Genomic DNA, 49598 nt, shown 5'->3' with positions numbered 1-49598 from the left:
ACCGTGCCAGGCCATTGCTCGGGTGTGGTATCGCCCGCCTGTTGCTCGCGGCGCTCATCCCCATCTTGCTCCTTATCGACATGGTGAGTTTCCCCGCGTTATGTATTGTCGGCTTCGCCGTCTCCGCGGTGAAATTGCTGTTCGACAGCGTGACGATCGCCGTCATTCCGACCATCGTGCAGCGGGACCAACTGACGAAAGCGAACAGTTGGTACGAGGCGTGGAACTCGAGTGCGGCGTCGTTGGGGCCTGCGCTCGCCGGATGGCTGACGCAGATCTTTTCGATTTCGACGGTCTATGTAACCAACTTTGTCCTATATGCAGCCAGCACTTTCTGTCTAAGAGGCGTCGTTATTCCGGTCAGATCGACCGATACACCAGTTGAGTCGTCACATCTGCGCGATATTGCCGAGGGAGTCGCCCTGCTATGGCGAAACGAGTTGCAAAGGACAATCGCGATCGCCGCCGGCCTCTTCAATCTGTTTCACGCCGCGTTCTTTACCGTCTTTACTATCTTCGCATTAAAGCATCTGGACTTCAGTGCCGCTACGTTTGGTTCTGTCATATCTTTCGTCGGAGTAACAGGTCTCGCCGGCGCACTCGGCGCCCCCGCGCTCGTCACGCGGGTGGGGCTGCGCACCGCGCTTGTGGGCTCGTTGCTGGCGATTGGTCCGATCGGCGTTCCGATCCTGTTCGCCGGGAGCATGACGTCATTGGAGCGAATCGCGACGATCGCTGCATGCCTTGCATGTTGGGATTTTTTGATCGTCGTTCACGTGATCATCGAGCAGACGATCCGGCAAATGACCATCGAGAGCGGACAACTGTCGAGGATCACAGCAACCACGCGATTTGTAAGCTGGGGAGCAGATCCACTCGGTGCGCTCCTCGGCGGGCTTGCGGCAAGTTCCTCTATCGGCATTCGTGGGACGATGATCGTTTGCCTCATTGGTTTTACCGCAGCCGGACTCCTCATGCTGACTTCGAAGTCCATCCGGAATCTGAGTACCCTCGACGCCCTTCCCGTAGGACGTGATAAATCTGTCATCCATTGAAACGCGATGGTTAAGAAACGGCTTCAAACCGCGCGAATCAAGGACGAGTCCACGACCACGCAAGAGAGGTCGATCTTGTCCGCCGCTCGCAAACTCGCCAGAAAGTGGCAGTGGCAAAGTCCGTTGGGTTGTCGAGCGTACACACGCCTGGTCGCATCATTTCCATCGCCTACGTATTCGCTTCGAACGTCGCGCTGACATTCACGAAGCCTTCCTCAAACTCGGCTGATGCTTGATCTGCTGGAACACTCTTCAGCGCGTGCAGCGGTCTTTATGAAGCCGTCTCTTAGCGCCGAATCCGCTATCACCAGCATTCGCCCTGCCCGCGCGCTGGATACTGGTTATTATTTGGATTCCTTATTTATTACCAGAATTTCGTGGGGCGTCCAAAGGCGTATCGTCGCACCGGTAGCGCTCAAGCTGCTTGGGCTCCACAAGCGGCAGAGTGCAGTGAACTCGAGGCTGGCACAGCACAGCTCGTCGATGAGATCACCCACCGACGAGCCAAGGCCTGTGCGCGCAATCGGCCTGAATGCGCCGGCCATGAAGCGCGGCTACGCTATCCACTCGTACTGCTCAGCGCACACATCCGGATTCGGGAAGACCGCGCCCGCTCGCACCATCATGGCTTGATGGCCACCTTCAATACACCGTCTCGCTGATTGGCGAACAGTTCATACGCCGCCACGATGGCGTCGAGGCCGTAGTGGTGCGTGACCATCACGCCAAGGTCAAGCCGGTTGGCCTCGATTACGTTCATCAGGCGGCGCATACGCTCCTTGCCGCCCGGGCACAACGCCGTGCGGATGGTGTGATCGCCGAGGCCGGCCGCGAAGTTCGTCAACGGGATTCTCAGGTCTTCCGAGTAGACCCCCAGGCTCGAAAGCGTGCCGCCCGGCTTGATGACCTTCATGGCATTCTCGAAGGTGAGCTGCGTACCCAGCGCCTCGATGGCCGAATCCGCCCCTTTGCCCCCGGTGAGCTTCATCACCTCTTGCACGACGTCGCACTGATTGAAATTTAGCGTGACGTCCGCGCCAAGCTTCTTGCTGATGCCGAGACGATGGTCATTGCCGTCCACGGCGATGATCGTGGTCGCCCCTAGCAAGCGCGCACCCGCCGTGGCGCACAGTCCGATCGGGCCTTGTGCAAAGACCACCACCGTATCGCCGATCTTGATGTTGGCATTCTCCGCGCCCTTGAAGCCGGTCGACATGATGTCGGGGCACATCAGCACCTGTTCGTCGGTAAGGCCGTCGGGAATGGGGGCAAGATTCGCCTGGGCGTCGGGCACCAGCACATATTCGGCCTGCGTGCCGTCGATGAGATTGCCAAAGCGCCAGCCGGCCGTAGCCTTGTAGCCGTGGCAGCCACACAGCCCCTGCGCAATCAGGTAGCTGCCGTCCTGGCTAGGATAGCCGTCCTGCGCGGCATAGCTGTTGAAGTTAGGGCAGATCGCTCCTGCAATGACACGCTGCCCCTCCTGGTAGCCCACCACGGCGGATCCGAGCTTTTCGATCACGCCCACGGGCTCGTGACCCACGGTCAGGCCCTTGGCGACAGGATATTCGCCTTTGAGAATGTGCACGTCGGTGCCGCAGATGGTGGTCGTCGTGATGCGGACCAGCGCGTCGTTGGGCCCAACGTCGGGAATCGGCTTGTCCATCAACTCGATCCGGCCTTTCTCAACAAATACGGCTGCTCTCATCTTTTCAGTCATGGCGTAGCCTCCTTTCGACACACGGTTGAAGTCCCTTACGCTGCCGCTTTCCTGGCGGGACGAACAGATGTTGGGGCGACGAGGCGAACATGCCTCGATTCAGGGCGACCCTATGAACCATGGCGGCCTCACGGCAAGCGCGGCGCCGCCGGTGTCACGCTGCGCGGTTACTTGCGTGCTTCAGGCGCGCCCAGAAGCTGGTTGCAGCCTCTTGCGCGACAGACTTGCAGTTGCCCACGCCGAATACCGGTGACCAATGGAACAACGCTGCGCGATAAGTCAGCGAAACCGCGCGAAGCGCCAGTTCGCCACATAGGTTGTGACATGCGCGGATCAATTGCAAGCGCAAGTCATTGTGACCAAGCGCCGCGCCGCGCACGCCGGCATGCTTCGAAATCACGCAAACGATGCGAGCTGCGGCGTGACGGCCAACATTCAGAACGCCTTCACACACCATTGCACGCCGCTCTTCAGCATACAGGGGATCGGCTTGCATCGCGCTCGGTCGTGGCCGTGAACCAGTGCGCCGCTGAGCTACGAACGTTCCAATGCGGGCGCACGCCCGAGCACTCAGCGCCGTGCCACGGTCTCATCCTGATGGCGGTGATTGCGCGGGTGCGAGATGCAGCGATTGAGATTCTCGACAACGAGCCCGTCCGAAGAATGCAGTTGCGGTTTGCAAACCGCACTTCCGGCTGCCCTCGCAGCCCGCGCAGGCACGTTCATTGGCCGTAGATGTCGAAGTCGAAATACTTCCTTTCTATCCTGTCGTACGTACCGTCTGCACGTATGTCGGCAATCGCCTTGTCGATTTTTGCCTTCAAGTCGACATCTTCCTTGCGCAAGCCGATTGCCGTGCCGCTTCCCAGCGTCTTCGTGTCGTAGATCGGGCTGCCGGCAAACGCGAAGTTTTTGCCTCGCGGCGTCCTCAGAAAGCCGAAATCGGCTTGGGCGGCGTTCTGCAGCGATGCGTCGATGCGGCCGCCAATCAGATCCGCGTAGACGAGATCCTGATCCTGATAAGACACGATCACGGCGCCCGCCGGCTCCCAGTAGGTCCGGGCATACGTTTCCTGGATCGAGCCCTGCTCCACGCCAATTCGCTTTCCCTTCAACGCCTGCGGCACAGGCTCGATCGTCGAGCCTTTTATGGCGACAAGACGTGTCGGGATGCGAAATACCCTGGACGAAAACGCAATCTGTTCCAGACGCGCCGGCGTCATCGACATCGTGGACAGCACACCGTCGAACTTGCGCGCTTTCAGCGCCGGGATCATCCCGTCGAAGGAGTTTTCGACCCACACGCATTTGGCTTCGAGGCGCCGGCAAATCTCGTTGCCGAGGTCGATATCGAAGCCCACCAGCTTGCCATCGGATGTTTTCGATTCGAAAGGTGGATAGCTCGCGTCCACGCCGAAGCGCACGGTGGACCAGTCCTTGGCGATCGCGCTGCTGGATGCCAGCGCGAGCGCCACGAGCGTCAGGGTTGCAAACTTGACCTTCATTCTTTACTCCTCTCGTCTTTTTCTGGTGGTAACGTCCAGCGTCAAGCTTTGTTGCAACATGAAGTACGCCGCTTGCTTGCCGCTGGATACATCGCCGTTGTGCATGGTGTCCACACGTGTCATGCTTCCCGCGAGACATCGTTGCCGGCGCAATCACTTTCCGCTTCGCTCTGCGACGAGCAGGTGTCGTTGCTGCGTGCGCGAGCACTCACACTGGCTTCTCGTCCCGCCGGGCATCACTGATGCGTGATTTGATTCCGGCAACGCGGCAAGCGTCTTCAGTCGCGGTGGACGATCATAACCGTACCCGCCGTACGACATGCGTATCGAAATAACAACGCTGTCGTCCATGCGATCCGCAAGCCTCATTGAGGCGGCGGCGAAATCTGCTCAAGCGAACATGGGAGTCTGTCGAACCGCGCGAAGCGGGACGTGACGCGGGACGTGACGCGGGGCAATGCGAGCGGCTAGTCTCGTCCGGCAGGGAAGAACCCAAAAGCAGCAGACGAGGCGTGGGTGCGATCAACGCAAGCGAGGCCGGCTTTGACGGCGTCAAGCGTTCGCACGGCCCGCGAACTCTTCGATCTTTCTCGACGAACCGGCCACAATCAGCATGTCCCCCGGCGCGACGACCGTGGCGGGCGTCGCGGCCCGAAAATCCTCACCGGCATGCTTCACGCCCACGACCACCACACCGAACGCCTGCAGCACGTCGCAATCCGCAAGCGGACGGTTGTGCGTCGGCACTGGCGCATGAATCTTGGCGACGGCGAATCCGTCGCCAAAGTCCGCGTAATCGATGATCCGGCCGGTAATGAGGTGCGCGATCCGTTCGCCCATCTCCACTTCCGGGTACACCACGTGGTGCGCGCCGACACGTTCGGCAATCTGGCCGTGCGCGGTGTTGAACGCCTTGACCCAGATGTCCGGAATTTTCAGCTCGGTCAACGCCATTACGGTCATGAGGCTCGACGAGAGATCCGATCCGATGCCGACGATCGCATGGGAAAAGTCGGCCACGCCCAGTTGACGCAACGTATTCACACTGGTCGAGTCGGCCTGCACGGTATGCGTGAGCCGGTCGGCCCATGCCTGCACCAGCTCGGGGTTGCGGTCGATTCCCATCACGTCGTGGCCGAGCCGCGCGAGGGACTGCGCGACGGCGCCGCCGAAGTGCCCCAGGCCGATGACGACGACACTGTCGCTCTTCGAAAAGGTGAGCGAAGTCTTGAGCAGGTTAGCCAACAATTGGATGCTCCTCGGGATAGCGATACGGCGCGCGGCGTTCGGTCACCATCAGCGACGCCGCGAAGGTGATCGTACCCACGCGCCCGATATACATGAGCGCGACGATCACGAGTTGGGCCGGCGCGGGCAGCTCGCCCGTGATACCGGTTGAAAGGCCAACCGTGCCGAACGCCGATATGACCTCGAAGATCACCTGGTCGGTGGGCAGAGCGGTAATGGGAAGAATGACGAGTGTGCCGAGGGTGATGATCACGGAACCGAGCGCCAGCACCGTAACGGCTTGCCGCTGCGCGGACGCGCTGACACGGCGGCCGAACGCGCCCACATCGCTACGCCCGCTGATCTCGGCAAACACCAGCAACGCGACGATGGCGATGGTGCCGATCTTGATACCGCCTGCCGTCCCGCCGCTGCCGCCGCCCACGAACATGAGGAAATACTGGAGGGCCCAGCTGTCGCGCGTCATCGCGCCGATGTCGATCGAGTTGAAGCCGGCCGTGCGCGCGGAGACCGAAGCAAACGCCGCCGACAAGAGTTTTTGCGGGAGCGGCATCGCGCCGAGCGTCTTCGGATTGGTCCACTCGAACGCCAGCAGGACGAGGAACCCGACGAGCAGCAGCACCAGCGTGAACAGTAAGGTGAGCCTGGTGTGCAACGAAAGACGACGCGCACCGCGCGCTCTTTCCCGGAGGTCGTACAGCACAGGAAACCCAATGCCCCCAACGACGATCGCGATCATCACCGGCACGAGAATCTGTGCATCTGCGCCATAGCGCATCAGACTGTCCGGGTGAATCGAAAAGCCCGCATTGTTGAATGCGGACACGGCATGGAACAGTCCGCTCCATGCAGCGTCGCGCCATTGGAGGCTGTATCCGAAATGAAGCCTCACGGTAAGCCATAGTGCGGTGGCCAGCTCCATGACGAGCGTGATGACGAATACCAGCCGCGCGACACTGCGGATGTCGCCCAGACGCAGCGAGCGCGTTTCAACCTGCGTAATCAGCTTCGCGCGCAGGGGCAGCGACTGGTTGGCCATGAGCCCGAGCAGCGTGGCCACTGTCATGAAGCCGAAGCCGCCCATCTGGAACAGCCCGAGGATGACCCACTGACCAAAGTTCGACCAGTAGGTGCCCGTATCGACGACGACAAGCCCCGTCACGCAGACCGCCGAGGTCGCAGTGAAAATGGCGGTGAGCCACGGCGCCGCCTCACCTTTGGCCTGCGACACGGGCAACTTCAGCAGCACGGTTCCCACGGCAATAACCAGCAGAAAGCCCAGGGCAACTGCCCGGGACGGATGAAGCAGCTGGGCCATTCAATACCTCTTCGAAACGCATTCGAATGTTGATTGAATCCGGCCAGGCAAGCGTGTCGCAAGTTGCGGCGTCCCAGCGGTGAACTGCGTAAGCTTCGACCGAACAGGAAAAGAGGAACTCTAACGAGTGTAGTCACCGGCATCGGCCGGAGCCACCCACTTTTCGCGCTATCCGGCCAGAGCACGGCACCGCCCTTGTATCGTCAACGTCAGTTTTCTTCCGTCGCATTCCTCACATTGACCCACCCTGGGCGCAGCGATATAGTCTGGACAACAGAAAGACCTGGTCGAAAGACCATATTTCCCGTGTTCGCTCCGCCAGTTCCGAAGGCACGGTGTACGGCCCGGGCGCGCAGCGCCAAGGCTACGGAGCCGCGTCCAGTCAGTGCGAAAGATCGCGCAAACGCTCCGGCCAACGCGCGCGCCATGACGTGGCGCTTGCCGGAAATTCCGGCGGTCCCGGCTTTGTCCGAAGTGCGCGTCGGCGTGAGAGACGATCCTCTCGAGCACGAGGCCGATCGGCTCGCCAACGCCATGACTGGGTCATCGAACCCCGTCAAAACGCTGCCTGCTGCAAGTGCGCCCGCGACCTCGAAGTTCGTCGTTCCCCGCGCCGTCTCGCAGGTTCTGAACGAACCTGGCCGCGAGCTCGATGCCGCTTCCCGCGATGCCATGGAAACGCACTTCCAGGCGGATTTCAGCCGCGTTCGCGTGCACGCCGACGCCAGTGGCGCGGCAGCGGCCGCGGCACTCGGCGCGCGGGCGTTTGCCGCTGGACAGCATGTGGTGATCGATCCGGCCGAAGCCGGCGGCGACGGCGGCAAGCGGGTCCTCGCCCACGAATTGGCGCACACCGTGCAGCAGCGCGGCTTCGCGGCGGCGAGCCCCGTCATTCAGTGCCAGCAGCGTGGCGGCCTGCGGGTCGCGTTGCCCAAGGCGGAGATCAAGGCCATCGGCAATGCGGACGTGAACCAGATCGTCGATGCCTTTCCCGCCGTGATCGTCAACGGCCAGAAGTTCAACATTTCGATCAGCACTCCAGACGGCACGCGACGCACCTTCGGGATCGAAATCGAAATTACGCCAGGCAGACCGCCTATCACCAGCCCGGCGGCCGCGCAAACGGCAAAGAAGCCGATGCCGGCCGGTAGTTCGGGCCCGCCGACTTTTGCCGTCCAGATCTTCCAGATGCTGCCGGATCCCGTCCGCACGCTTTTCCACGAACTGCTGCACCTTCGGCTGGCGATCGACAGGGAGCTGCCAGACGATCAACGGTCGGACACGTTCGGCCGCTACAACGAGCAATTCCAGATGGCAACCGATGAAGCCTTGCTGCGTGCCACCGGTGCATTCGATCTGAAGAAGGCCGTGATGGACAAGATCGGGTCCGTGCGACGCTGGTTCGAGACATTCGTGGCGGGCTTCAAGACGCCGGCGGGCCTTACCGCCGCGAATGACGACGAATTCCTGCAGCATTTCATCGAAGAGAAGTTCGCCAACCAGGAAGCCGCGGCCGCGAAGATTTCACCCGGCCGGAACAAGCCCGCTATCACGCAGCCCATCACGACCGCCACGATTGCGAAACGCTATGCCGGGACGGTGGCGCAGACTTTCAGGGAGGCGGCTAACGGGCAAGGGTTGCTGGGCGTGGTCGCCACCGCCGAGAACCGGGCCAAGGCATCCGCCTCCATGCCCAGCCTCGACGACCTGACGAGCCAGTTGGAGGCGGCGTTGCTGAAACTCTTCGATGCGTTGGACGCCCAGCTCGCCCAGATCGAAGCGTTCAAACGGCAACCCGCCCCGACGTCTGCACCGAGGCAACTGGGTCCCCAGCAGCAGGTGGACGAAGCCCTCAGGACACAGCCGCCTCTCGGCCTGCAGCACTAGGTATTCGCGCCGGACGATACCTGACCGAAGAGCCCCAGCCAACAACTACGAAGGCTGCCTCTTTGCGGAAGGAGCCGCGACGCCTTCTATCATGATGTTCACGCATGCAGGCAATTTCGAACCGTGTGCCTGCGCAACTGCATCGCGCACCTCATCGGCCCGTTGGACGAGCCTGCCGAATCCGCCAAAAGCCTGCGTAACGCTGTCGTAGCGCGTGGGCAAGAGTTCGCAGCCGATCAGGCGCTCACGGCCATAACTCCTGAGCTGGATCTGATACTCCGCATTCCAGCGCGCGTCATTGCCCACCACGGCGACGAAGGCCAGATCGTAACGCACGGCGGTATCGATTTCGGCGGCATGAAAGCCGAAGGTGCCGTCCCCCATGACGGCGACGATCGGCGCGTTCGGCTGCGCAACCCGCGCGGCCAGCGCAAACGGAAGCGCGGCGCCGATCGCTCCGGCAACGCCGTTGATGACACGATTGGGCGCATGCAGGCACGCTTGCGCCCATTGTCCGAACTCGCCACCGTCGGAGATGAAAACGGAATCGGGATGACTGTCCAGCAACGCCTGAAGCGGCGCGAGCGCCTGGACCGGATGAATGCGCTTTTCCATCGACGACGAAGCGTTGCTCCATTGTTCGGGACGCGAAGCAACCGCATCCTGCACGGCGCGCGCCCATCGTTCATCGCACTGGCCAGCAACGCCGCCAGTCGAGGCGAGCAAGTCAAGCGATGGAAACACATCCGCGACAGCCGTTCCGATCAGACGCTCACCCACGGCGCGACGCGTCCGTGCGATTTCGTGCGGCTCCGGGTCGATCTGCAGGAACGTGCAGTTCGGGGAAAAGGCCGGCGATTGTCCGAAGCCCAATGTGAAATCGAGCCGCTTGCCGAGCAGCAGCACACGGTCCGCCTGTGCGAGGACTTCGGCGAATGCGCCAAGGCTCGGATCATTGATCCCGCGCGGGCTCTCCATGCCGATTACAGGAATGCCATGTGCGGCCGCAACCTTGTCGATTCGTTCGCGCCCCGCGCGAGTCATGCACGCCGGCCCCACGAGGATCAGCGGACGCGATGCGCTCTTCAGGCTTGCGACAAGGCGCGTCACGAGGGCGCTGTCGAGAGCTTGCCTGATTGGCGCAAAGCTATCGACATCGATTTCGTCCGGCACGTGGGAGGCGCCCTCCAGTACGTCAACGGGCAAGCTAAGGTGAACGGGTCCGGGCCGCCCGGACTGCGCGACGCGGATTGCGTACACGAGTTCGTCGGCAAGCGTATGGGGATGCTGTACGGTGGCGGCCATCTTGACCAGAGGCGCCGCTACATCTGCCTGCCGCATCTCCTGAAACGCGCCCATCCCCAATTGATCGTGCGGCGCATGCCCGGAAAGCAGCAGCACGGACGATTCGGCCATTTGAGCGGTATAGAGCGCCGAGACCGCATTGGCGTGACCTGGGCCGCCGGTCACGAGCGCCACGCCTACCTTGCCGGTGAGCCGCGACCAGGCGTCCGCCATGTGCACGGCCGCCGCTTCATGCCGCGTGTGGAACAGTTCGATCCCCGCGTCAATGCAAGCGTCGAACACCGGCATGATGTGGTTGCCCGACAAGGTGAAGACCTGCTTCACCCCTGCCTTCGACAACACCTTTACCAACGCATCCGCGCCACGGCATGTAATCGACATTACGTTACCTCCTGATCAAGATGATTTGATTCCGACCTATGGTTACGACCTGTGCGCCACGCCATGCGCAACGCGAAAGACCGGCTTGCTCTCTTCGTAGCCCCGACGATTATTCGCGGCGCACCGTGCGGTGAAAAGTCATTATTTCTTGCAGTGAACGAAAGATTCTCTTCCGCTCGCCTTCCATGCGCCTTCCCGCCCTTCGATTGCGCCTGCGCCTGTGCGTTACGCATTCGAGCCCGTGGAGAGAATTCCCGATGCTGCCTTCCCCCACCGCGAGGACGTCCAGACACCCATGTTTTCCCTGATGGCATTCTCAAGGCTAACACACTACATTGCAACTCATACATATGAGTTGTATGACTGTGCCGTGCAGGCCATCGTGCCTGCACTTCGTGCGCCGGCACCGGTGGCGTGCCGCCAGTCAGTTGTACGTCTTTGCCTCGATCCCGCGTAGGGGGTTGGGGTATCGCTCACCCAGACGCTTTCTACGCCGTATTGCACTCAGGCGATCATCTTTCGGAAATCCGATACTTCGTTTCGTACTGCTACTTTCTTCCATTTGAGCCAGGCAATGCAGCCAGTGGATAGGCTCCAGATCTCATATGGCCAGTTGCGTTCCGGGTTTCAGTCGCTCGGGTGACGGAGGCGTGCGTTGAACCGCAGACTTTCTTTCAGCAAGGACTACTACGGCGGCGCGATGATGGTCGTGATCGGCATGAGTGCCGTGTACGCCGGCATGACCTACGACGTTGGCACGCTCACGAGCATGGGCGCGGGCTTTTTCCCGGTAGCCGTGGGCGCGCTTCTGGCTTTTGTGGGCGCCTTGATTGCCATGCTCGCCAAGGATCTTCCCAAACCCGAACCGAACACGACCGAACCGCATGCGAGGTTGCCCGACTTGCGCGGCGGCATCTGCATTATTGCCGGCACACTTGCCTTCATCCTGCTCGGCAAGTACGGAGGCCTGCTTCCCGCCACTTTTGCGATTGTGTTCATCTCTGCGCTTGGGGATCGAACCAATTCCGTATTTCGCGCTGCCGCGTTGTCCATCGTCATGTGCGCGATTGCCCTGGTCGTGTTCTCCTGGGCTTTGAAACTGCAATTGGCGCCGCTCGCCTGGGGATAGTGAGAAACATGATCGAACAGTCCTTGCACGACCTCTTCTATGGCTTCACGGTTGCGCTTCAAGGCTCCAACCTGATGTGGTCCTTCTTCGGTGTGCTCGTGGGCAACATGGTAGGCGTGTTGCCTGGAATGGGTGCCCTTTCCGCCATCTCCATTCTCCTGCCGCTCACCTATGTGATGCACCCCGTCCCGGCAATCCTGATGCTCGCCGGCATATTCTATGGATCGCAATACGGCGGAGCGATCGGCGCCATTCTGCTCAATCTTCCCTCGCACCCTCCTCATGCGATCACCTGTCTCGACGGGTATCCCATGGCCAAAGCCGGCAGAGGCGGCGCGGCGCTCGGCATCACGATGCTGAGTTCGTTTTTTGCCGCGTCGACGGGCATCCTTTTGATGATTTTCGCCTCTCCGTTGCTCACAGCAATGGCATTCAAGTTCGGTCCAGCCGAGATTTTCTCGGTCATGCTGCTCGGCCTTCTCGCGGGCTCCACCATGTCGAGGGGCTCCGCGCTCAAAGGCGTGGCCATGACGCTTTTTGGCGTGCTTTGCGGGATGGTCGGCACCGACGTCAATACGGGTACGTTCCGCTTCACGTTTGGCATTACCGACCTGAGCGACGGGCTCGAACTGGTCGCGATCGCCATGGGACTCTTTGGCATTGCCGACTTTCTTTGCAACGTCAACAGGATGACGGTTTCGAGCAAATCGCTCGACGTACGCTTCAAGGACATGCGACCAACGCGCAAGGAACTCAAAGCCGCGTTCTGGCCCATGACACGAGGCACGGCTGTCGGCGCTCTCTTTGGCGCCATGCCGGGAACCGGCCCGACGATCACGACGTTTGTCGCGTATGCGCTCGAGCGAAAGCTCTCGAAAAATCCGCAGGCATTCGGGACCGGCGTCATTGCCGGCGTCGCAGCGCCTGAAGCGTCGTCGCACTCCAAGACGCAGGTCGATTTCATCCCGACGATGAGTCTGGGCATACCAGGCGATCCGGTCATGGCGTTGATTCTCGGGGCGCTCATCATTCAAGGGATTACGCCTGGCCCCCAACTCATCTCCGAACATCCGGATATCTTCTGGGGATTGATCGCCAGCTTCTGGATCGGCAATGTTCTCCTCGTTCTTCTCAATGTCCCGATGATCGGCATCTGGATAAAATTGCTTAGGCTTCCTTACCGGTATCTCTACCCTTCTGCGATGTTCTTTATTGCCGTCGGGGTCTTCAGCACGCAGAACAGTCTCTTCCAGGTGTGGCAAGTCTTGACGTTCGGCGTACTGGGAACGATCTTCAGCTACCTTGGATTTTCCGTCGCGCCGATTTTGCTCGGGTTCGTCCTCGGCCCGATGATCGAAGAGAACTTTCGGCGCGCTCTCCTCATCTCGCACGGGAACCTTTCCATCTTTATCGACCGGCCCATCAGTTGCGGATTTCTGATCGTGTCGCTGCTGCTGGTGGTGCTGGTCACGCTATCCGCGCAACGAAGCCGCCGACGCGAGAAAAGGTCTGAACCCGTGCACGGGCTGGGCTCGCAAGGCGAAATACGTCGGGCGGGGAGCGAGTGAAAGCGTTAATCGAAAGCCTCACACCGCTTGACACATTCAACACCGAATTGCTGCAGCGCTAAAATTGCTCCTCGCGTTGCACGCCGACTTCAGTAAGCTCAAAGCGATTGTCGATCGTCGACTGATCGATTGCCAACTCCCCCGGTTCTCGCCGTGACCCTCGATCCTGCGCGGGCCGGGCGGTTCTCCCGCTCCGCGCAGCGCCGGGTCCCACTGAAAGGCGTTGATTACACGAGGCTACCTACTTGCGGACCTTCAGCGATACCGCAGGCCTCTTGAGGCGCAGCTGTTAGGCGGCTGGACGCGCGCGAAGTTTTCCCTCGTGAAAGCACGGGCGTTAGATCTGCAAAGTAAAAGCCCGCCAGATCGGATATCGGGCGGGCTCAACAAGAACAGAAATTTAGGTTAGTGCTACGACAATCAGCCGACTTACGAGAGCACCACGCTACCTGCCAATGACAGGTTTGACTCGCCACCGAAATCCAGTTCAGTTCGCACTAATGTGGCTCTCGCTCACAACCTTTTGCCATTTCGCCGATTCGCTCGCAATCCTGCTCTGAAGTTGCTGTGGCGTATCACCCACGGTGTCCATGCCAAGCACATCCAGGCGCTTACGAATGTCAGGCTGGGCGAGTACCTTTACAGTATCCTGCTGAATCTTGTTGATGACATTCGCAGGCGTGCCCGCGGGCGCCACGAGCGCAAACCAGCCCGTCACATTGAAACCCGGCAGGCCGGCTTCGCTCACAGTCGGAATGTCGGGCCACGCACCCGAACGATGGTCACCGGTCACGGCGAGCACCTTTATCGTCTTTCCCTTCATGAAAGGCATGGCTGCAGCGATGTTGGGCAACACGACCTGCACGCGGTCCGCCATCAGATCGTTCAAAGCAAGCACCTCGCCCTTATACGGCACGTGGACCATCGGAATGCCCGCCGCGCCCGCGAAGGCCTCGTCGGCCATATGCACCTGGCTTCCGATGCCGGCCGAACCGAAATTGAGCTTGGGATGCTGAGTCTTCCCATACGCAATCAGTTCCTTCACGTTCGATATGGGCAGCGAGGGCGCAACGGCCACGACCATCGGATTACTTGCAACCGTCGTGATGAAGCTGAAGTCCTTGCTCGAATAGGGAAGGTTCTTATAGATGAACTGGTTGACGGTGAACATGCTCCCCGACGCCAGCATCAACGTGTAACCGTCCGGCGCCGACTTCGCCTCCACCTCAGCCCCAATCATGCCGCCTGCGCCGGGGCGGTTGTCGACTACCACGGACTGCTTCCATAGCGTCCCCAGCCCCTGGCCGATCGTGCGCGCCAGCACATCGGTCGAGCCGCCTGCCGAGAAAGGAACGATGATCCGGATCGGTTGAGCAGGCCAGGCGTCTTCTGCGTAAGCGAACGACTGCGTTTGCAAAACAACCGAGGCGGCGGCAGCGAGCATGAGAGCACGCCGCATCCTGCGAACGAGAGTGTGGGGCATTGCGTTGTCTCCATTTGAAATATCGGCGGGTTGCCGTCGGCACAATTCAAGGCGGGAGGCAAAGCAATGCCCGGGAATGTGCCTGCCTTTCAGCGCGAGTCACTCTGTCAAATGCTCGCAAAGAATCGTCTCTCCCGGCCGCACGCGGCTGAACGTCACCGGTTCCTGCTTTATCTGAATCTCCCCGGCAACTCGTCGAATGGTCGTGTAAGCAGATACCGCGAGATCGCCTGCCCCCGGATAATCCTCTCGGAAATGCGCACCGCGGGAATTCTCTCGGGAAATGGCCGCCTCCGTGATGATCTGACTAACGGAGATCAGATTTTTCAGGTTCAACCAATCGTGCCATTGCGCGTTGAACGCACGGTCGCCGTCCGCGACGCCGGTCAGCATCAACTCTTCGTAAAGCGCATTCAGCGTCTGCCGTGCCCTCAGGAGTCCGTCACGATCGCGCATGATGCCGACGTTCGTCCACATGCATTCATAGAGGGACTCCCGAATTTTCTCCAGGCCGTTTCCGTTCCTGGAAAAGGGAAGCTCGGCGTCCTTGATTGCACTTTCGATGGCGAAGGCGTCCGGTTCCCAGTACTGCCCATGCGCTTGCACCCAGGCCGCCATGCTGTCACCAGCGATACCGCCAAACACCGTGGAGTTAGCCACGCCGTTGCCCCCCAGCCGATTCGCACCGTGCACCCCGCCGGTATCCTCGCCGGCGGCGAACAGGCCGCTCAGTTCGGTGCTGCAGTCGGGCCTGAACGTCACGCCTCCCATCATGTAGTGCGCGGTCGGCACCACCTCGACGAGGCCTCCCGCCAGATCGAACCCACAATCCGCACAGCGCTCCACCATGCCCTTGAACTGCTTTCTGACCTTCTCCGGCCCTAGATGCTGCATCTGGATGTACACGCCCCCATTGGGCGACGTCTGGCCAGAGCGCATTTCCGCATAGATGCCGCGCGAAACGATATCGCGCGTTGCGCGCTCGCCGCGCTCATCGTACTTGTGCATGAAGCGCTCTTTCGCGCCATTCAACAACTGCCCGCCCGCTCCACGAAGCCCCTCTTCGAGCACCGTCCCAGTCATGCGCGTGTGGCTACCCGCAAGCAGACCGGTGGGGTGGAACTGCACCATTTCCATGTCCCGAAGCGTGAGGCCCGCGCGCAGCGCCATCGCGAGTCCGTCGCAACTCTTGTCCCCCGATGGCGTGTGGAACTTGTACATCGTGGGGCCGCCGCCCGTTGCGAGCAGGACCGCCCTCGCCTGTACGAAAGCGAACTTACCCGTGCGCATGTCGATCATCAGGACACCTGCAATGTGCTTGCCATCGCCTGTCTTGACCAGCTCGATTGCTCGGTGTTCCTCGAGTCGATCGATACCGCGGCTCCATACCTGCTCCGCCAACCGGTTGATGATCTCGATTCCGGTCAGGTCGCCTTTGTGGACGGTCCTGTCGAAAGTCTGGCCCGCGAACGCCTTTTGATGAATCGACCCGTCCGGGTTGCGGTCGAAGAAACAGCCCAGCTCGTTTTCCAGTTCCCGCACACGCTCTACCGCCGTGCTCACGAGCGTCCACGCAAGGTCCTGGTTCGAAAGCCACTTGCTTCCTTCGATCGTGTCCATGAAGTGACGCTCGACCGAATCGCCCGGCGCGAGCGCGACGTTGTAGCCGCCCTGCACCATGCGCGTACAGCCGCATTTTCCGAGCAGCCCTTTCACCGCAACGGTGATCGAGAGATCCGGTGCATGCTTGTGCGCATGAAGCGCGGCAAAGAGACCGGCGCCACCTGAACCCAGAATCAGGATATCCGTCTTGACGCGCTCGATATTCATTTCGCCTCCACGCCGAGACTCGCCAGCACTTGCGCTCGCCGTGCAGCGGTGTCACCCTTCACTTCCTCATACAGGCTGCCACCGTGGCTGTCCATCGCCACGAGCAAGGGACCGAAGTTCCTGATCTTGAACCGCCAGAGCGACTCCGGATTGAGATCGTCCAGATCGACGGCTTCGATCTTCTCGATCCATGTTGTCTCCAGCGCGGCCGTCCCACCGATGATCGCAAGATAAACCCCGCCCAGGTCGCGAAACGCCGACTTCGATCCCTCGCGCAATCCGCCTTTTCCCACGATCATTCGCACACCGTACTGTTCCATCAGCGGACGGGTGAATCGCTCCATGCGATCCGACGTGGTCGTACCGATGCAGACCGGTTGATAGCCGGCGGGAAATTCCTCGCTCGGCGCAACCTTGCGCACGTTAGGCGCAGTGTGAATGACTGCATGCCCACGAAGATCGAAGTCCGTCGTGCGCCCTTTGTCGAACAAGTGGATCTGCGTCGCATCGCGAATGCCGAAGAGCGTCTGATGCAGCGTCACCGTGTCGTTGACCCGCAGCTTGCGGATCTGCGACTCGTCAACAGGCGTATAGAGGTCGTAGTGAGCCATTTTAGAATCCGTAAGTGATGCCTTCCGTGGTCAGCACAGCCTTCGCGCGCCGCGCGGAGTGGCACTGCATGTTGACCGCTATGGGATTCATCGTGATGTGCGTCGAAGCCAGTTCGATATGGACCGCAAAGGCCGTGCTATCGCCCCCCAGGCCCTGGGGGCCGATGCCAAGCCGATTCACCGCCGCGGAAAGCTCCGCTTCGAGCGCGGCGCCCTCAGGGTCGGCACAGGCGGTGCCCAGCGCACGCGTCGCGGCACGCTTGGCCAGCGCGATGGAGAGATCGGAAGTGCCGCCAAGGCCGACGCCGACGATGGTCGGCGGACACGTCTTCCCACCCGCGGAAATGACACAGTCGACAACAAACGTCTTGATCGCGTCGATACCCTCGGCTGGTACGGCCATCTTCAGGAATGAATTGTTTTCCGAACCGCTTCCCTTTGGCACCATCTCGATGGTTGCCGTTTCCTTGTGGTCAGTGAAGTCGATGTGAATGACGGGCACTTCGATACCGCAGGAAGTATGGTTATTCTTGCGCGTGAGCGGATGCACGACCGAAGAACGCAATGGATGCTCTCTCGTGGCACGCTCACACCCTTTGCGTATGGCCGCCTTGAGTTCATACCCATCGAATTCGACATTCCGGCCGAGCGTCACGTTGTAAATGGGAATTCCGGTGTCCTGACAAAGGAGATTCTCCGTATCCTCTGCAACGCGGATGTTGGTGCGCATCGTCTCCAGCACCCGTTGAGCGATGGGCGACGTTTCCGTACCGGAAAGCCTATCGATGCCGTTCTTCACATCGGGAGGGAGCAGTTTGAGCGCACGGATATACAGTTCTTTCGAGGCTTCCTCGACGACGTCAAGGTCAAGTTTCATGGTCGTCTCTTCCTGAACGATGAAATGTTTATGCGGTTTCCGGCTGGCGTTGAGCGGCACTAATGTATGAGCGCCAGCAGGAACGCGAGGCCCGTACAGGTGCTCGCACCCAGCCCGTACGCAAGCCAGTTTTTCCTCAAGCCCGCCCAGGGAAGGAACTCGATCAGCAGAAGGCGAATTCCTCCCATCATGTGAAGCGACAGCAGAACCACGAGTCCCCATTCGCCGAACTTGAAGAGCGGGTGGTCCGTCGCGCGAAGAAAGCCGTCGAGGGAAGCCTCTCCCGCAATGGCGTGCCCAAGTGCCCAGAAGTGAACCGGCAGGAAAAGAGCCAGCGCCAGACCCGAGAGGCGATGCACCAGAAATGCCCAATACGCGGGATGCGTGCGGGCGCGATAGTCGTTCTTTCTCATCACAGGACGACTCCATAAACCGCGCGCAGACCCATTAGCGTGAGGCCTGCGGAAATGGCGAAGCTCGCGCTCACCGCGGATCTGCCACGCCAGTGCAGCCATTCCTGCGCAACCCGTAGCAAGCCGATAGGCACGTGTACCGCACACGCAATCACGAACACCGTATAGAAGGCCCCAAACAGCAGATTGCCGTGCGTGCGCCCGAGGATGGCCGAAGCGCTCAAGCCGCTATGAACCGCGTAGATGATGATGCCCAGATGCACGAACACGCAGAGCGCGAGCACCGTCGCACTCATGCGCTGCCAATACCAGAGGCGAGCCTGCGTAGCGAGAGACATGGATTGCATTACAGGTCTCCTTCAAGCGCGGCTTTCATCGTCATGCGCTTGAGGCCGGCAATGCCCGCGGTGGGCGAGAGATGCTTCGGACACCGTTCGGTACAAGTGGCCTGCGTGTGACACGAGTGGCAGCCCGCATCGCCGGCGACCGCCCGCAGGCGTTCGATTCGCTGCATATCCCGCTCGTCGTTGACGAGCGTCCATGCCCGGTTCAGCGCGGCCGGGCCCAGATAGTCCGGCCGCCACGTCACGACATCGCACGACGAGTAACACACCCCACACCCAATGCATTCGATACCTGCATCGGCCGCCTTTCGCTGCACACTCTCGGGACTTACCTTTGCGAAGTCTTCATGGCGCGTGCGGCTGCCTGAAAATTGGCCCTTTGCCCGGCTCCACTTTTCAAAGAACGCGCTCATGTCGGTCACGAGGTCCTTGATCACCGGAAGATTCGACAAGGGCGCGACCTCCAGTTCGTTGTTTATCGCGACTTTCGAAACGTGCGTGCGGCATGTCCAGCGGGCCTTCCCATTGACGTTCATCGCACACGATCCGCACATCCCCACGCGACAAGCAAAGCGATACGCCAGATCGGGCTGCATTTGCCTCTGGATGAACGTCACGACATCCAGCACCGTCTGGCTTTCGTGGCGCGGCACATCATAGGTGACGAGCCCCTTGGCACCACTTCTCCAGACCTTTACACGAAGTTTTTCGGTATTCACAATGCCTCTCGAATAGCTGCTGACGCAGTACGGTTGAACGGGTTGCGTCCTTTAATTGTTCTGCAATTCTTCGACAAGGAAAATCGAATAATTCTGGCGTTGAGGCAAAGTATTGCTATGCCTCGCCTCGCACTCGCGTCAGCTTCAGCACAGTGGCCATTCGAACGTTGTCGCGCTCGTTCTCGAGCCCCGAAACAACGAGCGTTGCGACCGCGTTGCCTATCATGTTCGTGACGGCACGGACCTCGGAGATGAAGCGGTCCACGCCAAGAATGAGCGCCGCGCCCTCAATCGGTATCTGCTTGAATGCAGTAAGCGTGGCGAGAAGCGTGACGAATCCAGCCCCCGATACGCCGGCCGCGCCTTTCGAGCTGATCATCGAGAGCACCATCAGCGCTATCTGATCGCCCCATGTCAGCGGTATGTTGTACGCCTGGGCGATGAACATCGCGCAGATCACCTGGGCGACACAGGTCCCGTCGAGGTTGAAGGAATAGCCCATTGGCATCACGATACCCACGACCTGCTTTGGGCATCCCATGCCCTCGAGTTTGCGGATCAACTGAGGAAAAACGGACTCGGACGAAGTGGTGGCCAGCACGAGAAGAATTTCTCCCTTCAAATGACCGAGCAATCGCAGCAGGCTGAAGCCGCTCATGCGGCAGATCGTTCCCAGCACGACCACAAGGAAGAAAATCGTTGCGAGGTAGACCGTAACGAGCAGCATGCCCAGCGAATTCAACGCAGAAAGTCCATATTTCCCGACCGCGAATCCCATGGCGCCCAATGCGCCGAGCGGGGCAAGCTTCATGATGAAACCGACGATCTTGAAGAGCACCTCGGAAATCGCATCGAAGAACGTCAAGATCGGCTGCCCCTTGTCGCCGATGTACGACAACCCAACGGCGAAGAGACAGGCAACGACGACGATCTGCAGCATGTCGCCCGAGGCGAAGGGACTCAGGAAGCTCGACGGGATGATGTTCAGCAGGAAGCCCGTGAGCCCTCCTCCGTGGTGTATTTCCGTTTGATATTGCGCCAACGCGTGAACGTCGGCGGTGCCGGGCTGGATATTCATTCCGACGCCAGGCCCTATCAGGTTGACCATCAACATCCCGATCAGCAGGGCCAGCGTGGTGACCACTTCGAAATAGATGAAGGTCTTGCCGGCGATCCGGCCCAACGTGCGCATTTCGCCGATCTGAGAGGCACCGCACACGATCGTGGTGAAGATCAACGGCGGCGTAATCATCTTGATCAGTCGAATGAAGGCGTCAGATAGCGGCTTCAGCGACTGGGCAAACGTGGGGAAAAAGTGGCCAACAACGATCCCGACCAGGATGGCGATCAAGACCTGGACGTAGATGTGCCTGCAAAAGCGACGCAACATGGTGTCTCCTTGGTCTCACCCGGCTTCGCATGCATGCGGCTCGTGTGAGATAGATGCCGGGCCGTGCGGATCGACACGCTGACCAGTTGTAGCTACGACCTCGCGATCGCCTCTTTCGGGCGAATGGTTCGAGGCCGTCTCGTGCGCTGGATGCTGCTTGACGAACGTGCGAAGGCGCGGCGCAGATCAAGCGCTTGCATTACGCGCCTACCAGCGCTTCGTCTTGACGTTGTGAACGTGAGCGTGCTCGCCCGCCTTGATGGGCGCCACCACCTGACCGATGTCGATGCCATACTTGTAGACGGTGTCGCCTACCGCCATGTCCTTGAGCGCCACCTTGTGACCGATTGGAATCTCCTGCCGCGCAACGATCGTCACAAGCTTGTCGTCGTCCATGATCCAGGCATTCAACTCGACGCCCGCCTTGATTCCCTCCACCACGGCAACGCCAACCGTGTCTTCGCTCTCGTGCAGAACCGCGTGAATCATCGTCTACTCCCGGTCTAGATCAAACTGAACTGGATTCGGAATTAAATTCTACGTCCCATCTGAAGCATCGGTAAAAAGCGGAAATTTCTAGCATTCAATCAATCGCTTCAACGACCAAAATTACCGCACTGACCGCACGATCAAATTGGCAGCCGCGATAATCAGCACGAACCACAACAGCGACAGAACACGCGCTGCCGAAATGACGCTACGCAGACGCGCCCCGGCAAAGAGGCCGATCGCCCCGCAAGGCAACAGAAAGCCAACCAGAGGAAGGACCGCGGGGTTTGCATATAGCCCGGAAGCGCTGAAGAGTAGCAGCCGCGCAACGGCAGTCGCCGTAATGAGGGCGCTGATCGTTGCGCGCCGCTGGTCGGGGTCCCTCAAGCGACCGGCCAGATAGATCGTATAAACCGGTCCGCCTGTACCAAACACAGCAGTCAGGCATCCACCGAAGAAGCCCAATGGCAGAGCCCAACCTCCGCCGATCTCACGAAACTCGCCTCGAGAGGCCACCCTCCATAACGAATAGGCCAGCAGGCACACGCCAAGCAGCAGTTCCAGAGGCTTTTCCGGCACGGACACCAGCACGCTCACGCCTAGCAGCAGCCCCATGCAGAGCCACGGCCCGAGCCTTTTGAGTTCGCTTGCCTCTACCGCCTGCAGATTGCGCATGCCGACAAGCATGCCGGCGCCGAGATCCAGAACCAGCATCACCGGTGTCGCCGTGCGCAGGGGAACCAGTTGAGTCAGCAACGGTATTGCGACGATGGACGAACCGAAACCGGTCAACCCGTACACCAGATACGCGATCGCGACGACGCCCCCTGCAACCGCGATCGAGCTAATGCCGATTCCGATGGTGGATGCGTCGATTAGCGCGGTCAACCAGGCAGTCATCGATGAAAGGCCTCGAAGCGTCTTTCAGCATTGTTGAGGAGCGGGGACGATGCGCTGACCACACCGTCCCCCGAATTCTGGCCGCATTGCTGCGTCCATTGTCCCGCATGGCGTCATAAAGAAAAACGCAGTAATGGTTTTCCTGAGACCATGAAACACTTTCGTTTGCGTATCATTTCCGCCATCGAATCGAGCGTGTTTCCTTCGGAAACGCAAGCAATGCCATCCATTCGCACCCTGAAAATATTTCTCTCGGTCGCCCGATGCGGCACCTTTGCAGCCGCCGGAAACAAAGTCGGGCTCACTGCTGCTGCAATCGGGCTCCAGATCCGCACGCTCGAAAGCGATCTCAATGTTCAGCTGTTTGACAGGAATGCAAGAGCCGCCGTGCTGAACCCCGTTGGCCGGGCGCTCATTCCTGAAATCGAGGAAATCGTGCGCCGCTACGAACTCCTCGAGGCTTCCGCCGGCGGCGGTGAAATGTCGGGAACTGTCGTCATTGGCGCGCTCGTCTCCGCCTTGATGGGCGCTTTCGCCGACGCGTTATGGTCAGTCCGCCAACACTATCCTCGCCTCGATGTCCATCTGTTTGCAGGCATGTCCAGCGATTTCGCCCACAAGGTCGAAATCGGCGAACTGGACGCGGCAGTCGTCACGCAATCGCCGCGCCCTTTGGCATCCACCCTGCTGTGGACGCCGCTGTATTCCGAACCGATGATTCTCATCATGCCAACCGCTCCCCACTTCGATTTGCCGGGCGAGCAGCACGAGATCCTCCGCAACGCACCGTTCATGCGCTTCGATCGCAGCACATGGACCGGCCACCTCGTCCAGAATGTGCTCGATCAATGCAAGGTGGAAGTCAACGAGGCCATGGAGCTCAACTCCGTCGAAGCCATCGTCGCGCTGGTACGGCAAGGCTTCGGTATTTCGATTGTTCCGAAACTCGCCAACGTCGACTTCGAGAGCGATCGCGCCATCAGCGTCATGACGCTGGATGGCGTCGACGTGCGGCGCCACGTGGGACTTCTCGAACGCGTCAAGCACAGCCGTATGGCTTTTACCGATGCGATCAAAGGCTACTTCACGACTTCGTGATGCGGTGAGCGGTCCGTGCTTCGCTGCAAGCGCTCACGCGGCCAGCGCCTGCAACTGCGTCAGCAGTGCATCCGGAATTTCGATTCCGTCACGCATGGCTGCATCCGCGAGAGCTTGCCTGCGCTCTCCCGGCAGCCGCACGTCGGGGTCTTCCAGCATGGCCTCGATCAACGCTTCGACGCGCGAGAGATAGGCCTCGCTGCCCGTAAGCGCACCCGGATCGATCGCCCAGAACAGGTGGCCCACTCTCGACTTTTCGCCATCTTCGGTCAAGAAAGAACCCGCCTCATAGCCGAAGTTCGCGCCTGCCAGCGCCGCCGCGAGCAGTTCGACCACCAGCGCGAGCATGGCCCCTTTCGCACCGCCAACCGGCAGCATCATGCCTTCCAGCGCGACCTTCGCATCCGTCGTCGGCTTGCCGTCGCGCGACGTTGCCCAACCCTCGGGAATGGGCTTGCCTTCGCGCGCCGCCACCATGATCTTGCCTCGCGCCACGTTCGACAACGAGAGGTCGATCATCAACGGTTTGCCGTCGCGGCGAGGAAACACGGCCGCCACGGGATTGGTGCCGAAAACGGCATGGCGCCCGCCCCATGCGGGCATCGCGGCAGGCGTGTTGCTGAAGGCAACGCCAACCATTCGCGCGGCGCCAATTGCTTCGAGGTGCCAGGCACCCGCCCCGAGATGATGGCTTCGCTTCACGCTCACCACCGCACTGCCATTTTCCCGCGCGCGGTTGATGAGCGTCTCGATCGCGAGTTCGCAGGCGGGAAACGCCATGCCATCTGCGGCATCGACCAGGACGGCCGCGTTGCGCGACGCGACGATCGCCGGGCTCGCCTTCGGATCGACGCGGCCGTTGCGCAACTGCGCAACATACATCGGCAAACGCGCAACGCCGTGCGAAGACAAACCGCGTTCGTCGGCGTAGACGAGCGCGCGCGCCGTTGCAGTCGCGCTCCATTCTGTGGCGCCCGCGGCGAGCATGGTTCGCGTCGCCAGATTGAAAAGGTCAGCGGATGATATCCGTGCCATGTCGAAGCTCCCTCGTATTCGTAGAGTCGTGTTCGCCTTCCAGCAAGGCGTGCATCACGCGCGAGGCGACCAGTGTACCGACGCGCTCATTCGATTGCACCGTGAGACCCGCGATATGCGGCGTGAGGATCAGATTCGGCGCGCCCGCCAGCGGCGAACCGGCTTTGAGCGGTTCGTCGGCGAACACGTCGAGCGCCGCGCCGCCCAGGCGCCCCTGCTTCAGCGCGCAGGCGAGCGCGCTTTCGTCGACCACGCCGCCGCGCGACGTATTGATGACGACCGCGTGCGGCTTGAGCATCGCCAGTTGCGCGGCACCAAGCAGATTGCGCGTGCTCTCGACGAGCGGCACGTGCACGGTCACGACGTCGGCGGCACGCAGTGCATCGTCGAACGACATGCCTTGCGCGCCCGTCTCCTGCCAGCAGGCGGCATCTGCCGGCACTTGCGGATCGTAACCGGCGACGCGCATGCCGATGCCGCATGCGAGCTGCGCGACGAGCTGCCCAATGCCGCCGAAGCCGATCACGGCCATCGTACCGCCCGCCGCTTCGCGCCCGTTCGACAGCGCCGCGCGCGGCCATTGGCCTTGTGCAACTGCCGCGCTAGACAGGTACGCGCCACGCAATAACATCAACGAGGTTGCGATCACGTACTCGGCAACGGCGCGGGCATTGGCGCCCGTGGCCGGAAATACCCGCACGCCGCGATCCTTGCATGCGCCAAGGGCGATATTGTCGAGACCCACGCCGAGCCTGCCGACCACCTTCACTCGCGGCGCACCGTCGAGCAGCGCGGCCGTGACCTGCGTGCGGTTGCGCACGATCAGCGCATCGGCGTCCGCCAGCGCGTCACGCAGCCGCTCGGGTTCGTCGACGAGCGAAGGATCCGCGCACACGTCGAAATGGCGCTTGAGCGAATCCACTGCCTGCGTGTCCATGAATTCGCTGATGACGATTTTCTTGCGATCGGTCTTCAATGGGAGCGTTCCTGTGCGTAGGCGGGCGGCCGCCGTTCGTTGAGCCCATCGGCCACTTCTTCGGCCCTCTCACCGCTGACCGCCGGCGCGGCGCGCGGCGAGGCCAGCACCCTGCGCGCCGCTTCGGCGTCGAATGCGCCTTCCCAGCGCGCGATCACGATCGTGGCCACCGCGTTGCCGATCATGTTGACGATCGCGCGGATCTCGTTGAGCACACGGTCAATGCCGATGATGAGCGTGATGCCTGCAACGGGAATGATATTGTGCGTCGACAGCGTGGCCGTCAGCGCCACCAGCGCCGCGCCCGCGACGCCCGCGCCGCCCTTCGATGTCAACAGCAGGATTGCCAGCAGGCCGAGTTGTTGCAGCAGCGAGAGGTGCGTGTTGGTGGCCTGCGCGATGAAAAGCGAAGTCATCGTCAGATAGATCGCTGCGCCGTCGAGATTGAACGAATAGCCCGTGGGCAGCACGAGACCGACAACGGGTTTCGGGCAGCCCATACGTTCGAGCTTGTCCATGAGGCGCGGCAGCACCGATTCGGTGGTCGAGGTGCCGAGCACGATGAGCAGTTCTTCGCGCAGATACCTGAGCAGCGGCCACAACCCGACGCCAGCCCAGCGGCAGATCGTGCCGAGCACCAGTACAATGAACAAGATGCTCGTCAGATAGAAGCAGACGATCAGGAGTCCGAGCTGCTGCAGCGTGCCGATGCCGTACTTGCCGACCGTGAACGCCATGGCGCCGAACGCGCCGAGTGGCGCGAGCCGCATGATCATCTCGACGATACGCATGAGCGCCTCGCCGCTTTGCTCGATCACGCGGGAGAGGAAGTGGCTGCGGCGCGACATGATGGACAGCGAAATGCCGAACAGCACCGAAAAAAGCAGCACCTGTAGCAGATTCCCGCGCGCGAACGCACCCACCACGGAGTTCGGCACGATCTCATCGAGGAAGCTCTGCGAAGCCGCCGAGTGCACCTCCGTCACGTAGTGATTGACGGCTTGCGTGTCGAGCGTAGCCGGGTCGATGTTCAAACCGGCGCCCGGCTGCAACACGTTGGCCACGACGAGACCGATCACCAGCGCGAGCGTCGTGACGGCCTCGAAATAGACGATCGTCTTGACGCCGACGCGTCCCACGTGCTTGAGATTCTCCATCCGTGCGATCCCAACCGACACGGTGCAGAAAATCACCAGCGTAATGAGCATTTTGATGAGACGGATGAAGGTATCGCCCAATGGCTTCATCTGCACGCCAAAGTGCGGCCAGCAATAGCCGACGAGAATGCCGGCGGCCAGTCCGATCAGGACTTGCACATAGAGATGTCTGAGCACGCGCAAGGTGGTGTCTCCTCCACTCGCTGCTGCTTGATGAGACAGCTACGCGCACCGTCGTGCGGATTTCTGGAGCCGCACTTGTTCTGCCGGGCTTTCGTCGGTGCGCGTGGCTGTAGCGAAACTGCGTTCGCAAGGCCCGCTGCGTGAGCGGGCTTCCGGGAGCGTTGCGTTCGCGATCAGGCGCTTTCGAACAGGCGCGTGAGCACGAACTCGCGATGCCCCAGCGTTTCAGCCGCCGTCCAGCGGCCGTTCGCCGTCGCCAGCATCGATTCGAGCAGCTTGTCTCCCGCCTGGTCCAGGTTCTGCTCGCGTTGCAGCAGGCCCGAAACGTCCACGTCGATGTGCTCGCTCATCGTTCGCACCGTACGCGGATTCGCGCAAATCTTGATGACCGGAACGATAGGATTGCCGATGACGTTGCCCTGGCCCGTCGGGAAGAAGTGCACGGCGAAGCCCGATGCCGCGCACAGCGTCACCATCTCGGCGGCCGCCGACGATGAGTCCATGAACCACAAGCCCGAATGCGTCGGTTCCTCGGCCTTGTCGAGCACGCCATCCACGCGGCACTTCTTGCCGATCTTCTGGATGTTGCCCAGCGCCTTTTCCTCGATCGTGGTCAGGCCGCCCGCGATGTTTCCTTTCGTCGGTTGGGATTCCGAAAGATCGTCGGTTTTCCAGCGATTGATCATGTCCTGATAGCGGTCGAACATGAACTGGAAGCGCTCGCGCACCTGGTCATTCGCACAACGCGCCGCGACGATCTGCTCCCCGCCCGTCAGCTCCGATGTTTCGCCGAACACCAGCGTCGTGCCCAGCCCATAGAGCTTGTCGAACGCGTTGCCGACCGTCGGGTTCGCACCGCAGCCCGATGTCGTGTCCGACTCGCCGCACTTGGTCGACACCCACAGCTCCGAGATCGCGCACTCTTCGCGCTCGAGCGTCGTCGCCCATTGCACCATTTCCTTCGCTGCCTTCGAGGCGCGCATGATCGTGTCATGGTCACCGTGCAGCTCGATGCCAAAGCCCATCACCGGCTTGCCCGACTTCGCAATGCCGTCCACCACGCGCTTGGTCCAGCCTTCCTCGATGCCGATCACAATCACGCCCGCCACGTTCGGGTTGCAGCCCGCACCGATCAGCGTGCGGAAATGCAGGTCGAGGTCGGCGCCGAACTGCAGCCGGCCGTACGGATGGGGCAGCGCCATCGTGCCCTTGATGTTGTGCTCGACGGCCTGCGCGGCGGCGTTCGAAAGATCATCGACGGGCAGGATGATCACGTGGTTACGCACGCCTACGCGTCCGTTTTGACGGCGATAGCCGCGAAAGGTGGTGCTCTGGTCAACGACGCTCATGGTGTCTCTCTCTGATTGGATCGGGTTCAACAGGCAGATACATTCGCCGCGGGTTCAGCGGCGCGCGGCTCGACGCACCGCGCGGCTTACCAGCGCTTCGTCTTGATGTTGTGAACGTGAGCGTGCTCACCAGCCTTGATGGGCGCCACCACCTTGCCGATATCGACGCCGTACTTGTAGACGGTGTCGCCCACGGCCATGTCCTTGAGCGCCACCTTGTGACCGATCGGGATGTCCTGCTTCGCCGGGACCGTGACGATTTCGTCCTCGTCCATGATCCACGCGTTCAATTGCGTGCCCGCCCGGATGCCCTCGACTACCGCGACACCAACCGTGTCCTTTGCCTCGTGCAGCACGATGTGGATCGTCCTGCGCGCCTGATCGGCATTGGCCGCCGATGAATCAGCCTGCTGTGATGCTTGAGCTGCCTGGCTCATGTGAGTGTCTCCAGTTTCGTTCACGGGGTTCTGGCGCATCGCCATGCTGCGCATCATAGACACCGAACTCATGCATGTCAACCATATCATCTATATGTGTTAAATCACCCGAATGAAGTAAAATCCGCGAAAGGTCGGGAAAGCACCAGGAAGGGAGGACACCAGAATGAATACGTTGAAGAACGGCGCGCCTCAGGCGGGCGTCACGGCGAGCGCACCCGTGATCGGGGGAACGCGATACAAGGAAGTGAAGAACGGGATCCTCGCCGCGCTGTCGGCAAAGGAATGGAAAGGCGGCGAAGCGATACCGTCCGAAAAGCGGCTTTCGGAACGCTTTGGCGTTTCGATCGGCACGCTGCGCAAGGCCATCGACGAACTCGTGGCCGACAACATTCTCGTGCGCCACCAGGGCCTCGGCACGTTCGTCGCGCAACATCAACGCGACCGGTACTTCTTCCGTTTTTTCCGTGTCGTGCGCCAGGACGGCGACAAGACCTACCCTACCGTGAGCCTGGTTTCCTTCACGAAGGCAAAGGCCACGCGCGAAATCGCCGCCATGCTCGGCGTCGAGCCGAACGCCCGGGTCTTCTCGTTCGTCAACCGCCTCGCGTTGCATGGCGAAACGGTCATGATCGACAACATCACGGTTGCCGAGGAGCGCTTTCCGGGATTGACCGAGACCGCGCTGCGCGAGCGCCCCAGCACCCTCTACAACTTCTACCAGGACGCGTTCCACATCAACGTGGTCGGGACGGAAGAGCGATTGCGCGTGGCCACGGCCGACGACATCGAATGTGAACTGCTAGAAGTGCCGCGCGGCACGCCGTTGCTCGAAGTCCGACGCATTGCGTACTCTTATCACCAGGAGCCGGTCGAGGTGCGTATCTCCCACGTGAACACCGCGCGCTACGAATACGTCGGGCCCTCGGCCTCACATGAAGAACCGCTCTGAGCGGGCATGACGCGACGAGAACAGGGCGACACGTCGTCCGATGCAAAGCGCGCGTCAGGGCGCGCAACCCTGGTAAGCGCCCCAACGCCCCCGCGTCATTCGGAGTAGTCCTCCGGATTCTCTCTGGCCGGGCTCTGATAAAGAATCATCACGACAGGAATGCGAGGCTCTGCGGTGGCGTCGGTCCGGCGCCCCGTCACCTCGCCCGCAACCTCGCTCGTGTACTGCGCGACCACTTCGCCAAACGCGTTGCGCTGGATCGCCACCTTCTGCCCCACTCTTACCTTTTCATTTAGCTTAACTAATAGTTCGATGAATCCGCCATGCGTCGTCAAGATCGAATGCGCGCTATTGCCGACAAAGATGCCAACATCCTTGCCGGTGCGTCCCATTGGGCCGGGAACGACGTTATAGCGCTTGAGCACGTTCATCGTGCCTTCTACGAACAATGGAATCATGTCGAGATCGAACACGCGCGCGGAGCCGATCTCCGGCGTGATCGCCGGAATCCCCACATTGATGAACGCATTTGCGAGCAGCGTGGGATATGCCGGGTTGTCGAAGATCTGCGTGATGGGATAAAGCTCCGCCATCGCCCGTGCCTCCGGCAGCTCCATTCTGGCCAGATTGAACGAGGTCAGGTCCATGCCGGTCGTGCCCGTATGAAAGTCGATGGCGTAGTCGGCATTCGGCCGCAACAGCCCGTTGAACAGCAGGCCCGCATGCCGGCTCGGTGCGCTTGCGCCATTCTCGTTGCCCGGCCATTCGCGGTTGATGTCGATGAGGTCGATGCCCCTTCCGGAATTCGGCCATCTGCGCTCCATCGCTTCGAGCGCGGGGCGCGATACGTCAAGCACCGCCAGCACCGTGCCCGACATCTGCGCCGGGTCGAGCTGGCTTATCACGGTTTGTATCGTATGCACGGGGCTCATTTCGTCGCCATGCACGCCGCTGACCAGCGCGACGCGCTTGCCCGGCTTCGCACCGCGAACGACGATGACCGAAACATACCAGTGCTGTCCCGTCGGCATTTGCACGCCCTGAAAATAGAACATATGCTTCTTGCCGCGTTCCAGGTCTTCGACGTCGAGCGCGCTGATGACTTTCTTTCCCTGGATCACATCGCCGGTGTAGACCGTCCCTTGTCGGCCACCGGCGGGCGTCGCATTCGTGCCCTGGGCATTCACGGCCCCGCCTTGCGTGACCAATGCGGACGTTGCGCCGACCAACGCAACGGCTGTCTTGATGAAGTCGCGACGAGCGACGCCATCTTTCGATTCGTTCTGCATGGTGGGGAGCTCCTTACGCTAGTTGCGGAGATCAACCAGACGCGCTCACCGGGCACCGGGAAACACGTTGCTTTTCCCGAGCGCGTCGAATGCAGCCACGCTGACCATCGTCGTTGCAGGTTCCGTTGAATCGCGACGTGGAGGCAATCTTCGTCAGGTCTGGACATGCCCCAAAACGGTCAGGCTCGCACCTCGATCCGGTTGACCACGCCGGCAACTGTGTCCAGACACCACGCATCCATCTCTGCCTGTCGCCTCTCCGCTTCAGTCGCCACGCATCCCGCAAGCGTAATCCGCTTGTCCTCTACATTGATGGTGATTTGCCCAGCGTGCACGCGAGGATCGGATTCGAGCACGAGAGCGAGGGCCTCGCAGATCTCTTCGTCGCCATCCGCTTCAGCGGGCACCAACTCCAGCAGATTCACCACGTCCCGGCATCCGCCGACCCACCACGCGATCGCACTCGCGAGTCGTCGATGCGACAGGCTGATCACCTGGCCCGTCAAGGTGACGACGCCATCTTCAACATTGACCTCCACAACGCCCGCGCCCTCGTCGCCGGCCTGGTCCATGGTGCCCCGCAACATTTCGAGCTGGCCTTTCGCGCGCGCACAAATCACGCAGTTGCGGTATTCGATCGTCTGCAAAAACCGTTCGCAGATCCGCGTGCGCAGCTCGCCGTCCCCGAGAGGCTGCGCAACGCTGACGCGCAACCTGTCGATGAGCGCTTCGCCGCCGCTGTGAGCCCGGGTCAGTTGAATCAGCCGTTTCTTCGAAGCGACGTCAGGCACCTCGCCTGTCACAGTCAAGGCACCACTCTCGAGGCTGATATGAATGGGGCCGTTGTGGAGCTTCAGGTGCGACTCGCGCTCGAACGCTGCCATCACCTGCCTGAGGATCGCATCGGTGTGTTGCATGATCTGCCTCGCGCAAAGGGGGACGAAGCAGCACCCTCCCTGCCTCGCGGCCCAAAACTTGTCGCGCGAGGCGGTTGCTGCCCAGTTCATTATAGGTATTGCGCCCTTCCTTCCTCGCATGCGGATTACGCGTGCGCGATCGCCAATCGATTGATTTCGCCCGGGCGGCCCGCGACGGCTCGAATTTGACGAATGACGACAAGTCCAATCAGGATATTTTTTGCATTCCGAACAATTGTTTGCTAATCGGCGAGGTGCATCGATTTTGTGCCAGCCTCACGCAGCCTGACGGGCCTCCCAGAATTCGCCTTCCGCAATATTTTTCAAATACCTGAGAAGCCAGCCGGCTCAGCGCGGAGAGATGACAATCGCGACCCGGCGGTTTTGCTGGCGCCCGGCTTCGGTGCGGTTGTCTCCCACCGGGTCGCGCTTGCCTTTCCCGATGATCTCGACGCGCCCAGCAGGAAGTCCTGCGTCGATGAGTTCGAGCGCCACGACCTCGGCACGTCGTCTGGACAACTCAAAGTCGTAGGCGCTCGGGCCCTGCCCGTCGGTGTAGCCATAGACGCGCACGCCGTTGATCCCCGCCGACGCAAGCGTGTGGCCAATGCGCTCGACAATCCGGCGAACGTCGGGCTTGAGGTTGTAGCGGTCGAAGTCGAACAGAATGGGGCCGGTCAAGCCGAACTCGAAACCCTGATCGGTCTCCTCGAATCCGGCCGACGTGAGTGCCTGGACCTGCGTCTGCGTCAAACCGCGGTAAAGCGGCGGCGGAGGCGGAGGCGGCGGCGTCTTGCAGCCCGCAAGCAGCATACACAGCAGCAGTGCGCTTCCGATGCCCATTCGCCAGAAACTTGCAGGAGACGGGTATTTCTTCATCGTATGCTCCTCGAGCGCGCCGGCTTTGCGCGCGCTGTTTAGAATTCCTGCGACGGCCCGGCTGCCAGGCCGTGCCATCACGTCAAGCCGGTCCGGCGACACCTTCGGCAAACTGCCACGAGCCCGGCCGCGCGCGCTTGGCCTGGTACATCGCAGCATCTGCGGCGCGCAGCAAGCCGCTCGCGTCGCATGCGTGATCGGGATACAGCGCAATCCCGATGCTCATCATGGTGGCCACCGTGCGGCCATCGGACAAGGCGATCGGCGGCGCCATGCTCGACAGTATCTCCTCGGCGATACGGGCGGCACTGGCCAGGTCGCGCATCGGCGCCAGCATCACGGCGAATTCGTCGCCGCCGAGGCGTGCCACCAGATCGACCTCGCGCAACTGCGTGCGCAACCGCGCCGCAATGGCGATCAGCACCGCGTCGCCGGCGTCATGGCCAAGGCAGTCGTTGATCTCCTTGAAACGGTCACAGTCGAGATAGAGGACGGCGACCCGCTGCTGCGCCACCACGGCCTCGCCGAGGGCGCGCATGAGGCGAGCCTCGAACTGCCAACGGTTTGGCAGTCCAGTGAGCGCGTCGTGGGTTGCCTTGTGTTCAAGCGACGCGTTTTCGTGGCGCAGAGTGTCTTGCCAGTCTTCGAATTCGTCGAGCAATGCGTTGAAGTCGTCCCCGAGCTCGTTCAGTTCGGCGATCGCAGCGGGCGCGACGCGCCGCTCGAATGCGCGCTCGCGCCGCACTGCGTGTGCGACGCCGGCCAGCGCGCGCAACGGAGCGACGATGTTGCGCAGCACGCGTTTTGAGCTGACATAAGCGCCAAGCACGCTAACGGCGAGGCAGGCCAGGATGCCGCCAACGCCGCCGAGCAGGAAGCCGAAGAACTGGTGCCCCTGGCCACGCACTTCGACGTAACCGACGACGATGCCGTCGTGCACCACCCGTGCGGTCACGGGCCCAGGCAGCGCGATGTCGGCGACCGCCCGCTCGAGCCTCGCAATCGAACGGGTGGCTGGCAACTGCCATGCCGCGAACGGCTGGCCCCTGCTATCCGTGACGATGATCTCCGCCACGTCCTCTTCTTTGGCGATCAACTCGATAGCCTGGGTCGCCGCGATGCGGTCGCCGAACACCAACGCCGCCTCGACCGTATAGCCAAGCGAGCGGGCCAGCAGGTTCAGGTTGTTGCCGGCATAGGCACGCAATGCGATCACGGCGACCATGATCAACGACACCGCGGCCATTGTGACGGCGACGAACGCCAGACGCAGGTGCGCGCGCTGCAATACGCTTTGCAGCGTCGGGCGCGGCGTGCGCACAGGGGAAACACGGGGTGCGCGCTGTGTCATGGCGTCACCGGCCGCCGCGCGAGACTGAGTACATTCGGGTGGACTCGCACGCCGCTGCGCGCCACGGCATCGAGATTGATGTCAAACGTGACTCGTTCGCCGTCGACATTGAGGCAGAACATGCTGCCCGCGGTGCAGGACGGATCGTGTTCCGCGATGGTCAGGACCGGATGCCCAGCCACGGCGGTGTTGACCCGCTCTCTTTCAGCGTCGCTCAGGCCGCCGAGATAGACGACCTCGCAGGCTGCGCCGAGTGCGGAATCATCAAAGGGGACACGCTGCACCTCGAGCGGCGTCGAGCCAGCCTGCAGCGTGTCGACGAGGCCCTGCGCGTAGTCGGGCCGGCCCGTCACGCACAGGTGCAGGCGGCCGGGCGGCGTCGGCCAGCGCGTAAAGCTGATGATGCCGAGCACGACCCGGCGTACGGCCGCGTCACTTGGCGAAGTGGCAGGATCGGTGCCGCTCGCGGTGGTGACGGCGCCCACCGTATTGGCTGTGTCGACCGAATTGACGGGTGTGCCGGCGAGCGCGGCCGGTGCGGCAGCCAGCGCGCAAGCCACTGCGAGCAAGGCATGGCGAAGCACGGCCGACCAGCCGGGCCGGCCAGACGTCGCCAGCGCGGCGATCGCCGCCGCGCCCCTTTGCGTCATTGCAGCCGGACGACAGGCGGCCGCCGCGCGCACGCTTGCATGCATGATGAAACACTGGTTCGCGTCGATCCGGGCGCTGCCTTCCGGCGCCCGCAATTGCGGGCCGGCAACGGGTTATGCGCAGAAATATGCATCTTAGGCACAAAGTCGCACGATCAACCAGTCGAAAACACCCGACATCGCGAGGCGTGATCCGGCGCGAGCACGATCGCGCAACCCGGCGATTGTGTCCTCGCGCGGCGTCATTGGCCGCGCGCTGCGGTGGTTGAGGGCGAAAGCGGCGACCTGTGCCGGCTGAAGCACTCGACCGGACAATCGATGAACGCGCGGGCGCGCGCCGGCTGAATCCGCTTGTTGGGCTAGTAGACGAACAGGTCGGCCGAAGGTTGCACGTATTCGGGCAGCGCGACGCGCAAGCGCCCGCTTTCCCGAAACTTCGCGATATCCCATTCGGAACGCAGCAGGATGCCGTGACCATCGAGCGCCCAGCTCGGCACGATATCGCCGTCGTTGCTCGAAAGCATGCCGTGAACCTTCACGGCATGCGGTTCGCCTTCGCGCTCGAGGCGCCAGACGCCGTACGCACTCTCATTCTGGCGACGAACGATGGTTCGCCGTAGGCCTCGATGCCGCGCAATGACGCGCACGATGCGTGCTGCGGCGACAGTGCCAATCCATGCGCGCGACGCCGTGGCTCTCCGTGGCATTGCATAGCATCGGCCCGAGCCACCGCAAGAACAGCGTCGACCTTGAGATATGATCGCGGTTTAACGTAGTGGAACCGCCTTCATGCAAGTGCTAGTCGATGCGGACGCTTGTCCCGCCGTCATCAAGGACATGTTGTTTCGGGCCGCGCGGCGTGCCGAGGTACAGGTGACGCTGGTCGCAAACCAGTATTTGCGCACGCCGCCCTCTCCCTTCATCCGGTCGATCCAGGTGCCAGCGGGCTTCGACGTGGCCGATGCTCGCATCATTGAACTGGCCGCGACGGGCGACCTCGTGATTACGGCGGACATACCGCTCGCCGCCGCTGTGCTCGACAAGGGCGCCCACGCGCTCGATCCGCGCGGAAACTGGTTTACGCGTGAAAATATCCAGGAACGCCTGACGCTGCGTGACGTGATGGATCAACTGCGCAGCGCTGGCGTCGAAACGGGCGGCCCGGCGCCATTCGGCACACGCGACAGCAAGGCATTTGCAAGCCAGCTCGATCGGTTCCTCGCACGTCACGGCACCGCGCCTCGCGCAAACGGTTGAGACCCGCGGGCGCCGGCGCCGATCAGGGAGCACCTGTCAATCAACTGTCAGGTGGCCGCGCGGGCACCATCCGCCAGCCGCCGTTGCAGGACTGTACGTACGGGTAGTAAGCCTGCGCCGCGTCGCAGTAGTACCAGAAGCCGGGATCCGGTGCGCCGCCGCCCCCCTGGTCATACGTATTGGCGCCGGCGCCCGGGTCGAACATGTTGGTGCCGCCAGCTTGCGTCGGCCCCTGCTCGATGTACTGCGTGGGTTGCGACATGTCGTAGGACACGTACGGGTAGTAGACGCTGGCGAAATATGGCGGGAAGTAGTACGGATAAAGCGGATAGCCGTAGACAAAACCCGGGCCGTAGTAGAAACCGACGCTCGCCGCGCCGCAACAGCCGTAATAACCGTAGTAGCCGTGGTAGCCGTGGTAGTAACCGCCGTAACGCCAGCCGTAATAGCCGCCGTGGTAGTACCCACCGTGGTAGCCGCCGCCGTAGTAGCCACCGTGGTAACCGCCGTTCCAGCTGCCGCCGTGGTTGTAGCTGTAGCCGCCGTAGCCACCGCCATAACCACCACTGTAGCCGCCGCCACCGCCGCCGCCGTGATACCAGCCGCCACCACCTCTACCCGCAATGGCTGCGGCGCTTACGCAGAGCGCCACGATCAAGAGCAGCAGCCGCCAGAATCCACGCCTTCTCATGATGTTCACCTTGACGGCTTGCGCATCGTCCGGCGCGGCGCGCGGTCCGCGTCAGCCGGACCCGGATGAAGCCTCGCTGCCTTGGCGGGGCCGAATCCGGGCGCGTTGCCTGGCCTCATAGATCAGTTTAGGCGTCAGAGCGACATTTTTCCTCTCCACCATTTCAAAGGCGCCGGTTGGCCCTTCCAGGCCGGCAAGCCGCGATCGGCAAGGTAGTCTGCGGACAAGATTCCGCTCCTCTGGTCCGCAAAGGTTCAACTGTGGGCGTGCCCCCCTCTGCCATCGCTGTCAGTCCGCTGCGGCGCCAAGCACCATGAGATGCATCTGGCGCCGCTCGACGAAACCCAGCCTCCGGTAGAGCGCGATGGCGCCGTGATTCGACGTGAGAACGTGCAGGAAGGGCGTTTCGGCGCGCGCGCGAATGCCCGCGATCAGCAGCTTCATCAGGCCGGCCGCGTGGCCTTGACCTCGAAACTCGGGATCCACGCAGACCGCGCTGATTTCCGTGTAGCCATCGAGCCTCATGCGTTCGCCGGCCATCGCGGCCAGCTTGCCCGCCTTGCGCACACCAAGGTATTCGCCCAGTTCGATGGTGCGCGGCCCAAAGGGCCCGGGCTCCGTTGCCGTGGCGAGCGCAACCATGTCCGGCACGTCGGCAACGCCAAGCCGGACGTGCTCGCATGCGGGCGTCGAGTCGGGCTCGCCTTGCCAGAGCATCTGGAGCAGCGTCACATGCCTGAGGACGGAGAACCCCGCAGGAAGCGCGATCTCCCCCGGCGTGACCAGGGCCACCGGCCGCTGCGGTTCGATCAGCGCGCGCAAGGCAGCGAAGGATTCTGCGTCCTCCCCGGCCAGAGCCGCAAAGGGCGCAATGGCTGCGGGGAACCGCCGCGCCCGTTCATCGCCAATCGCAAAGCGGCGCTGCTGGGTGGTGAGCGCGTTCCATACGACTGCGTCGAGCGGATGCGCACCGCCCGGCGTCCTGCTTGCTGCTGCTTCAGACATCGTCTGCTCCTGCGTTGAGGGGATCTGTCGCGGAGGATAGACGGAAATCGCCCCGGCAAATAGCTTCGCAAATGACATTATTCGAATCATTTGCGCCAGGCAGTATTCAGAAGGTGTGGTGCAGGCCGGCCATGACGCCCTGCTGCGTGGAGCCGGCGGCCGCGCTCCACGTGCCGATCAGCTGCGTCACGCCGCCGAAGAACATCTCGCGCGACGAGAACGGGTTGAAGCCGAGGCGCGAACCGCTCGTCGTCCGCGACGGCGTGAACGACGTGCTCGCCATCAAGGCCGGCGCGACGAGCGTCGCCATTGGCGGGCGCGGTGTGGATATCGCGGTTGCGGCGGCGGACGTCGTGCTGCTCGGCGACGACCTGCGCCGCCTGCCCGCGTGCATCAAGCTGGGCCGCCGCTGCCGCCGTACCGCCACGCTGAACGCCCACGTGACCTGGACCGCCGCGGCCACCGCCGTCGCGGCGCTCGGTCTGCGCGGCGCGGTGTGGATTGCGGTGCTGCACAACGTCGGCACATTCATCGTCCTCGCCAACGCCAGGAGATTGCGCGCCTGGCCGAACCCGGCTTCGTGCACGGGCCGTCCCCCGAGGAACGGATGGAACCGCCCAAGGGCAGGCAAGGGACATCAGCGAGTGGTACGCCGCAGCAGCGCAGCGGCTAAGCTTCGATTGAGTGCAGCGCAAACGACGCGCGAGCAACGATAGATAACGTAAGGATTCCTATGAAAACTCGCCCTTTCCTGATGCTCGTCACCGTTGCACGTTCCATTGGCGCGACGCTCGCAGCCGAATCCGCCAGCAACGCCTCATTCCTGCAGGCGCTGAGCGCACCACGAACCGTCAATCCGCGGTTCCCGATCGTCACGCCGCGCCGCTAGCCGGTCGTGCTCCGCACAGGACGCGCATCGCCATCGGGAGGTCATCGTGAAACTGTTCGTACGATTAATCGTCACCTGCGCGCTCACGTGGTGCGCGACCTGGGTGCCGGAGAAGTCCATCGCGGCGCAGCCGGCCGCACCGGTGCCCGCAAGCGCCGCCGCCGGCTCCGCGCCCCCGGCGCACAAGCCCACTGCGTCGCCGCCCGTGCGCCGGCTCAGCCTCGTCAACAAGCCATGGACCGGCGACTTCGACGCGATGCTCAATCGCCACATGATTCGCTTTCTCGTACCGTACAGCCGGACGCTCTATTTCGTCGACAAGGGCCGCGAGCGCGGCCTTGCCGCCGAAACGGCCCGTGACTTCGAACGCTATGTGAACAAGAAGTACGCAGCACAGCTGCAGAAGCGCCCGCTCACGGTATTCCTGATCCCCACCACGCGCGACAAGCTGCTCACGAACCTGAACGCGGGCCTTGGTGATATCTCGGCGGGAAACCTCACCGCCACCGACGATCGCCTGAAGATCGTCGATTTCATCGCGCCGCGCGATCTCAAACCCGTGCGCGAGCTGGTGATCACCGGACCCAAATCGCCGACCCTCGCCACCATCGACGACCTCGCGGGCAAGGAGGTCTTCGTGCGCCGGTCATCCAGCTACTACGAGAGCCTTACCGCGCTCAACGAACGCTTTCGCAAGGACGGCAAGCCGCCCATGAAGCTCTCCATGCTGCCCGACGCTCTCGAAGACGAAGACGCGATGGAGATGGTCAATGCGGGTTTGCTGGGCGTGATTGTCGTGGACGACTGGAAAGCGCGCCTGTGGGCCCAGGTACTGCCGAAGCTCAAGGTTCACGACGATCTCGCGGTAAGCGGCGAGGGCTACATAGGCTGGGCGATCCGCAAGAACAGCCCGCAACTGCAGGCCGCGCTGAACGACTTCTACGTCAACTACCTGAAGAAGCAGGGCGTGTACGAGTACCGCCTTGCGCAGTACATGAAGAAGATCAAGCAGATCCGCAACAACGCGAACGAAGCCGAACGCAAGCGCTTCGATGAGACGCTCGCGCTCTTCCGGCAATACGGTGCGCAATATGGTTTCGATCCGCTCATGCTCGCGGCGCAGGGCTTTCAGGAATCGCAACTCAATCAGGCGGCGCGCAGCCATGTCGGGGCGATCGGCATCATGCAGTTGATGCCTGCAACCGGCAAGGAAATGGGCGTGGGCAGCATCACGGCGACCGAATCCAACATTCATGCGGGCGCGAAATACATGAACACGTTGATGACGAAATACTTCCCGGACGCCCACTTCAGTACGAACGACCGTTCGCTCTTCGCGTTCGCGAGCTACAACGCCGGCCCCGCCAATATCGCGAAGATGCGTGCACTCGCCGCGCAAGGCGGACTCGATCCCAACCTGTGGTTCAACAACGTCGAGATCGTCGTGGCCGAGAAAATCGGCATGGAGACGACCACCTACGTGCGCAACATCTACAAGTATTATGCGGCTTACAAACTCATCACCGACGCTCAGGCCGCGCGCAACAAGGCCATGCAGAGCATGCCGAAGGGCTCTTGATACGAGCCACCTTCAGGAGAGTGACACGAGCGCGCACATGTGACCCGTTCGGGCTTCGTCCCCGGCCACCAGCGTATGGCGTGGTCTATTCGGCAACTGTGCGCACAGACGCTCCGGAGAAAAAGCATGGCATCCGGAATATCCTCGCGCCCGTTGGGTTCACTGCAATGAGGCCCATGTCAACCATAACGGGAGAATCACCGTGTGCACCCCGATTCCACGTACCGCGCCAATGATCCTGGGCGTTCTCGTTGCCCTCGTGATCTCTGCACCTTTCGAACTGCCCGCATACGCTGCGGGCTTGCAGGCCACGGCTTCCGAGGAAGCACGCTTTCTGGCGGAGAACGATACCGCCATGACGACGATGATGAACGGCATGACCGTGAAGCCCACGGGGGACGTTGATCGCGATTTCGTCTCGATGATGGTGCCCCACCACCAGGGCGCCATCGACATGGCGCAGGCCGAACTGCGTTACGGGCACAACGAACAATTACGCCGCATCGCGCAAGAGATCGTGGTCGAACAACAGCAGGAAATCGTCGCAATGCGAAACGCGATCGGGCAGCCATTGCCGCCCTCCGCGCCCGCTCCGGATCAGCAGCAACCGGCTTCCCCGGCCGCCCGCGACCAATCGGGCTCCCACCACGACATGCCGATGGCCATGCCGAAACTTATGCAAGAGGATCAGTGATGGACCGCACATCGATTCTTGCCGTCGCGTTGTCGGCGGCCGCGCTGGCCGTGGCGCACTACGCCTGGGCCGGGCAGGCCCCCGGATCGCTGTCCGATCCGGACGTTCGGGTGAGCCACCACGATCGCGTCTACGCTGCCGAGCAGTTTTCGAACACAGTGTCGGTGATCGATCCTGCCGACAACAAGCTGGTGGGTCTGATTCGCCTGGGCGACCCCTCGCCGACCAACTTCAGTCCGCTGTACAAAGGGCAGTTGCTCGTGCACGGCATGGGCTACTCACCGGATCATCGTACGCTAGCGGTGGTCTCCATCGGATCGAACTCGGTGTCGTTCATCGACACGCAGACGAACACGGTCAAGCATGTCACTTACGTTGGCCGCTCCCCTCACGAGGCTTTCTTCACGCCTGATGGAAAGGAAGTCTGGGTAACCGTGCGCGGCGAAAACTATGTCGCGGTACTCGACGGGACGACGTACGAGGAGAAAGCGCGCATCACAGTCCCAGCCGGGCCCGGCATGCAGATTTTCTCGCCTGACGGCAAGTATGGCTACGTCTGCTCGTCTTTCAACCCGGAGACCGAGGTGATTTCCGTGGCGGACCACAAGATCGTCGGCGCGGTCTCGCAGGCAAGCCCCTTCTGCCCGGACATCGCCGCGACGCCCGACGGCAAGCAGATCTGGTTCACGCTCAAGGATGTGGGCAAGGTCCAGGTGTTCGATGCGAGACCACCGTTCGCGCTATTGAAGACACTCGACACGGGCCCGATTACCAACCATGTGAACATCGTGCATAACGCCAACGGCATGTTCGCGTACGTGACGGTGGGCGGGCTGAATGTCGTCAAGGTGTTCCGCACGAGTGACTTCTCGCAGGTCGCGACCGTGCCGGTCGGCAACCTGCCACATGGACTGTGGCCATCCGGCGACGGCAGCCGGATCTACGTCGGTCTCGAGAATGCCGATGCGATGACGGCGATCGATACATCGACCAACAAAGTCATCGCAACCGTGCCGATCGGGCAAGCGCCGCAAGCGGTCACCTATGTGCCCAATGCCGTGCCGGAAGGTGACGGCACGCAGAACCTCCAGCCCCTCGGCCTCGCCGGGCAGACCACCCACATTGTGATGGTGCCGGCGGCGCCGGGCCAGTCGACAAGCGCCGCGAATGCACCGACGACTGTCGCGTTGTTCGACCAGGGCCTCGTGCAGGTCCTCCAGGCCGCCGTCACCGGCCTGCAACCGAAACACCCCTATGCGCTGGGCCTGGCCGACAATCCCGACGGCACCGGCAACGTGCAGGTCCTCGCGAACTTCATGACCAACCCGGCGGGCTCCGCGATCGTCAACGCGCTCGGCCAGATTCGTCAACTGGTCACGCCAGGTGTGAGCACCTCCGGTGACAGGCGCCGCTACCTCGTGATCGCGCCGCTGGCGTCGGGCAACCCCGGGGCTCCGGTTCAGGTGCAATCGCCATAAACGGGTCTCATGACAGCCGGAACGTTCGTCTGACTCGATTGGCGGAAGAACTGCCCGGCGCATGCAGTCAAGGGCAACGGAGGTTGCAACCCTGCGGCATGCACGCACACGCTCCCAAAGCCGGCTAAAGCTTGCGAATATGAGGAACGACTCTTTCCGCGAGTAGCTCGATCATCCCCGCAACCTTGTTGAATGGCATTCCGCCGATATCGATTTGTGCGACGAACCTGTCCATCCCGGTCAATTCATGAAGCAGGGAAATCTTGTCGATAATTTCCGCAGGACTTCCGACGAATGGTCCGCTGCTTTGCGTGATTGATCGATTGAAATCCTCGCGCGAGATTCGAGGTCCGGGGGATCTTGCTGGCGTCGAATCGATCCAGTACTGGCTATAGTAGGGATAAAAGTCGTCGCGCGCCGCCTGTGACGACTCGGCGATGTGAAGATGTCCGTTGATGGCGAATCGCAGCGTCTGGGCATGCCCGGCCTGCTGCGCGGCAGCGCGATAGAGCGCCGCGAGCTGCCCCGCGTTTCGATAAGGACCGCCAAGCACGGCGAGCGCCATCGGCAAGCCCAGACGGCCGGCACGCACGACGCTTTCCGGAGAGCCGCCCACTCCGATCCACACCGGAATCGTGGGTTGCAGGGCACGCGGCGCAATCTCCGCGTCATTCAGCGGTGGCCGGAAGCGCCCCTTCCAGGTTACGCGCCCGGACTTGTTCAACAGCTCGAAGAGTGCGAGATTCTCTTCGAACAATGCATCGTAATCCTGAATGTCATAGCCAAACAGAGAGAATGGCTCGCGAAAAACCCCGCGCCCCGCAATGATTTCGGCGCGACCTCCGGAGACCAGATCGAGCGTTGCGAATTCCTCATAGACCCGCACGGGATCTGCCGTGCTGAGAACGGTAACGGCACTGCTCAAACGAATTTTGCTTGTCTTGGCGGCGATTGCAGCCAGAACGACGGTGGGAACCGACACCGCAAAATCGAGCCGGTGATGTTCTCCAACCCCAAAGAGGTCGAGGCCCGCCTGCTCCGCGATTCTCGCCGCCTCAATGATCTCGTTGATCCGTGTACGCGCATCTACGCGTTGTCCGTCTTTTCCAACCGACGACAAATCTGAAAGCGTATAAAGTCCAATCTGCATCTCGTATCCTTGCCAATCCACTGCCCGACAAAAACGCCTGGTTGTACGAAACCAATGTTGTCGCGATCTGGCGTAGCAATCCGCAGTACTAACCCTGCCAACTGCTGCTTAAGCCGCGACGATTGCCGCGCGTGCGCCAGCGAGCGAAGCGCTAGCCGCCTCCGGTCCCATGGCGAGACCTTCGGCGTAGATGAAGTTCACGTCGGTCATGCCGAGGAAGCCGAGGAACGTGCGCAGATACGTCGTTTGGGTGTCGTGCGGCGTCCCGACATACGCGCCGCCACGGGCCGTAACGATGAAAACCTTTTTGCCCGTCACGAAACCTTCCGCACCGTCGGCCGTGTACTGGAACGAGATGCCTGCGCGAGCAATAAAGTCGAAGTAGGTCTTCAACTGTGAAGAGATACCGAAGTTGTACATCGGTGCGCCGATCACAATGATGTCGGCTGCTTGCAGTTCGGCGATCAGCGCCTCACTACGTGCCGAGATAGCCGCTTGTTCCGGGGTTCGCTGGTCTGCGGGCGTGAAGAACGCGCCAAGGATCGAATCGTCGAGGTGCGGTAGCGGCTCAGCTTGCAGATTACGGACGACAATGCGCGCGCCCGGGTTCGATTGCTGCAGCTTCTCCGTCAGCTCGTTGAGGAGCAGCGTTGAAGTGGCGCCTTGCGAACGGGCTGCCGAGTTGATTTGGAGGATCGTGGTCATGACAAGATGGATATCTGATTAAAGAATGGCCCATTTGTCGAGCACCCGACCCTGGGGCACGATGCCCGCTCCGTTCAGATCGAGTGAGTTCGACACGGCTTCTCTGGGACGGCCGATCACGCGAGTTCACAGGCTACCCATGTCCGGCGTGTAGCGGTAGAGCCGGGTCGGGCGACTCTGTGTCGCCGAACTGGCAACGCCACTGGCAGGTTGAATCCGCATCGTCAACTAGACGACCCAGACGCAGGATCTGGGTCATGACCGATACCTTACGAACGGCTTTGACCGCCGAAATGTTCGATCAGCATCTCGATGAGCACGCGCACCTTGCGGGGTGGATGCGCGCCGGGAGGGCGTACAACGTAAATTCCCGATTCCTGAACGGGGAAATTGCGCATGATCGGAATAAGCGAACCAGAGGCTACATGGTCGTCTGTTAGAAAATCGGGAAGCGCCGTAATACCTAGCCCGGCAACAGCGGCAGCGACAAGCGCCTGGCCGTTATTGGCGGTGAATCGCCCACGCGGATTGACCGTAACGACCGTGTTGCCGTCCATGAACCTCCATGTCTCGTCATGCTGGAAAATCGCTTCGTGGTTCGCAATCTCGTCAGGCGTTCGGGGTTCCCCATATGTTCCAATATATGCCGGGCTGGCCACCAGCTTTCCAGAGATGGGACCGATGCGGCGCGCGATCAAATTGGAGTCCGCGAGATGGCCTATGCGGATCGCCGCGTCGAATCCATCGTTCACCACATCGACGAAATGATCGCTGAAGGCGGTATGAAGCTGAAGAAGCGGATGTTGTCTCGCCAGATCGGCGAGTAACGGCGCGAGGTGGGTCGCGCCGAACGACACGGGTGCCGCGATCCTGAGGCGTCCGCGCAGTTCTCCAGCGGGAAGGATCGTTTCTCGCGCAAGATCGAGGTCGCTGCAGATCCGTGCTGCGTATTCACGAAAGGTGGCTCCGGCTTCCGTTAGCGCAGCCCCTCGCGTGGTACGCGACATGAGTTGAGCGCCCAGCTCGCTCTCCAGCCGCGCGAGTCTGCGACTGACGACTGATTTCGACAGGCCCAGTCGCTTGGCCGCCTGCGTAAGACCGCCTGCGTCGGCCACTTCAACGAAAGTTTGCAGGTCCTCAATATCGATCATTCCAATGCTCGTGTTTCTGCTCAAAAGGCCCTGCGTCCCAAATGGTGCCGACGCGGCGCTCCCGCGGTGCGCCATCTCGCCCCGAAAAATCCGAAGCCCCCCAACGCGCAGTGTGAAGCGCGAACCACGACGATGGCGCCAAGTTTATGCCGAAGCCGATACGGGACCCGCGGTCTGTCCGCTCGCGAGCATCAATTGCGTCAGTTCTGCGTGTGCCGTCTCGATCTCAGCCTCGACCTTGGGAATCAGGTAAGCTCGATGCGGTTGCGCTGACAATGGAATTCGACGCTCCCCTGCGCGCAGATGCATGGGACGTGGCCCCCGCGCTCATACCGAATCCGGCCCCCGCTGCAAGGGTTGCCGACTCTATCTCCATGATCCCTGGAATCACGATTGTCGTTCAGTTGTGTGACGGTGACCCGGGCTTTGTGCTCGTGCGCCGTTACAACGCCTTCGGCAAAACAGCGCCCATCGCGAATGGCTCTTTCAGTCGCATGGTTAGATGCTTCGTAGTCCAGATCACCGAGTGATAAGCCACATGACTCGCGCTATCTGGCACTGCGGCGATGCTCAGCGAAAATCCCATCGCCACGCACCACGCGAGTCTAGATCTTGCATGCTGCCGCCGAAGCGCCGAGTGCAATGGTTTTGGGACATTGATGGCCGGTTTTGGGCCATCACGGCGAAATTCTGGGGCCGCCCGCTCCAGGGTTTCCTGCGAATGCTCAGTAGGCGCCGCCGGTATCGACGCTCAGGTAGAGCATGTCATGTTCAAGAATGCTGATGAAACGTTCGTCCTCCTGGATTAGCTCCTCGAGGACGTCACTGTTGGAGAGCACACCGATAACCCGTCCAGAGTCGATGACCGGAAGATGCCGGATCCGCCTGGTATGCATCAATGCCAGACACTGGTCACATGTGTGCTCAGGCGTGACGTAAAACACCTGGGTGGTCATGATCTCGCCAACCTTTGTCTCGGCGGCGCTGCGGCCGGCCAGTTCGACCTTGCGAGCGTAGTCGCGCTGGGACAGGATGCCGACGAGATTGCTGCTTTGCAGCACCAGTACGGTGGTGACATCTTTGTCGGCCATCAGACGCAGCGCCGCAAGCACTGCGTCGTCGGGACCGACCGAGATCACCTCCCGAGCGTTCCCGGACAAAATCTGCCGAGCCGTCTTTCTCTCCTTTTTCATGGTCGCCTCCAGTAAAGGAACGGTTTATGCGCACGCCAGCATCATCGATCCGCTGCGTGCGCAGAACCTGCGTTGTCATCGAGCGAAACATCGGCCACTTTGTTCGACGTGCGCTCTTTGCCTGCCTATCTTTCAATCGTGGTCAAATTCAAGTGTAGTCCGTATCGCGTGCGTCAAACCAGTCCGGCCTCATCGCCGCCTGGAGCGGCACCGGCTAGCGGCGCACGGCTTCTCTTGCTCGATTCCTGCAGATTGCACGTGACCGGCGATCACGGATATACAAGCCACACTGCCGCCTGCAAGAATGCGGGAGTCACGGAGGTGCCACGATCAGATCCGCACGCGTTGCACTGCAACCTGAGCCAAAGCAGGAGGAGGACCATGAGCAGGCTTCCCAGACCCCTAGCAGGCAGCCGATGGGCGCGGCTGTGGCGGATAGTCGTGATGGCGGCGATGTTCTGTTCGCTGTGCCAGAGCGCCTTCGCGCAAGCGGACGACAGGGCGGCAAGCCTGCGCGACAAATATCAGAGCCTGACGCAGCAGCTCGCGCAAAACCAGTTTCAGCGACCGCTGTACCTCGAATCGCAGGAGTTGCCATCGGCGCTCAGTGGCGACATTTACGGTGTCGTGAAGTATCCTTTCGCGCTGGTCAACGACACGCTCAACCACCCGACTCAAGGCCCTGCCAACTGGTGCGACGTGTTGATCCTGCACCTGAACATCAAGTACTGCCATGCCTCGACTAGCGCCAACGGTACGGTTCTCGCCGTGAATATCGGCAAGAAAACCGAGGAATCGCTGTCTTCGTCATACCGTGTGCAATTCAACTATCACCCGGCAGCGAGCACGTCGGACTATTTTCGCGTCGAGCTCTCCGCCGCCACAGGTCCGCTGAGCACGAAAGACTACCGAATCGTGCTTGAAGCGATACCCGTGGGCGATAACCGCACCTTTATCCATCTGACTTACGCCTACGGTTACGGCACGGCGGGGCGCCTTGCAATGAAAGCTTATCTGGCGACGATCGGGAGCGACAAGGTTGGCTTTTCCACCACCCGCGATCCGTCGACGAACGAGACGCAATACATAGGCGGCGTGCGCGGCCTGGTGGAACGCAACACGATGCGCTACTACCTCGCCATCGAAGCCTATCTTGGCGCGCTTTCCAGCCCGCCCAACGGCCGCCTCGACAAACGCCTCACTGACTGGTTCAGCGCGACCGAGCAGTATCCGCGGCAATTGCATGAGGTCAGCCGCGCCGACTACATGCAAATGAAGCATAACGAGTATCAACGTCAGCAGAGCGCGCAGTAGTCCGCGCAGCAGGCGCGGCAACATCAATTCTCTTCCGGCCCCGTCAGCGCCTATACTCAATCCACAGCTCTCCGGAAAGAAATCGATGAACGATCCAGACCGGTCGCTTTGCCGAGGCGCCGGGTCCGGGTCGGAGACATTCACGATGATCCCTTCAGCTAGATATGCGCTCGCACTCGTCGTCAATGCCGCACTGCCCACGCTTGCCTATCGGTTAGCACTCCCACATTACGGCCTGCTCGGCGCGTTGATCGCATCGAGCGTCCCCGTGCTCGTATGGATGGCTATCGATCTGGGGCTATTCCGGCACTTCGACGCCTTGAGCGCGCTCGTGCTCGCGAGCATCGCCATGTCGCTCGTTGTGCTCGCCTCTGAACCCGGACGATGGCTACGTGAGGCGCGTGATCCCCTGGTGAGCGGCGTCATTGGCATGCTCTTCGTTCTTTCGCTTCTTCTGGAGAAGCCAATCGGCTTCTATCTTGCCAGGTCGACGCTCGCCCGCGAGCATCTGGGGAAGGAACGGGAATTCGACTCGAGGTGGCACACTCGCCCTGCCCTTGTGAGGTCCATTCGATTGATGACTGCCGTATGGGGTATTGGGCTCATCGGCGAAAACGCTATCCGGCTCTGGATAACGGAGGGCATGGCCGGCGACAATGCCCAACAACTCTCCACGTTCATCAGATACGCGACGTATGCCGCTCTGACGGCATGGTCGATCGTCTATCGGCACATGTACATCAAACGGCAGGACCGCTATGAGCGTGGGCGCTACCCGCTCGTGTGACGCGTAAAACGTCCCTCCGGACGCGAACGCGCACCAATCCGGAATTCGCTTCGCGTACCCGTTACATTACGCACAGCGAGCACGACATCCAGCCTTCCAGGCGCCTGCGAACGACACACAGTTGAAGCCGGCATGCCATGCGCGCGCCGCGACCTGCAAATGGTGCCCAAAGGGGCAGCGTCAATGACCGGAGTGGACCATGAGCTCGGTGACGGAAAAGATCTGGGAAGAATTCAAAAAGGTGCTTCCGCCTACGATATTCTTCTTCATCATTCTTCACATCATCGCGCTGATCCGGTCGCTGATGGTCAGGGAAACCGGCATCACGCCGCCCACCTCGGCCTCGGTGTTGATCGCGTCCCTCATACTCGGCAAGTCCGTCCTGATTGCCGACATGCTGCCCTTCATCAATCGCTTTCCCAACAAGCCACTCGTCTGGAACGTCTCCTGGAAGACACTGATGTACGCGCTCGTCGAACCTTGGCCCGATTTTGCGGGCTTCTTTTTCCCAATCGCCACCATCATGCGGAGCATGAAATCATCCGGGTCCGGGTCGAAGGCGGCATGCTGCGGATGGCGTACACCCCGTTCGAGCGCTTACTTCTCTTGCGAAAACCACTTCCCATAGATTCTCTCGTAGGTTCCGTCCTCGTACATGGAAAGCAGTGCCTCGTTGATCGACTTGCGCAACGGAATTCCGTTGGCCACGGCGATTCCATATCTCTCGGGTCTGAATATCGGCCCGACGACCACAAGCGCGCCGGTGCCAAACTTTCCAGCCCAATACTTGACATCTTCATCGCCTCTCTTTGCTCGCCTGCGCCGCTTCCGCGGCGGCATCAACGCCTGGCATGGCCAGCAGAAGTGCGAGGACGCCCAGAGCAACGAGTCGTTGAATTAGCACAACGGTAACTTCGGCTCCTGAGAAATACGAGTGGCCATGCGCCGCCAAATCTGCGGCCATGTCTTCGTCGCTGCGCGCCTCCAGTTTTCCGGACCGACATGCCTGCATGAAAGTCTTGCAATCCGTCTCGTTCTGGGCGGCTCTTGCCTCCTTGACTTGCAGGAACAGCGGCTTTCCCTGGCCGTCGATAAACAGCATGACAAGACAAAATGTGCCGACGCTCCCCACTCCGACGACCTTGAAGGCTATATCCTGAAGTTCGTATTGCCGAAGCAAAATGCGCCGGTCGGAGGAAAGCGTGGTCAGATATCCGTTGAACGCCTTGGCAAGCTTCCCCTGCCACGCTGGCGTGTTGG

At 61.4% G+C, this 49598-nt stretch carries 49 protein-coding genes and 2 pseudogenes; 16 read left to right on the top strand and 35 right to left on the bottom strand.

The features are described from left to right. A partial coding sequence (locus tag VMJ11_RS30230; protein ID WP_325624505.1) for an MFS transporter occupies positions 1–1055 on the top strand: 1055 nt, incomplete at its 5' end. A 103-nt stretch (positions 1056–1158) separates the two neighbouring features. After that, a pseudogene (locus tag VMJ11_RS30225) lies at positions 1159–1284 on the top strand (IS5/IS1182 family transposase); the annotation flags it as partial. Between the two features lie 393 nt (positions 1285–1677). Here the strand turns inward: VMJ11_RS30225 and VMJ11_RS30220 are convergent. From VMJ11_RS30220 to VMJ11_RS30200, 5 genes are all read right to left on the bottom strand, one after another. Continuing rightward, positions 1678–2775, bottom strand: coding sequence for an NAD(P)-dependent alcohol dehydrogenase (locus tag VMJ11_RS30220; protein WP_325624503.1), 1098 nt, complete (start codon positions 2773–2775; stop codon positions 1678–1680). Positions 2776–2929: 154 nt separating this feature from the next. Then, complete coding sequence (locus VMJ11_RS30215; RefSeq protein ID WP_325624502.1) at positions 2930–3271, bottom strand: hypothetical protein; 342 nt, start codon at positions 3269–3271, stop codon at positions 2930–2932. A 226-nt stretch (positions 3272–3497) separates the two neighbouring features. After that, positions 3498–4280, bottom strand: coding sequence for an ABC transporter substrate-binding protein (locus VMJ11_RS30210; RefSeq protein WP_325624500.1), 783 nt, complete (start codon positions 4278–4280; stop codon positions 3498–3500). Between the two features lie 552 nt (positions 4281–4832). Continuing rightward, positions 4833–5528, bottom strand: a complete 696-nt coding sequence (locus VMJ11_RS30205; protein WP_325624498.1) for a TrkA family potassium uptake protein — start codon at positions 5526–5528, stop codon at positions 4833–4835. Continuing rightward, positions 5518–6846 carry a TrkH family potassium uptake protein gene (locus VMJ11_RS30200; protein WP_325624497.1) on the bottom strand — a complete coding sequence of 443 codons (1329 nt, stop codon included), beginning with the start codon at positions 6844–6846 and terminating at the stop codon, positions 5518–5520. The genes VMJ11_RS30205 and VMJ11_RS30200 overlap by 11 nt, the downstream gene beginning before the upstream one ends. A gap of 426 nt (positions 6847–7272) precedes the next feature. On the opposite strand from VMJ11_RS30200, the gene VMJ11_RS30195 reads away from it, so the two are divergent. Next, complete coding sequence (locus VMJ11_RS30195) at positions 7273–8733, top strand: DUF4157 domain-containing protein (protein WP_325624496.1); 1461 nt, start codon at positions 7273–7275, stop codon at positions 8731–8733. A 45-nt stretch (positions 8734–8778) separates the two neighbouring features. Here VMJ11_RS30195 and VMJ11_RS30190 read toward each other — a convergent pair whose 3' ends face one another. Then, positions 8779–10419 carry a thiamine pyrophosphate-binding protein gene (locus tag VMJ11_RS30190; protein ID WP_325624495.1) on the bottom strand — a complete coding sequence of 547 codons (1641 nt, stop codon included), beginning with the start codon at positions 10417–10419 and terminating at the stop codon, positions 8779–8781. A 703-nt stretch (positions 10420–11122) separates the two neighbouring features. Here VMJ11_RS30190 and VMJ11_RS30185 point away from each other — a divergent pair. Together VMJ11_RS30185 and VMJ11_RS30180 are read left to right on the top strand one after the other, a co-directional pair. After that, the gene (locus VMJ11_RS30185) at positions 11123–11548 is read left to right on the top strand and encodes a tripartite tricarboxylate transporter TctB family protein (RefSeq protein WP_325624516.1); all 426 of its coding nucleotides are present in this window, start codon (positions 11123–11125) and stop codon (positions 11546–11548) included. An 8-nt stretch (positions 11549–11556) separates the two neighbouring features. Further along, complete coding sequence (locus VMJ11_RS30180) at positions 11557–13116, top strand: tripartite tricarboxylate transporter permease (protein WP_325624493.1); 1560 nt, start codon at positions 11557–11559, stop codon at positions 13114–13116. Positions 13117–13603: 487 nt separating this feature from the next. Here VMJ11_RS30180 and VMJ11_RS30175 read toward each other — a convergent pair whose 3' ends face one another. The 10 genes from VMJ11_RS30175 to VMJ11_RS30130 form a co-directional block, all read right to left on the bottom strand. Further along, positions 13604–14560, bottom strand: a complete 957-nt coding sequence (locus tag VMJ11_RS30175; RefSeq protein ID WP_325624492.1) for a tripartite tricarboxylate transporter substrate binding protein — start codon at positions 14558–14560, stop codon at positions 13604–13606. A gap of 138 nt (positions 14561–14698) precedes the next feature. Continuing rightward, complete coding sequence (locus VMJ11_RS30170; protein ID WP_325624491.1) at positions 14699–16429, bottom strand: L-aspartate oxidase; 1731 nt, start codon at positions 16427–16429, stop codon at positions 14699–14701. Continuing rightward, positions 16426–17040 (bottom strand): fumarate hydratase C-terminal domain-containing protein, encoded by a 615-nt coding sequence (locus VMJ11_RS30165; RefSeq protein ID WP_325624489.1) that lies wholly within the window; start codon positions 17038–17040, stop codon positions 16426–16428. Before VMJ11_RS30165 ends, VMJ11_RS30170 begins: the two co-directional genes overlap by 4 nt. 1 nt (position 17041) lies before the next feature. Next, on the bottom strand, positions 17042–17917 hold the full coding sequence (locus VMJ11_RS30160; RefSeq protein WP_325624488.1) for a fumarate hydratase: 876 nt from the start codon (positions 17915–17917) through the stop codon (positions 17042–17044). 59 nt (positions 17918–17976) lie between these two features. Beyond that, positions 17977–18330, bottom strand: a complete 354-nt coding sequence (sdhC, locus tag VMJ11_RS30155; protein ID WP_325624486.1) for a succinate dehydrogenase, cytochrome b556 subunit — start codon at positions 18328–18330, stop codon at positions 17977–17979. Then, entirely contained in the window at positions 18330–18677 is a 348-nt protein-coding gene (locus tag VMJ11_RS30150) for a succinate dehydrogenase (protein WP_325624484.1), read from the bottom strand. Before VMJ11_RS30150 ends, sdhC begins: the two co-directional genes overlap by 1 nt. Next, positions 18677–19393, bottom strand: a complete 717-nt coding sequence (locus tag VMJ11_RS30145; protein ID WP_325624482.1) for a succinate dehydrogenase/fumarate reductase iron-sulfur subunit — start codon at positions 19391–19393, stop codon at positions 18677–18679. Before VMJ11_RS30145 ends, VMJ11_RS30150 begins: the two co-directional genes overlap by 1 nt. 115 nt (positions 19394–19508) lie before the next feature. Beyond that, positions 19509–20783, bottom strand: a complete 1275-nt coding sequence (gene dctA / locus VMJ11_RS30140) for a C4-dicarboxylate transporter DctA (protein WP_325624481.1) — start codon at positions 20781–20783, stop codon at positions 19509–19511. A 207-nt stretch (positions 20784–20990) separates the two neighbouring features. Then, positions 20991–21272: a UxaA family hydrolase gene (locus VMJ11_RS30135; RefSeq protein ID WP_325624479.1), complete on the bottom strand. Its 282-nt coding sequence runs from the start codon at positions 21270–21272 to the stop codon at positions 20991–20993. A gap of 120 nt (positions 21273–21392) precedes the next feature. Beyond that, the gene (locus VMJ11_RS30130) at positions 21393–22172 is read right to left on the bottom strand and encodes a sulfite exporter TauE/SafE family protein (RefSeq protein ID WP_325624478.1); all 780 of its coding nucleotides are present in this window, start codon (positions 22170–22172) and stop codon (positions 21393–21395) included. Between the two features lie 150 nt (positions 22173–22322). On the opposite strand from VMJ11_RS30130, the gene VMJ11_RS30125 reads away from it, so the two are divergent. Continuing rightward, a complete protein-coding gene (locus tag VMJ11_RS30125) occupies positions 22323–23270 on the top strand; it encodes a LysR family transcriptional regulator (protein WP_325624476.1) in 948 nt (315 codons plus the stop codon). A gap of 33 nt (positions 23271–23303) precedes the next feature. Here the strand turns inward: VMJ11_RS30125 and VMJ11_RS30120 are convergent, their stop codons facing one another. The 5 genes from VMJ11_RS30120 to VMJ11_RS30100 form a co-directional block, all read right to left on the bottom strand. Next, entirely contained in the window at positions 23304–24305 is a 1002-nt protein-coding gene (locus tag VMJ11_RS30120; protein ID WP_325624474.1) for an Ldh family oxidoreductase, read from the bottom strand. Beyond that, complete coding sequence (locus VMJ11_RS30115; protein WP_325624473.1) at positions 24283–25281, bottom strand: hydroxyacid dehydrogenase; 999 nt, start codon at positions 25279–25281, stop codon at positions 24283–24285. Before VMJ11_RS30115 ends, VMJ11_RS30120 begins: the two co-directional genes overlap by 23 nt. Further along, on the bottom strand, positions 25278–26621 hold the full coding sequence (gene dctA / locus VMJ11_RS30110) for a C4-dicarboxylate transporter DctA (protein ID WP_414694510.1): 1344 nt from the start codon (positions 26619–26621) through the stop codon (positions 25278–25280). Before dctA (VMJ11_RS30110) ends, VMJ11_RS30115 begins: the two co-directional genes overlap by 4 nt. Before the next feature lie 173 nt (positions 26622–26794). Further along, complete coding sequence (locus VMJ11_RS30105) at positions 26795–27970, bottom strand: UxaA family hydrolase (protein WP_325624472.1); 1176 nt, start codon at positions 27968–27970, stop codon at positions 26795–26797. A gap of 86 nt (positions 27971–28056) precedes the next feature. Beyond that, positions 28057–28407, bottom strand: a complete 351-nt coding sequence (locus VMJ11_RS30100) for a UxaA family hydrolase (RefSeq protein WP_414694508.1) — start codon at positions 28405–28407, stop codon at positions 28057–28059. 166 nt (positions 28408–28573) lie between these two features. Here VMJ11_RS30100 and VMJ11_RS30095 point away from each other — a divergent pair, with 166 nt between their 5' ends. Beyond that, positions 28574–29359, top strand: coding sequence for a GntR family transcriptional regulator (locus tag VMJ11_RS30095; protein WP_325624470.1), 786 nt, complete (start codon positions 28574–28576; stop codon positions 29357–29359). Positions 29360–29454: 95 nt separating this feature from the next. On the opposite strand, the gene VMJ11_RS30090 is transcribed toward VMJ11_RS30095, so the two are convergent. The 6 genes and pseudogenes from VMJ11_RS30090 to VMJ11_RS30065 form a co-directional block, all read right to left on the bottom strand. Then, complete coding sequence (locus VMJ11_RS30090; RefSeq protein WP_325624469.1) at positions 29455–30648, bottom strand: succinylglutamate desuccinylase/aspartoacylase family protein; 1194 nt, start codon at positions 30646–30648, stop codon at positions 29455–29457. Positions 30649–30827: 179 nt separating this feature from the next. Continuing rightward, positions 30828–31565: a BON domain-containing protein gene (locus VMJ11_RS30085; RefSeq protein ID WP_325624468.1), complete on the bottom strand. Its 738-nt coding sequence runs from the start codon at positions 31563–31565 to the stop codon at positions 30828–30830. Between the two features lie 348 nt (positions 31566–31913). Next, positions 31914–32444, bottom strand: a complete 531-nt coding sequence (locus VMJ11_RS30080) for an OmpA family protein (RefSeq protein WP_325624466.1) — start codon at positions 32442–32444, stop codon at positions 31914–31916. Between the two features lie 82 nt (positions 32445–32526). Then, on the bottom strand, positions 32527–33795 hold the full coding sequence (locus tag VMJ11_RS30075; protein ID WP_325624465.1) for a diguanylate cyclase domain-containing protein: 1269 nt from the start codon (positions 33793–33795) through the stop codon (positions 32527–32529). Next, the gene (locus tag VMJ11_RS30070) at positions 33792–34490 is read right to left on the bottom strand and encodes a YfiR family protein (protein WP_325624511.1); all 699 of its coding nucleotides are present in this window, start codon (positions 34488–34490) and stop codon (positions 33792–33794) included. Before VMJ11_RS30070 ends, VMJ11_RS30075 begins: the two co-directional genes overlap by 4 nt. A gap of 197 nt (positions 34491–34687) precedes the next feature. After that, positions 34688–35059 (bottom strand): annotated as a pseudogene (locus VMJ11_RS30065) (LysR substrate-binding domain-containing protein); the annotation flags it as partial. Positions 35060–35234: 175 nt separating this feature from the next. Between VMJ11_RS30065 and VMJ11_RS30060 the strand changes: the two are divergent. Then, complete coding sequence (locus VMJ11_RS30060; RefSeq protein ID WP_325624463.1) at positions 35235–35702, top strand: YaiI/YqxD family protein; 468 nt, start codon at positions 35235–35237, stop codon at positions 35700–35702. Between the two features lie 40 nt (positions 35703–35742). On the opposite strand, the gene VMJ11_RS30055 is transcribed toward VMJ11_RS30060, so the two are convergent. From VMJ11_RS30055 to VMJ11_RS30045, 3 genes are all read right to left on the bottom strand, one after another. Further along, complete coding sequence (locus tag VMJ11_RS30055) at positions 35743–36393, bottom strand: hypothetical protein (RefSeq protein ID WP_325624461.1); 651 nt, start codon at positions 36391–36393, stop codon at positions 35743–35745. 288 nt (positions 36394–36681) lie between these two features. Beyond that, entirely contained in the window at positions 36682–37398 is a 717-nt protein-coding gene (locus VMJ11_RS30050) for a GNAT family N-acetyltransferase (protein ID WP_325624460.1), read from the bottom strand. 106 nt (positions 37399–37504) lie between these two features. After that, positions 37505–37681, bottom strand: coding sequence for a hypothetical protein (locus tag VMJ11_RS30045; protein WP_325624458.1), 177 nt, complete (start codon positions 37679–37681; stop codon positions 37505–37507). Between VMJ11_RS30045 and VMJ11_RS30040 the strand changes: the two genes are divergently transcribed. The 5 genes from VMJ11_RS30040 to VMJ11_RS30020 all read left to right on the top strand — a co-directional run bounded on the left by VMJ11_RS30040 (position 37662) and on the right by VMJ11_RS30020 (position 42038). After that, positions 37662–38114, top strand: a complete 453-nt coding sequence (locus VMJ11_RS30040; protein ID WP_325624457.1) for a hypothetical protein — start codon at positions 37662–37664, stop codon at positions 38112–38114. The genes VMJ11_RS30045 and VMJ11_RS30040 overlap by 20 nt on opposite strands. A 17-nt stretch (positions 38115–38131) precedes the next feature. Further along, entirely contained in the window at positions 38132–38287 is a 156-nt protein-coding gene (locus VMJ11_RS30035) for a hypothetical protein (protein WP_325624455.1), read from the top strand. Positions 38288–38354: 67 nt separating this feature from the next. After that, positions 38355–39866, top strand: coding sequence for a transglycosylase SLT domain-containing protein (locus VMJ11_RS30030; RefSeq protein ID WP_414694512.1), 1512 nt, complete (start codon positions 38355–38357; stop codon positions 39864–39866). Positions 39867–40068: 202 nt separating this feature from the next. Continuing rightward, complete coding sequence (locus VMJ11_RS30025) at positions 40069–40560, top strand: DUF305 domain-containing protein (RefSeq protein WP_325624453.1); 492 nt, start codon at positions 40069–40071, stop codon at positions 40558–40560. Next, positions 40560–42038 carry a YncE family protein gene (locus tag VMJ11_RS30020; protein ID WP_325624452.1) on the top strand — a complete coding sequence of 493 codons (1479 nt, stop codon included), beginning with the start codon at positions 40560–40562 and terminating at the stop codon, positions 42036–42038. The genes VMJ11_RS30025 and VMJ11_RS30020 overlap by 1 nt, the downstream gene beginning before the upstream one ends. A gap of 124 nt (positions 42039–42162) precedes the next feature. On the opposite strand, the gene VMJ11_RS30015 is transcribed toward VMJ11_RS30020, so the two are convergent. The 4 genes from VMJ11_RS30015 to VMJ11_RS30000 form a co-directional block, all read right to left on the bottom strand. Beyond that, on the bottom strand, positions 42163–43188 hold the full coding sequence (locus VMJ11_RS30015; protein ID WP_325624450.1) for an LLM class flavin-dependent oxidoreductase: 1026 nt from the start codon (positions 43186–43188) through the stop codon (positions 42163–42165). Positions 43189–43296: 108 nt separating this feature from the next. Further along, positions 43297–43893, bottom strand: a complete 597-nt coding sequence (locus tag VMJ11_RS30010; RefSeq protein WP_325624449.1) for an FMN-dependent NADH-azoreductase — start codon at positions 43891–43893, stop codon at positions 43297–43299. 269 nt (positions 43894–44162) lie between these two features. Continuing rightward, positions 44163–45044: a LysR family transcriptional regulator gene (locus VMJ11_RS30005; protein ID WP_325624447.1), complete on the bottom strand. Its 882-nt coding sequence runs from the start codon at positions 45042–45044 to the stop codon at positions 44163–44165. A 725-nt stretch (positions 45045–45769) separates the two neighbouring features. Next, the gene (locus VMJ11_RS30000) at positions 45770–46237 is read right to left on the bottom strand and encodes a CBS domain-containing protein (RefSeq protein WP_325624446.1); all 468 of its coding nucleotides are present in this window, start codon (positions 46235–46237) and stop codon (positions 45770–45772) included. 381 nt (positions 46238–46618) lie between these two features. Between VMJ11_RS30000 and VMJ11_RS29995 the strand changes: the two genes are divergently transcribed. The 3 genes from VMJ11_RS29995 (at position 46619) to VMJ11_RS29985 (ending at position 48966) form a co-directional block, all read left to right on the top strand. Then, positions 46619–47551 carry a hypothetical protein gene (locus VMJ11_RS29995; protein WP_414694507.1) on the top strand — a complete coding sequence of 311 codons (933 nt, stop codon included), beginning with the start codon at positions 46619–46621 and terminating at the stop codon, positions 47549–47551. An 85-nt stretch (positions 47552–47636) separates the two neighbouring features. Next, positions 47637–48338, top strand: coding sequence for a VC0807 family protein (locus VMJ11_RS29990; RefSeq protein ID WP_325624445.1), 702 nt, complete (start codon positions 47637–47639; stop codon positions 48336–48338). Between the two features lie 199 nt (positions 48339–48537). Further along, the gene (locus tag VMJ11_RS29985) at positions 48538–48966 is read left to right on the top strand and encodes a hypothetical protein (protein WP_325624444.1); all 429 of its coding nucleotides are present in this window, start codon (positions 48538–48540) and stop codon (positions 48964–48966) included. Positions 48967–49134: 168 nt separating this feature from the next. On the opposite strand, the gene VMJ11_RS29980 is transcribed toward VMJ11_RS29985, so the two are convergent. After that, positions 49135–49598: DUF2252 family protein (locus VMJ11_RS29980; RefSeq protein WP_325624442.1), on the bottom strand; the 464-nt coding region annotated here is incomplete at its 5' end.

The organism is Paraburkholderia sp. (assembly GCF_035501035.1).
In the GTDB taxonomy this organism is placed as follows: Bacteria; Pseudomonadota; Gammaproteobacteria; order Burkholderiales; family Burkholderiaceae; genus Paraburkholderia.
The sequence above is the reverse complement of the archived record's forward strand: the minus strand, read 5'-3'. Positions and strand labels throughout refer to the sequence as shown.

Coding starts and splice junctions, on each gene's coding strand:
- VMJ11_RS29985 (WP_325624444.1), top strand. CDS start 48,538: ATGAGCTCGGTGACGGAAAAGATCTGGGAAGAATTCAAAAAGGTGCTT.
- VMJ11_RS30170 (WP_325624491.1), bottom strand. CDS start 16,429: ATGAATATCGAGCGCGTCAAGACGGATATCCTGATTCTGGGTTCAGGT.
- VMJ11_RS29990 (WP_325624445.1), top strand. CDS start 47,637: ATGAACGATCCAGACCGGTCGCTTTGCCGAGGCGCCGGGTCCGGGTCG.
- VMJ11_RS30050 (WP_325624460.1), bottom strand. CDS start 37,398: ATGTCTGAAGCAGCAGCAAGCAGGACGCCGGGCGGTGCGCATCCGCTC.
- VMJ11_RS30120 (WP_325624474.1), bottom strand. CDS start 24,305: ATGGCACGGATATCATCCGCTGACCTTTTCAATCTGGCGACGCGAACC.
- VMJ11_RS30125 (WP_325624476.1), top strand. CDS start 22,323: ATGAAACACTTTCGTTTGCGTATCATTTCCGCCATCGAATCGAGCGTG.
- VMJ11_RS30165 (WP_325624489.1), bottom strand. CDS start 17,040: ATGGCTCACTACGACCTCTATACGCCTGTTGACGAGTCGCAGATCCGC.
- sdhC (WP_325624486.1), bottom strand. CDS start 18,330: ATGAGAAAGAACGACTATCGCGCCCGCACGCATCCCGCGTATTGGGCA.
- VMJ11_RS30015 (WP_325624450.1), bottom strand. CDS start 43,188: ATGCAGATTGGACTTTATACGCTTTCAGATTTGTCGTCGGTTGGAAAA.
- VMJ11_RS30045 (WP_325624458.1), bottom strand. CDS start 37,681: ATGGCGAGCACGTCGTTCACGCCGTCGCGGACGACGAGCGGTTCGCGC.
- VMJ11_RS30020 (WP_325624452.1), top strand. CDS start 40,560: ATGGACCGCACATCGATTCTTGCCGTCGCGTTGTCGGCGGCCGCGCTG.
- VMJ11_RS30080 (WP_325624466.1), bottom strand. CDS start 32,444: ATGAAGAAATACCCGTCTCCTGCAAGTTTCTGGCGAATGGGCATCGGA.
- VMJ11_RS30190 (WP_325624495.1), bottom strand. CDS start 10,419: ATGTCGATTACATGCCGTGGCGCGGATGCGTTGGTAAAGGTGTTGTCG.
- VMJ11_RS30130 (WP_325624478.1), bottom strand. CDS start 22,172: ATGACTGCCTGGTTGACCGCGCTAATCGACGCATCCACCATCGGAATC.
- VMJ11_RS30135 (WP_325624479.1), bottom strand. CDS start 21,272: ATGATTCACGCGGTTCTGCACGAGAGCGAAGACACGGTTGGCGTTGCC.
- VMJ11_RS30175 (WP_325624492.1), bottom strand. CDS start 14,560: ATGCTCGCTGCCGCCGCCTCGGTTGTTTTGCAAACGCAGTCGTTCGCT.
- VMJ11_RS30210 (WP_325624500.1), bottom strand. CDS start 4,280: ATGAAGGTCAAGTTTGCAACCCTGACGCTCGTGGCGCTCGCGCTGGCA.
- VMJ11_RS30200 (WP_325624497.1), bottom strand. CDS start 6,846: ATGGCCCAGCTGCTTCATCCGTCCCGGGCAGTTGCCCTGGGCTTTCTG.
- VMJ11_RS30060 (WP_325624463.1), top strand. CDS start 35,235: ATGCAAGTGCTAGTCGATGCGGACGCTTGTCCCGCCGTCATCAAGGAC.
- VMJ11_RS30220 (WP_325624503.1), bottom strand. CDS start 2,775: ATGACTGAAAAGATGAGAGCAGCCGTATTTGTTGAGAAAGGCCGGATC.
- VMJ11_RS30105 (WP_325624472.1), bottom strand. CDS start 27,970: ATGAGCGTCGTTGACCAGAGCACCACCTTTCGCGGCTATCGCCGTCAA.
- VMJ11_RS30215 (WP_325624502.1), bottom strand. CDS start 3,271: ATGCAAGCCGATCCCCTGTATGCTGAAGAGCGGCGTGCAATGGTGTGT.
- VMJ11_RS30090 (WP_325624469.1), bottom strand. CDS start 30,648: ATGCAGAACGAATCGAAAGATGGCGTCGCTCGTCGCGACTTCATCAAG.
- VMJ11_RS30095 (WP_325624470.1), top strand. CDS start 28,574: ATGAATACGTTGAAGAACGGCGCGCCTCAGGCGGGCGTCACGGCGAGC.
- VMJ11_RS30035 (WP_325624455.1), top strand. CDS start 38,132: ATGAAAACTCGCCCTTTCCTGATGCTCGTCACCGTTGCACGTTCCATT.
- VMJ11_RS30075 (WP_325624465.1), bottom strand. CDS start 33,795: ATGACACAGCGCGCACCCCGTGTTTCCCCTGTGCGCACGCCGCGCCCG.
- VMJ11_RS30010 (WP_325624449.1), bottom strand. CDS start 43,893: ATGACCACGATCCTCCAAATCAACTCGGCAGCCCGTTCGCAAGGCGCC.
- VMJ11_RS29995 (WP_414694507.1), top strand. CDS start 46,619: ATGAGCAGGCTTCCCAGACCCCTAGCAGGCAGCCGATGGGCGCGGCTG.
- VMJ11_RS30085 (WP_325624468.1), bottom strand. CDS start 31,565: ATGCAACACACCGATGCGATCCTCAGGCAGGTGATGGCAGCGTTCGAG.
- VMJ11_RS30055 (WP_325624461.1), bottom strand. CDS start 36,393: ATGAGAAGGCGTGGATTCTGGCGGCTGCTGCTCTTGATCGTGGCGCTC.
- VMJ11_RS30000 (WP_325624446.1), bottom strand. CDS start 46,237: ATGAAAAAGGAGAGAAAGACGGCTCGGCAGATTTTGTCCGGGAACGCT.
- VMJ11_RS30160 (WP_325624488.1), bottom strand. CDS start 17,917: ATGAAACTTGACCTTGACGTCGTCGAGGAAGCCTCGAAAGAACTGTAT.
- dctA (WP_325624481.1), bottom strand. CDS start 20,783: ATGTTGCGTCGCTTTTGCAGGCACATCTACGTCCAGGTCTTGATCGCC.
- VMJ11_RS30180 (WP_325624493.1), top strand. CDS start 11,557: ATGATCGAACAGTCCTTGCACGACCTCTTCTATGGCTTCACGGTTGCG.
- VMJ11_RS30185 (WP_325624516.1), top strand. CDS start 11,123: ATGGTCGTGATCGGCATGAGTGCCGTGTACGCCGGCATGACCTACGAC.
- VMJ11_RS30100 (WP_414694508.1), bottom strand. CDS start 28,407: ATGAGCCAGGCAGCTCAAGCATCACAGCAGGCTGATTCATCGGCGGCC.
- VMJ11_RS30070 (WP_325624511.1), bottom strand. CDS start 34,490: ATGCATGCAAGCGTGCGCGCGGCGGCCGCCTGTCGTCCGGCTGCAATG.
- VMJ11_RS30150 (WP_325624484.1), bottom strand. CDS start 18,677: ATGCAATCCATGTCTCTCGCTACGCAGGCTCGCCTCTGGTATTGGCAG.
- VMJ11_RS30195 (WP_325624496.1), top strand. CDS start 7,273: ATGACGTGGCGCTTGCCGGAAATTCCGGCGGTCCCGGCTTTGTCCGAA.
- VMJ11_RS30005 (WP_325624447.1), bottom strand. CDS start 45,044: ATGATCGATATTGAGGACCTGCAAACTTTCGTTGAAGTGGCCGACGCA.